This is a genomic window from Noviherbaspirillum sp. FW303-A3 (assembly GCF_058788695.1).
Genome location: NZ_JBYTAZ010000001.1, coordinates 849710 through 905824, shown reverse-complemented (window position 1 = coordinate 905824; position 56115 = coordinate 849710). Strand labels below are relative to the sequence as shown.

55 protein-coding genes (2 of these 55 only partly in view) are annotated in these 56115 nt (G+C 60.3%); 39 read left to right on the top strand and 16 right to left on the bottom strand.

Annotation, left to right across the window (positions count from 1 at the left end):
• Together recJ and AC3WOY_RS04430 are read right to left on the bottom strand one after the other, a co-directional pair.
• Window positions 1-1329 carry the 5' portion of a single-stranded-DNA-specific exonuclease RecJ gene (recJ, locus tag AC3WOY_RS04435; RefSeq protein WP_492429187.1) on the bottom strand. 321 nt of this gene lie to the left of the window's left edge, so only the first 1329 of its 1650 coding nucleotides appear in the window; it begins with the start codon at window positions 1327-1329; its stop codon lies off the left edge, out of view.
• Window positions 1330-1370: 41 nt separating this feature from the next.
• Window positions 1371-2429, bottom strand: a complete 1059-nt coding sequence (locus AC3WOY_RS04430; protein WP_492421166.1) for a hypothetical protein — start codon at window positions 2427-2429, stop codon at window positions 1371-1373.
• 111 nt (window positions 2430-2540) lie between these two features.
• On the opposite strand from AC3WOY_RS04430, the gene AC3WOY_RS04425 reads away from it, so the two are divergent.
• The 12 genes from AC3WOY_RS04425 (at window position 2541) to ftsB (ending at window position 16129) form a co-directional block, all read left to right on the top strand.
• Window positions 2541-3665 carry a tartrate dehydrogenase gene (locus AC3WOY_RS04425; protein ID WP_492421164.1) on the top strand — a complete coding sequence of 375 codons (1125 nt, stop codon included), beginning with the start codon at window positions 2541-2543 and terminating at the stop codon, window positions 3663-3665.
• 18 nt (window positions 3666-3683) lie between these two features.
• On the top strand, window positions 3684-4490 hold the full coding sequence (gene hpaI / locus AC3WOY_RS04420) for a 4-hydroxy-2-oxoheptanedioate aldolase (protein ID WP_492421162.1): 807 nt from the start codon (window positions 3684-3686) through the stop codon (window positions 4488-4490).
• Window positions 4491-4729: 239 nt separating this feature from the next.
• Entirely contained in the window at window positions 4730-5995 is a 1266-nt protein-coding gene (locus AC3WOY_RS04415; protein ID WP_492421160.1) for a lipoprotein-releasing ABC transporter permease subunit, read from the top strand.
• On the top strand, window positions 5988-6701 hold the full coding sequence (lolD, locus tag AC3WOY_RS04410) for a lipoprotein-releasing ABC transporter ATP-binding protein LolD (RefSeq protein ID WP_492421158.1): 714 nt from the start codon (window positions 5988-5990) through the stop codon (window positions 6699-6701). The genes AC3WOY_RS04415 and lolD overlap by 8 nt, the downstream gene beginning before the upstream one ends.
• Window positions 6691-7479 carry a TatD family hydrolase gene (locus AC3WOY_RS04405; protein WP_492421156.1) on the top strand — a complete coding sequence of 263 codons (789 nt, stop codon included), beginning with the start codon at window positions 6691-6693 and terminating at the stop codon, window positions 7477-7479. The genes lolD and AC3WOY_RS04405 overlap by 11 nt, the downstream gene beginning before the upstream one ends.
• Before the next feature lie 4 nt (window positions 7480-7483).
• Window positions 7484-9916 (top strand): DNA internalization-related competence protein ComEC/Rec2, encoded by a 2433-nt coding sequence (locus AC3WOY_RS04400; RefSeq protein WP_492421154.1) that lies wholly within the window; start codon window positions 7484-7486, stop codon window positions 9914-9916.
• 77 nt (window positions 9917-9993) lie between these two features.
• Complete coding sequence (locus tag AC3WOY_RS04395; RefSeq protein ID WP_492421152.1) at window positions 9994-10791, top strand: alpha/beta fold hydrolase; 798 nt, start codon at window positions 9994-9996, stop codon at window positions 10789-10791.
• A gap of 5 nt (window positions 10792-10796) precedes the next feature.
• Entirely contained in the window at window positions 10797-11738 is a 942-nt protein-coding gene (locus AC3WOY_RS04390) for a lipid A deacylase LpxR family protein (protein ID WP_492421150.1), read from the top strand.
• A 103-nt stretch (window positions 11739-11841) separates the two neighbouring features.
• Complete coding sequence (pyrG, locus tag AC3WOY_RS04385) at window positions 11842-13500, top strand: CTP synthase (RefSeq protein ID WP_492421148.1); 1659 nt, start codon at window positions 11842-11844, stop codon at window positions 13498-13500.
• Entirely contained in the window at window positions 13497-14351 is an 855-nt protein-coding gene (gene kdsA / locus AC3WOY_RS04380) for a 3-deoxy-8-phosphooctulonate synthase (RefSeq protein ID WP_492421146.1), read from the top strand. The genes pyrG and kdsA overlap by 4 nt, the downstream gene beginning before the upstream one ends.
• A gap of 107 nt (window positions 14352-14458) precedes the next feature.
• Entirely contained in the window at window positions 14459-15742 is a 1284-nt protein-coding gene (eno, locus tag AC3WOY_RS04375) for a phosphopyruvate hydratase (protein ID WP_492421144.1), read from the top strand.
• Window positions 15743-15805: 63 nt separating this feature from the next.
• Window positions 15806-16129 carry a cell division protein FtsB gene (ftsB, locus tag AC3WOY_RS04370; protein ID WP_492421142.1) on the top strand — a complete coding sequence of 108 codons (324 nt, stop codon included), beginning with the start codon at window positions 15806-15808 and terminating at the stop codon, window positions 16127-16129.
• 38 nt (window positions 16130-16167) lie between these two features.
• On the opposite strand, the gene hslO is transcribed toward ftsB, so the two are convergent.
• Both hslO and AC3WOY_RS04360 read right to left on the bottom strand, forming a co-directional pair.
• The gene (hslO, locus tag AC3WOY_RS04365; RefSeq protein ID WP_492421140.1) at window positions 16168-17094 is read right to left on the bottom strand and encodes an Hsp33 family molecular chaperone HslO; all 927 of its coding nucleotides are present in this window, start codon (window positions 17092-17094) and stop codon (window positions 16168-16170) included.
• A complete protein-coding gene (locus tag AC3WOY_RS04360) occupies window positions 17094-17618 on the bottom strand; it encodes a gamma carbonic anhydrase family protein (protein WP_492421138.1) in 525 nt (174 codons plus the stop codon). The genes hslO and AC3WOY_RS04360 overlap by 1 nt, the downstream gene beginning before the upstream one ends.
• Before the next feature lie 55 nt (window positions 17619-17673).
• Here AC3WOY_RS04360 and AC3WOY_RS04355 point away from each other — a divergent pair, with 55 nt between their 5' ends.
• The 3 genes from AC3WOY_RS04355 to AC3WOY_RS04345 all read left to right on the top strand — a co-directional run bounded on the left by AC3WOY_RS04355 (window position 17674) and on the right by AC3WOY_RS04345 (window position 19997).
• Window positions 17674-18489, top strand: a complete 816-nt coding sequence (locus AC3WOY_RS04355) for a ferritin-like domain-containing protein (RefSeq protein ID WP_492421136.1) — start codon at window positions 17674-17676, stop codon at window positions 18487-18489.
• 99 nt (window positions 18490-18588) lie between these two features.
• A complete protein-coding gene (locus AC3WOY_RS04350; protein WP_492421134.1) occupies window positions 18589-18855 on the top strand; it encodes a hypothetical protein in 267 nt (88 codons plus the stop codon).
• A gap of 116 nt (window positions 18856-18971) precedes the next feature.
• Entirely contained in the window at window positions 18972-19997 is a 1026-nt protein-coding gene (locus AC3WOY_RS04345) for a patatin-like phospholipase family protein (protein WP_492421132.1), read from the top strand.
• Between the two features lie 9 nt (window positions 19998-20006).
• On the opposite strand, the gene AC3WOY_RS04340 is transcribed toward AC3WOY_RS04345, so the two are convergent.
• Entirely contained in the window at window positions 20007-21686 is a 1680-nt protein-coding gene (locus tag AC3WOY_RS04340; protein ID WP_492421130.1) for an acetate--CoA ligase, read from the bottom strand.
• A gap of 112 nt (window positions 21687-21798) precedes the next feature.
• On the opposite strand from AC3WOY_RS04340, the gene AC3WOY_RS04335 reads away from it, so the two are divergent.
• The 10 genes from AC3WOY_RS04335 (at window position 21799) to AC3WOY_RS04290 (ending at window position 30733) form a co-directional block, all read left to right on the top strand.
• Window positions 21799-22686 (top strand): alpha/beta fold hydrolase, encoded by an 888-nt coding sequence (locus AC3WOY_RS04335; protein ID WP_492421128.1) that lies wholly within the window; start codon window positions 21799-21801, stop codon window positions 22684-22686.
• 102 nt (window positions 22687-22788) lie between these two features.
• The gene (locus AC3WOY_RS04330) at window positions 22789-23625 is read left to right on the top strand and encodes a 3',5'-nucleoside bisphosphate phosphatase (protein WP_492421127.1); all 837 of its coding nucleotides are present in this window, start codon (window positions 22789-22791) and stop codon (window positions 23623-23625) included.
• 107 nt (window positions 23626-23732) lie between these two features.
• Window positions 23733-24614, top strand: coding sequence for a protease HtpX (gene htpX, locus AC3WOY_RS04325; protein WP_492421126.1), 882 nt, complete (start codon window positions 23733-23735; stop codon window positions 24612-24614).
• 47 nt (window positions 24615-24661) lie between these two features.
• The gene (locus tag AC3WOY_RS04320) at window positions 24662-25285 is read left to right on the top strand and encodes an L-threonylcarbamoyladenylate synthase (protein WP_492421125.1); all 624 of its coding nucleotides are present in this window, start codon (window positions 24662-24664) and stop codon (window positions 25283-25285) included.
• Window positions 25286-25339: 54 nt separating this feature from the next.
• Entirely contained in the window at window positions 25340-25999 is a 660-nt protein-coding gene (locus AC3WOY_RS04315) for a site-2 protease family protein (RefSeq protein ID WP_492421124.1), read from the top strand.
• A gap of 5 nt (window positions 26000-26004) precedes the next feature.
• Window positions 26005-27207: a tryptophan--tRNA ligase gene (locus tag AC3WOY_RS04310; protein WP_492421123.1), complete on the top strand. Its 1203-nt coding sequence runs from the start codon at window positions 26005-26007 to the stop codon at window positions 27205-27207.
• Window positions 27208-27217: 10 nt separating this feature from the next.
• On the top strand, window positions 27218-27778 hold the full coding sequence (locus AC3WOY_RS04305; protein WP_492421122.1) for a class I SAM-dependent methyltransferase: 561 nt from the start codon (window positions 27218-27220) through the stop codon (window positions 27776-27778).
• A gap of 83 nt (window positions 27779-27861) precedes the next feature.
• Window positions 27862-28740, top strand: a complete 879-nt coding sequence (gene dapA, locus AC3WOY_RS04300) for a 4-hydroxy-tetrahydrodipicolinate synthase (RefSeq protein ID WP_492421121.1) — start codon at window positions 27862-27864, stop codon at window positions 28738-28740.
• 52 nt (window positions 28741-28792) lie between these two features.
• The gene (gene bamC / locus AC3WOY_RS04295; protein ID WP_492421120.1) at window positions 28793-29944 is read left to right on the top strand and encodes an NlpB/DapX family lipoprotein; all 1152 of its coding nucleotides are present in this window, start codon (window positions 28793-28795) and stop codon (window positions 29942-29944) included.
• A gap of 9 nt (window positions 29945-29953) precedes the next feature.
• Window positions 29954-30733: an MBL fold metallo-hydrolase gene (locus AC3WOY_RS04290; protein WP_492421119.1), complete on the top strand. Its 780-nt coding sequence runs from the start codon at window positions 29954-29956 to the stop codon at window positions 30731-30733.
• Window positions 30734-30811: 78 nt separating this feature from the next.
• Here AC3WOY_RS04290 and AC3WOY_RS04285 read toward each other — a convergent pair whose 3' ends face one another.
• On the bottom strand, window positions 30812-31063 hold the full coding sequence (locus AC3WOY_RS04285) for a hypothetical protein (RefSeq protein WP_492421118.1): 252 nt from the start codon (window positions 31061-31063) through the stop codon (window positions 30812-30814).
• 209 nt (window positions 31064-31272) lie between these two features.
• Window positions 31273-32403 (bottom strand): JmjC domain-containing protein, encoded by a 1131-nt coding sequence (locus tag AC3WOY_RS04280; protein ID WP_492421117.1) that lies wholly within the window; start codon window positions 32401-32403, stop codon window positions 31273-31275.
• A gap of 136 nt (window positions 32404-32539) precedes the next feature.
• Here AC3WOY_RS04280 and AC3WOY_RS04275 point away from each other — a divergent pair, with 136 nt between their 5' ends.
• A complete protein-coding gene (locus AC3WOY_RS04275) occupies window positions 32540-33085 on the top strand; it encodes an FKBP-type peptidyl-prolyl cis-trans isomerase (RefSeq protein WP_492421116.1) in 546 nt (181 codons plus the stop codon).
• 67 nt (window positions 33086-33152) lie between these two features.
• Here the strand turns inward: AC3WOY_RS04275 and AC3WOY_RS04270 are convergent, their stop codons facing one another.
• The 4 genes from AC3WOY_RS04270 to AC3WOY_RS04255 all read right to left on the bottom strand — a co-directional run bounded on the left by AC3WOY_RS04270 (window position 33153) and on the right by AC3WOY_RS04255 (window position 39124).
• The gene (locus AC3WOY_RS04270) at window positions 33153-34064 is read right to left on the bottom strand and encodes a hypothetical protein (protein WP_492421115.1); all 912 of its coding nucleotides are present in this window, start codon (window positions 34062-34064) and stop codon (window positions 33153-33155) included.
• An 8-nt stretch (window positions 34065-34072) separates the two neighbouring features.
• Window positions 34073-36682, bottom strand: coding sequence for a DNA mismatch repair protein MutS (mutS, locus tag AC3WOY_RS04265; protein WP_492429185.1), 2610 nt, complete (start codon window positions 36680-36682; stop codon window positions 34073-34075).
• Window positions 36683-36892: 210 nt separating this feature from the next.
• Entirely contained in the window at window positions 36893-38224 is a 1332-nt protein-coding gene (locus AC3WOY_RS04260) for a DEAD/DEAH box helicase (RefSeq protein WP_492421114.1), read from the bottom strand.
• 108 nt (window positions 38225-38332) lie between these two features.
• Window positions 38333-39124 (bottom strand): inositol monophosphatase family protein, encoded by a 792-nt coding sequence (locus AC3WOY_RS04255; protein WP_492421113.1) that lies wholly within the window; start codon window positions 39122-39124, stop codon window positions 38333-38335.
• A gap of 121 nt (window positions 39125-39245) precedes the next feature.
• On the opposite strand from AC3WOY_RS04255, the gene AC3WOY_RS04250 reads away from it, so the two are divergent.
• A complete protein-coding gene (locus AC3WOY_RS04250; protein ID WP_492421112.1) occupies window positions 39246-40007 on the top strand; it encodes an RNA methyltransferase in 762 nt (253 codons plus the stop codon).
• 66 nt (window positions 40008-40073) lie between these two features.
• Here AC3WOY_RS04250 and lexA read toward each other — a convergent pair whose 3' ends face one another.
• Complete coding sequence (gene lexA / locus AC3WOY_RS04245) at window positions 40074-40730, bottom strand: transcriptional repressor LexA (RefSeq protein ID WP_492421111.1); 657 nt, start codon at window positions 40728-40730, stop codon at window positions 40074-40076.
• Window positions 40731-40989: 259 nt separating this feature from the next.
• Here lexA and rpsF point away from each other — a divergent pair, with 259 nt between their 5' ends.
• The 7 genes from rpsF to AC3WOY_RS04210 all read left to right on the top strand — a co-directional run bounded on the left by rpsF (window position 40990) and on the right by AC3WOY_RS04210 (window position 45858).
• Window positions 40990-41358: a 30S ribosomal protein S6 gene (rpsF, locus tag AC3WOY_RS04240; RefSeq protein ID WP_420477084.1), complete on the top strand. Its 369-nt coding sequence runs from the start codon at window positions 40990-40992 to the stop codon at window positions 41356-41358.
• A gap of 18 nt (window positions 41359-41376) precedes the next feature.
• Entirely contained in the window at window positions 41377-41676 is a 300-nt protein-coding gene (gene priB / locus AC3WOY_RS04235) for a primosomal replication protein N (RefSeq protein ID WP_492421110.1), read from the top strand.
• Window positions 41677-41696: 20 nt separating this feature from the next.
• Window positions 41697-41981, top strand: coding sequence for a 30S ribosomal protein S18 (rpsR, locus tag AC3WOY_RS04230; protein ID WP_334188540.1), 285 nt, complete (start codon window positions 41697-41699; stop codon window positions 41979-41981).
• Between the two features lie 27 nt (window positions 41982-42008).
• Window positions 42009-42461 carry a 50S ribosomal protein L9 gene (gene rplI / locus AC3WOY_RS04225; protein ID WP_492421109.1) on the top strand — a complete coding sequence of 151 codons (453 nt, stop codon included), beginning with the start codon at window positions 42009-42011 and terminating at the stop codon, window positions 42459-42461.
• A 156-nt stretch (window positions 42462-42617) separates the two neighbouring features.
• Window positions 42618-44036, top strand: a complete 1419-nt coding sequence (locus AC3WOY_RS04220) for a replicative DNA helicase (RefSeq protein WP_492421108.1) — start codon at window positions 42618-42620, stop codon at window positions 44034-44036.
• Window positions 44037-44137: 101 nt separating this feature from the next.
• On the top strand, window positions 44138-44764 hold the full coding sequence (locus AC3WOY_RS04215; protein WP_492421107.1) for a DUF47 domain-containing protein: 627 nt from the start codon (window positions 44138-44140) through the stop codon (window positions 44762-44764).
• An 86-nt stretch (window positions 44765-44850) separates the two neighbouring features.
• A complete protein-coding gene (locus AC3WOY_RS04210; RefSeq protein ID WP_492421106.1) occupies window positions 44851-45858 on the top strand; it encodes an inorganic phosphate transporter in 1008 nt (335 codons plus the stop codon).
• A 69-nt stretch (window positions 45859-45927) separates the two neighbouring features.
• Here AC3WOY_RS04210 and AC3WOY_RS04205 read toward each other — a convergent pair whose 3' ends face one another.
• The 3 genes from AC3WOY_RS04205 to AC3WOY_RS04195 all read right to left on the bottom strand — a co-directional run bounded on the left by AC3WOY_RS04205 (window position 45928) and on the right by AC3WOY_RS04195 (window position 48784).
• Window positions 45928-47580: a PhoH family protein gene (locus AC3WOY_RS04205; RefSeq protein ID WP_492421105.1), complete on the bottom strand. Its 1653-nt coding sequence runs from the start codon at window positions 47578-47580 to the stop codon at window positions 45928-45930.
• Window positions 47581-47767: 187 nt separating this feature from the next.
• Window positions 47768-48262 (bottom strand): peroxiredoxin, encoded by a 495-nt coding sequence (locus AC3WOY_RS04200; protein WP_492421104.1) that lies wholly within the window; start codon window positions 48260-48262, stop codon window positions 47768-47770.
• Between the two features lie 132 nt (window positions 48263-48394).
• The gene (locus AC3WOY_RS04195) at window positions 48395-48784 is read right to left on the bottom strand and encodes an Mth938-like domain-containing protein (protein ID WP_492421103.1); all 390 of its coding nucleotides are present in this window, start codon (window positions 48782-48784) and stop codon (window positions 48395-48397) included.
• 187 nt (window positions 48785-48971) lie between these two features.
• Between AC3WOY_RS04195 and AC3WOY_RS04190 the strand changes: the two genes are divergently transcribed.
• On the top strand, window positions 48972-50204 hold the full coding sequence (locus AC3WOY_RS04190) for a pyridoxal phosphate-dependent aminotransferase (protein ID WP_492421102.1): 1233 nt from the start codon (window positions 48972-48974) through the stop codon (window positions 50202-50204).
• A 71-nt stretch (window positions 50205-50275) separates the two neighbouring features.
• Window positions 50276-51586: a homoserine dehydrogenase gene (locus tag AC3WOY_RS04185; protein ID WP_492421101.1), complete on the top strand. Its 1311-nt coding sequence runs from the start codon at window positions 50276-50278 to the stop codon at window positions 51584-51586.
• A gap of 81 nt (window positions 51587-51667) precedes the next feature.
• On the opposite strand, the gene AC3WOY_RS04180 is transcribed toward AC3WOY_RS04185, so the two are convergent.
• Window positions 51668-52243 (bottom strand): helix-turn-helix domain-containing protein, encoded by a 576-nt coding sequence (locus AC3WOY_RS04180; protein ID WP_492421100.1) that lies wholly within the window; start codon window positions 52241-52243, stop codon window positions 51668-51670.
• A gap of 159 nt (window positions 52244-52402) precedes the next feature.
• Between AC3WOY_RS04180 and kbl the strand changes: the two genes are divergently transcribed.
• The 3 genes from kbl to thrC form a co-directional block, all read left to right on the top strand.
• Window positions 52403-53611: a glycine C-acetyltransferase gene (kbl, locus tag AC3WOY_RS04175; protein WP_492421099.1), complete on the top strand. Its 1209-nt coding sequence runs from the start codon at window positions 52403-52405 to the stop codon at window positions 53609-53611.
• A gap of 12 nt (window positions 53612-53623) precedes the next feature.
• Window positions 53624-54595: an NAD-dependent epimerase/dehydratase family protein gene (locus AC3WOY_RS04170; RefSeq protein WP_492421098.1), complete on the top strand. Its 972-nt coding sequence runs from the start codon at window positions 53624-53626 to the stop codon at window positions 54593-54595.
• 99 nt (window positions 54596-54694) lie between these two features.
• A protein-coding gene (thrC, locus tag AC3WOY_RS04165) for a threonine synthase (RefSeq protein ID WP_492421097.1) crosses the window boundary here: on the top strand, window positions 54695-56115 show its 5' portion. The gene runs 40 nt beyond the window's last position; only the first 1421 of its 1461 coding nucleotides appear in the window; the start codon lies at window positions 54695-54697; its stop codon lies off the right edge, out of view.

The window sequence follows — 56115 nt, the reverse complement described above, 5'->3', positions numbered from 1 at the left end:
TTCCAGCTGGTTTTGCGTCAGCCATTCCCTGCCGACCGCTTCGAAAGCGTCGGCAAAGGCGTCGAAGGCATCGGCGCGGATCGTGAGGCCGGCGGCCATTGCGTGGCCACCGAATTTCGTGATGACGGAAGGGGCGTGCTTGGACACCAGGTCCAGTGCATCGCGCAGGTGGAAGCCGGCGATGGAGCGGCCCGAGCCCTTGATGAGGCCTTCGCCCCCCGGGGCAAACGTAATCGTCGGGCGGTAGAATTTGTCCTTCAGGCGCGAGGCGACGATGCCGATCACGCCCTGGTGCCAGGAGTCGTCGAAGACGCTGATCGTGGTCCTGTTCCGCGGGTCGTAGCTGTCGAGAAGCAGCATGGCGGTATCCTGCATGTCCGCTTCGATGTCGCGTCGTTCACGGTTGATGGCATCGAGCTGCTGCGCGATGGCCCAGGCGCGTCCCTCGTCCTCGGTCGTCAGGCATTCGATGCCGAGGGACATGTCCGCCAGCCGCCCGGCTGCGTTCAGGCGTGGGCCGAGCGCAAAACCAAGGTCGAAGGGGGTGGCGCGGCGGGCTTCGCGTCCTGCGGCGCGGAACAGTGCGGCAATGCCGGGTTGCATCCGGCCGGCGCGCATCCGCTTGAGACCCTGGGCGACGAGGATGCGGTTGTTCGCATCGAGCTTGACGACGTCGGCGACGGTGCCGAGGGCGACGAGATCGAGCAGGGCGTCCAGCTTGGGCTGGGTCTGCGCATCGAAGGCGCCGCGCTTGCGCAGTTCGGCGCGCAATGCGAGGAGCACGTAGAACATGACGCCGACGCCCGCCAGGTTCTTGCTCGGGAAGCCGCAGGATGGCTGGTTGGGGTTGACGATCACGCGTGCGTCGGGGAGCCGGTCGCCCGGCAAGTGATGGTCGGTGACGACCACGTCGATTCCACGCCGTTTTGCCTCTTCCACTCCGTCGATACTGGCAATGCCGTTGTCGACCGTGACAATGACGTCGGGCGACTTTTCACGCATGGTCAGCTCGACGATTTCCGGCGTCAGCCCGTATCCGTATTCGAAGCGGTTCGGCACGATGTAATCGACACGCGCGCCGAGCAGACGCAATCCACGCAGGGCGACCGCACAGGCCGTTGCGCCGTCGCAATCGTAGTCGGCGACGATGACCAGTTTCTTTTCCGCTGCAATCGCATCGGCGAGATAGGACGCCGCCGCGTCAATATGCAACAGGCCGGAAGGCGTGATGAGCGATGTCAGCTCGCTTGACAGTTCCGCCGTGTCGGCCAGCCCGCGCGCGGCGTAAATCCGTGCGAGCACAGGATGGATGCCTTGCTGGCGGAGCATTTCTGCCGTGCGGAAAGGCACGTTGCGGGTAAGGATGCGGGTCACGGACATAGTGGTGCGAGGGATGGTTTGACCCAGAATTTGCGCAGCGACGACCGGGTGGCGGTGAATCGGGAAATGCGGGAGTCGTGGGTAACGATCAAGGAAACCCGGTCGATCTTGCCGGACTTGAGCGCCTGCAGCAAGGGGGCGAACCAGATTTCCTCGAGATGTTTCATCTTTGTCAGCCAGCCAGCCCAGTCGTTGGCCAGGGCCGGTTCGAGCAGGGTGTCCAGGAGAAGCATGTTGCGTCCGGCTGCCGACGAAAGCAGGGCGCTTGCATCGGCGGCATCGCCATGCGCGGGCAAGAAACTGCGAAAGGCTTGCATGCTTCCGGACAGATTGAACGCCTTTTCGTAGTGCGAACTCTTTTCATTGTGCGGGCCGGATGGTCCGCCCCAGAGCCAGACGGAATTTACCGGCTTCTGCCGGCGTGCTTCCCGGGCTTCGTTGACGGCGTGGTTGAACCAGTGCATCTGCACGTCGTTTTGCACCTTGCGCCAGTCGCGCCCGCGCTCGCCCTTGGGCATCCAGATGTCAATGTTGTGCCCGCTGGCGGCATCAGGACTGGACGTCTCGAGCTCGCGCCAGTCTTCTGCGTCCACGAACCAGGTCGATGCGTCTCCGTACTGCAGGCGCTTCCCGGCCTCGGCAAATAGCGGGGCGGCAATATCGAAGAGTACACGCGACTCTTCCTCGCCCAACCCAAGCTGCCGGGGATCGGTCAGGACAAGATGGTCGCGTGCGATGTGGATGTGAACCGGTTGCAAGACGAACCAGGTGCCGGGCTGCGGCGCGACATGCATCGCTGCCATCAAGGCGGATGCGATCGGCGGGCTGCCATGCTTCTTCAGGCCGTCTTCCAAGCCGAAACGGCGAGCCATCCACAATTCATGCGGAAGGGCGCGCTGGAATTCTTCGATCACTTCATGATGCGCGTCACCGGATTTTGTTCGGGAAGCAAGCACGGCCAGCGAGGGGGATTCCAGCGATTTCAGCAAGTCGCCGGCCAGTTCCGGCGGCGGCAAGCCGAACGGGAGGAGAATATCAAGCTCAGTCATGCCGGGATTGTATGACAGACACAAAAAAACAGGCCGTGCGGCGATCGGCATCCTGCCCGGAATGGCGGAAAAGGGTAGGATGGCCGCACTCACACATCTTGGAACATGCCCATGACCTCACTTCAACAGAAACCATTCAGGATTGCCGTCATCCCGGGTGACGGCATCGGCAACGAAGTCATGCCCGAAGGCATGCGCGTGCTGCAGGCTGTCGCCGAGCGATTTTCGCTCGATCTCGAATTCCGCGACATCGACTGGGCCAGTTGTGCTTACTACGAAAAAACCGGCGGCATGATGCCGCCGGACTGGCGCGAGCAAATCGTGGATTGCGACGCATTGTATTTCGGCGCAGTGGGCTGGCCGGCGAAAGTGCCCGACCACATCTCGCTGTGGGGTTCGCTGCTCAAGTTCCGGCGCGACTTCGACCAGTACATCAACCTGCGGCCGGTGCGGCTGTTCGAGGGCGTGCCTTGCCCATTGGCCAATCGCAAGCCAGGCGATATCGATTTCTTCGTGGTCCGCGAGAATACGGAGGGCGAATACACGGCACTCGGGGGACGGATGTTCGAAGGGACGGAGCGCGAGCTGGTGGTGCAGGAATCCGTCTTTACGCGCACCGGAACCGACCGGGTGCTTCGCTACGCATTCGAACTTGCACAGTCGCGCCCGCGGCGTCATCTCACGGTTGCCACGAAATCGAACGGTATCGCCGTCAGCATGCCGTACTGGGACGAGCGTGCCGATGCCATGGCGCGCCAGTTTCCCGGCGTGTCGGTGGACCGCCAGCACATCGACATCCTGACCGCGCGCTTCGTGCTGCAGCCGAATCGTTTTGACGTCGTGGTGGCATCCAACCTTTTCGGCGACATCCTGTCCGATCTCGGTCCGGCATGCGCGGGCACGATCGGCCTGGCGCCATCGGCGAACCTCAATCCTGACCGCCGTTTCCCGTCGCTGTTCGAGCCTGTCCACGGTTCGGCACCGGATATCTACGGTAAAGGCATTGCCAATCCGGTTGCGATGATCTGGTCCGGAGCGTTGATGCTCGATTTCCTCGGCAAGGCAGCGGGGGCGAGCGGCGATGACCGATACATGAAAGCCCATGACGCCATTCTCAAGGCCATCGAAATCGTCCTGGCCAAGGGGCCGCGCACGCCTGACCTGGGGGGCGAGGCAAGCACGGAACAACTCGGTCGCGCCATTGCGGACCTGGTGCGGACTGTCGATATCGGCTGATGCAACGAAAGGACATGCATGTTTGAGAATACCTTCAAGGCCGCCTTGGCCAGGCGCGAACCGCAGGTCGGCCTGTGGCTGTCGCTTGGCGATCCGTACACGGCGGAACTGTGTGCTACGGCCGGCTTCGACTGGCTGCTGATCGATGGCGAACATTCGCCGAACGACGTGCGCAGCATCCTGGCGCAGCTCCAGGCCGTTGCGCCGTACCGGGGCCATCCCATCGTCCGCGCCGTTGTCGGCGATGTGGCACTGATCAAGCAACTGCTGGATATCGGCGCGCAGACGCTGCTGGTACCGATGGTCGATACCGCTGGACAGGCGAGGCAACTCGTGGCGGCAACACGCTATCCGCCGGAAGGTGTCCGCGGGGATGGCAGCGCCATCGCACGGGTATCGCGCTGGGGGCTGCTGCCCGACTATGTCGAGCGCGCCAACGATGAGGTCTGCCTCCTCGTGCAGGCCGAAACGAAACTGGCGCTGGAAAACCTGGAGGCGATCTGCGCCGTGGAGGGCGTCGACGGCGTGTTCGTCGGTCCGGCCGACCTTGCGGCTTCGCTCGGACACCGCAACAACCCCGGGCACCCCGATGTACAGGCGGCGATTGATGGCGCACTGCGCCGTATTATCGGTAGCGGGAAGGCGGCGGGAATCCTCTCATCGGATCCCGCGCAGGCGAAGCGCTATTTCGACATGGGCTGCACCTTTGTCGCTGCAGGAGTGGACGCGCGCCTGCTTGCAGTGGCGACACGGAACCTCCGCGCACAGTTCCCGGGCGGGGAAGGGCAATTGGCTGCGGACGGAAAGCCCGGCTCTGTCTATTGAGCGCTCGCGATCAACGCCGGCTGCGATTTTGCTTCCGTAAGTCATTGATTTAAAAGGAGGGGAGTGTGCTTTTCTTCTCTTTAAACCTTTGATTTGATTGAGAAAAGTCTTGTCGTCGCGCAGTGCGCTATGGCAAACTCCCGGCAGCAGAAGTTGCCAAGAAGTCTATTTGACAGGCGCGCTGCCGGAAATGCAGGCCGGTCCATCCGCGTGGTCCCGGCCGTCTTCAGGAGTCCCTTTTGAGCATCATCAAGAACATGCCCTTCGAGTGGCTGGTCGGAATGCGCTATACGCGCGCCGGACGCCGCAGCGGGCGCAACAGCTTCATTTCATTCATTTCGCTGATCTCGATGGCCGGCATCGCGCTCGGTGTCGCGGCCCTGATAGTCGTGCTGTCGGTCATGAACGGCTTCCAGAAGGAGGTCCGTGACCGCATGCTGTCAGTGCTGTCGCACATCGAAGTCTTCGACGCCACCGGCAGCATGCCGAACTGGCAGGAAACCGCCCGCGAAGCCTTCCAGGCGAAAGAGGTAAAAGGTGCCGCCCCCTACGTTGCGGCCCAGGCCATGATGACGCGGGACGACTCGGTGCGCGGCGTCGTCATTCGCGGCGTATTGCCCGACCAGGAGCCGAAAGTCTCGGATGTGGCCGACCAGGTGCGCGACGGCAGCTTCAACAGCCTGAAATCGGGCGAATTCAATATCGTGCTTGGCAAGGATCTTGCGCGCGCATTGCGGGTCAACGTCGGCGACAAGGTCACGATGATCGCGCCGCAGGGGCAGGTAACGCCCGCAGGCGTCCTGCCGCGCCTGAAGCAGTACACCGTGGGGGGGATCTTCGAGGCCGGCCACAACGAATATGACTCCAGCCTGGCATTCATCCACATCGACGACGCCATGCGGATGTTCAAGCTGGAAGCGCCGACCGGCTTGCGCCTGCGCATCGCCGACATGCAACGTGCGCCGGAAGTCGCCTTGACGCTGTCGCGCATCCTGAGCGGCAATCTGCTGATTCTCGATTGGTCGAAGCAGAACCGGACATGGTTTGCCGCCGTGCAGACCGAGAAACGCATGATGTTCATCATCCTCACGCTCATCATCGCGGTGGCGGCATTCAATCTCGTCTCCACGCTGGTCATGACCGTGACCGACAAGCAGGCCGATATCGCCATCCTTCGCACGCTCGGCGCATCGCCAGGATCGATCATGAAGATTTTCATCATCCAGGGCGCGCTGGTCGGCTTGCTGGGAACGGCAATCGGTGTTGGCCTTGGCGTGTCGGTTGCGATGAATATCGACGTCATCGTGCCGTTCATCGAACGCTTGCTCGGCGTGCAATTCCTGTCCAAGGACATCTACCTGATCAGCGCGCTGCCGTCGGATCTGCGCTGGCCGGACGTCTGGACGATCGGCAGCGTCGCCGTCGTGCTCGCTTTCCTGGCGACGCTGTATCCGAGCTGGCGTGCCGCCAATGTGCGTCCCGCGGAGGCGCTCCGCTATGAATAAGGATGGCATCGTGAATACGACGGATCAGGTGGTTTTGTCTTGCCGCGGCCTCGCGAAAACCTTCACGCAGGGCAAGTACTCGGTGAATGTATTCGGTGGCATTGATTTCAGCGTCAGCAGGGGCGAGCGTGTGGCAATTGTCGGCGCGTCGGGTTCCGGCAAATCGACCCTGCTGCATCTGCTGGGCGGACTCGATACGCCGAGTGCGGGCAGCGTCACGCTGCAAGGGCGCGATTTCGCCAGCCTCAATGAAAAGACGCGCGGAGACCTGCGCAACAGCGCGCTTGGCTTCGTCTACCAGTTCCATCATCTGCTGCCGGAATTTTCCGCGCTCGACAACGTCGGCATGCCGCTGATGATCCGCCGGAAGCGCCGATCCGAAGCGCACGACGCCGCGCAACAAGTGCTCGCACGCGTAGGCCTGGCGAATCGCGTCACGCACGTCCCCGGCGAACTGTCCGGCGGCGAGCGCCAGCGTGTTGCACTGGCACGTGCGCTGGTCACGCAACCGGCCTGTGTGCTGGCGGACGAACCGACCGGCAATCTTGACCGTGTCACCGCGCACAAGACCTTCGACCTGATGCTCGAGCTGTCGCGTACGCTCGGCACGGCATTCGTCATCGTCACGCATGACATTGAACTCGCGCGGCACTGCGACCGCGTGTTGCGGCTGTCGGAGGATGGACTTCATCCCTATGTGGATTGATACCCATTGCCACCTTGACGCGGCCGAATTCGGCGCGGACCCCGGGGCTGTAGCGCAGGCAGCGGGGCAGGGGGGCGTGTCGCAGATCGTGATTCCCGCGATCGCCAGGGATAACTTCGCGACCGTCAGAGAGCTTGCGGGCCGGCACGCGAACTGCTTCTACGCACTCGGGATTCATCCCATTTTCGTACCGCAGGCCGCCGAAGAGGATCTGGACGCACTGCGCGCGGCGATTGACGCCGCCATGGATGATCCCCGCTTCGTTGCGGTCGGCGAAATCGGCCTCGACTTCTTCGTTCCCGGCCTGGGCGAAGGCGAATTGCGCAGGAAGCAGGAATTTTTCTACAGCGAGCAACTGAAAATCGCGCGTGACGCAGGATTGCCGGTGCTGCTGCATGTGCGACGTTCACAGGACATCATCCTCAAGTACCTGCGGCGCATCGACATGCCCGGCGGTATCGCCCACGCCTTCAACGGCAGTTTCCAGCAAGCGGAAGAATTTATCCGTCTCGGCTTCAAGCTGGGCTTCGGCGGCGCGATGACTTTCCCCAGGGCGCTGCAGATCCGTCGACTTGCTGCGACCGTGGACGAAAGCGCGATTGTCCTGGAAACAGACGCGCCCGACATTTCTCCTGTCTGGTTGCACCCACGGCGCAACAGCCCGGAAGAATTGCCTCGCATAGGCCAGGTGCTTGCCGGCTTGCGAAGCATTCCGGTCGAACGTGTTGCCGACATCACTTCCCGCAATGCACGCAATGTGCTGCCTCGACTGAATTAGGGCGATGCGCAGTCTCGTTGTCGGTCTGGTGGCTGGCGCAGCCATCTTGCAGAACCAGGCTGCGCTGCCTGCGGTCTGGGTACTGGCGCTCTTGCTTGCGGCGGCATTTCTTGCAGGCTGCTGGATGCGCCGTGTACGTCATCCGGTGCTCCGTCCTGCACTCCTGTTCTGCTGCGGCATCGTGCTCGGATTTTCCTGGGCCGGACTGCTGGCCCAGCATACGCTGTCGGAAGAGCTGGCCAAGGAGTGGGAAGGCCGCGATATCACCGTCATCGGCACGATTGACAGCCTGCCTTACTACTTCGAGCAGGGTATGCGCTTCAATCTTGCCGTGGAACGCATCGTCGATGCGACGAATGATGAGGATGAAGAAATGCCGGCAGTGCCCACACGGCTGGCCCTGTCCTGGTATTCCGCCTTCCGTGCCGACGAGATGCAGGCGGTCGGTCGCGTACAGCCGGGCGAACGATGGCAGCTCACGGTGCGCCTGCGCCGGCCGCACGGCAATGCCAATCCCCACGTTTTCGACTATGAAGTCTGGTTGCTTGAACAGGGCTTGCGCGCAACCGGCTATGTCCGTCCCGACCAGCGCGCCGCACTGAAGAATCAGCGGCTGGACGATTTCGTCCCTGGTTTTCGCAATGTCGTCGAACGCAGCAGGGCATGGCTGCGCGACCGGATACACGATGCGCTGCCGGACAAGGAATACGCGGGCGTGATCGTCGCGCTCGTCATCGGCGACCAGCGGGCGGTCAGCCAGTCCGACTGGAAGGTATTCAACCGGACCGGCGTCGGACACCTGATTTCCATCTCCGGTCTGCACATCACGATGGTGTCCGGCATGTTCGCCGCCCTGGTGCTGGCGCTCTGGCGCCGTTCATTCTTCACGCGCGCGAACCTGCCGCTGGTGCTGCCCGCACAGAAAGCCGCGGCGCTGGCCGGTGCCGGCATGGCGCTGGTATACGTCCTGCTCGCCGGATTTGGTGTCCCGGCACAGAGAACGCTCTATATGCTGACCGTCGTTGCATTGGCTGTCTGGTTCGGGCGGATCACCAATGTTTCGCATGTGCTGTGTGCAGCGCTTGCCGTTGTGATCGTGCTCGACCCGTGGGCGGTGCTCTGGCCCGGCTTCTGGCTGTCGTTCGGCGCGGTGGCAATCATCCTGTATGCCTCTGCTGGGAGGGCGCGGATCACGGTAGACGAAGAAACTGTCGTGCATAAATGGACGACCGGATTACGGTCGGCAACGCGAACCCAGTACGTCGTCACCATAGGGCTCATCCCGTTGACGATGCTGCTGTTCGGCCAGTTTTCAGTGATCGGTCCGGTGGCGAACGCGATTGCCATTCCATTGATCAGCTTTCTCGTTACGCCTTTGTCGCTGGCCGGCAGCGTGCTGCCCGAGCCATTGATCGGGTGGGTGCTTGGCAGTGCGCATGCGATGGTGGCATGGCTTGCCTCCATACTCGAAATTTTGAGCGAATCTCCGGCTGCAGTATGGAGCGCACCGATTCCTTCATGGTGGATGTTCCTTGCGGCGCTGACCGGCACGCTGTGGCTGCTCGCGCCGAAAGGCTGGCCCGTGCGATGGCTCGGCCTTGCCGGACTCCTCCCATTGTTCCTGAATACTCCGTTTCATCCAAAGGAAGGGGAGCTCTGGGTTACTGCCTTCGACGTGGGGCAGGGCATGGCGCTACTGATCGAAACAGAACAGCGGCGCCTGTTGTACGACACCGGCCCGGCCTATTCGACGGAATCCGATGGCGGCAACCGCGTCATCCTGCCGTACCTGCGCGCCCGTGGAATCGGGAAGCTCGATGCAGTGGTGGTATCGCACAGCGATAACGATCATTCCGGAGGTGCGCTGTCTATCCTGGACGAGATCGATGTGGCAACTGTCTATTCGTCGCTTCCGGATGGACATGCGATCATCGAAGCGTCACAGGCGCACCAGCGTTGCGTCGACGGACAGGCCTGGGACTGGGACGGCATCCGCTTCGACATGCTGCACCCGAACGTGGAGAGCTATGAGAGCGTGAAATGGAAGCCCAATGCGCGCAGCTGCACCCTCAAGATCACCCTCGGCGAACATTCCATCCTCCTGCCCGGCGATATAGAGGCGGCACAGGAGGCAGCCCTTGTCGATAGCGATCCCGAACGCTTGCGCTCCACCATCCTTCTCGCCCCGCACCATGGCAGCGGCACGTCGTCGACGCAGGCCTTCCTGAACGCGGTGCAACCGGAAATCGCCCTGTTCCAGGTCGGCTACCGCAACCGGTATCGGCATCCCAAGGCCGAGGTGTTCGATCGATACGGCCGGCTTGGCGTCAGGCGCATCCGCTCGGACGAATCGGGTGCGGTGTCGATACGCTTCGGGCGGACGCTTGAAGTGGGCGAATACCGGACGGAGCATGCGCGTTACTGGTACGGCCGTTAGGTAAAGTGTTCCAATCCTGAAGACGCCAATCGAATTACAATCTGCTTCATTCCAGCATCCGGCAATCCAGGAAAAGAATGCACCGTCCCTTCCTTCATTTCGCACACGCCAACAGTTATCCGTCCGGCACGTATCGCGTCTTTTTCGATCACATGCGCAAGCATTACGATGTCCAGGCACTCCCCATGCACGCCCACAATCCCGCTTATCCAGTCAGCAATGGCTGGCCGGCCCTGGTCAGGGAACTGGTGGATGAACTGGAGTCCCGCTACACCGAACCGGTGATTCTTGTCGGCCATTCGATGGGTGGCATGCTCAGCCTGATGGCGGCGAGGGCGCGGCCGGAACTTGCACGTTGCGTCGTGCTGCTGGATTCGCCCGTCGTGGTGGGCTGGCGGGCAGTATTGCTGCGCGCCGCGAAGCGGCTTGGCGTCGACAAACGGTTTTCCCCGGCGCAGTTCTCCGAGAAACGGCGCAATGTGTGGCCAAGTGTCGACGCGGCGTACGAACACTATGCAAGCAAGCCCATGTTCGCCGCATGGCCGCAGGAAGTGTTGCGCGACTATGTCGAGCACGGGCTCATGTCCCATTCGGACGGCGTCACCCTCCGCTTCACGCGCGAGACGGAAACTGCTGTTTACCGAACCTTGCCTCATGATCTGGGAAGATTGATCCGCCGGCCGTTTCCGGTGCCGGTCGGCTTTGTCGGCGGCGCAGATTCCGTCGAATGCCGCCAGGCGGGATTGGCGGCGACGCGCCGTCTCGTCGGCCGCCATTTCGCACAGATTCCCGGCGGACATCTGTTCCCGATGGAGCATCCGGTTGCCGCTGCCAAGGCTGTGCACGGCATGATCCAGACCATTCTTCCAAAGTGAGCGAAATGCGTTACCTGTCCGACAAACCGATCGTCTTTTGCCTGGCGATGCTCGCGGCGGGCTCCGCGGGGGCCACTTCTTTTTCGGATATCGTCACCGAGTACGAGAACGTGCGCACGAAAGGTACGGTTACGCACCTTGTCGATATCGACAACGATACGTTGCTGCTTGACCGCGATGACGGTTTTTACACAAGCGGCATGCGTTACACGGATGTCCGTTCGCTGCGCAGCGGCGACAGGATGACCAGCTTCGGCTGGCGGATTGGGCAGGAGCTGTACACGGCCTCCGATATCAAGCTGCCGCCCGAGTTCGTCGGCCCGCCGAACCATCCCTATGCCGGCTGGCTGTACGGCGGCATCTTCAGGGAAGTGCGGCTTGCGGACGGCACGTATACGAAGATAGGCGTTGATATCGGTTGCCTTGGCCCGTGCGCAGGCGGCGAATGGACCCAGACGCAGTTCCACAAGGTGATCGACCAGCCGCTGCCGCGCGGGTGGGGCAAGCAGGTGAGGAACGAAGCAGGTGTCGTGCTGCACGCTGAAATTGCGCCGGTGCGATGGGCTTTCGGGCCTTCTTTCGACATCACGCCGGCGTTCAGCGCCCGTTTCGGCAATATTTTCACCGACGCCGGCGCAAGTCTGCTGGCGCGCGCCGGCCAGCTCAATATCCTGCCGTCCGCGCCCGCATTCCATGCCTACTTGCGCACGGAGGTTCGCGCGGTGGGTTACAACGCGACCCTTCAGGGCGGATATTTCACAAAAAACAACCCACATACCGTCGACCCCAAACGGTTCACCGGAAGTGCGGAAGCCGGGATCGTGTGGAATCGCGGGGCATACGGCGCGCGGCTGGCGTTTGTCCGGCGTGGCAATGAAATCAGGGACTTATCGAATTCCATCGGTGCGCAAAACTACCTGCATCTGCAGTTTTCCTACACGCCCTGAGAGTATGGTCAGATTGATATGAGAAGCATGAAACAAGGGAAGGCCGGACCGGTTTAGGTTATAATTTGAATTTCCCGCACGTGCCGTCCGGCACATCTCAGCAATGACCAAGTTTGTATTCGTCACTGGCGGCGTTGTCTCATCCCTGGGCAAAGGGATTGCAGCCGCGTCACTCGCTGCGATCCTAGAATCGCGCGGCCTCAAAGTCACTCTCATCAAGCTCGATCCGTACATCAACGTTGATCCCGGTACGATGAGCCCATTCCAGCACGGCGAAGTGTTCGTCACCGACGACGGTGCCGAAACCGACCTCGACCTCGGCCACTATGAGCGCTTCATCACGGCCAAGATGAGGAAGGTGAACAACTTCACCACCGGCCAGATCTATGAATCCGTGATCCGCAAGGAGCGCCGCGGCGAGTATCTGGGCAAGACCGTGCAGGTGATCCCGCACATCACCAACGAAATCCAGGATTTCATCCACCGTGGCGCCGAAGGTTTCGACGTCGCGCTGGTGGAAATCGGCGGAACCGTTGGCGACATCGAATCGCTGCCCTTCCTGGAAGCCGCACGTCAGCTCAGCTTGCGCGCAGGCCGCAACGAGACCGCATTCGTTCACCTGACGCTGGTACCTTACATCGCGTCCGCCGGCGAACTGAAGACCAAGCCGACCCAGCACAGCGTGCAAAAGCTGCGCGAAATCGGTATTTCGCCCGACGCGCTGCTGTGCCGCGCCGACCGCCGCATTCCGGACGACGAGCGCGCAAAGATCTCGCTGTTCTCCAATGTGCGCGAGGAAGCCGTCATCTCCGTGTGGGATGCCGACACGATCTACAAGATCCCCCAGATGCTGCATGACCAGGCCCTGGACAAGATCATCTGCGAAAAGCTCGATATTTCGCCGAAGCCGGCCGACCTGTCCGTCTGGAACAAGCTCGTCTACGCGCTGGAGCATCCGAAAGCGGAAGTCACCATCGGCATGGTCGGCAAGTACGTCGACCTGACCGAATCGTACAAGTCGCTGACCGAAGCGCTGCGTCATGCCGGCATCCACACCGAAAGCCGCGTGAACATCGAATATCTCGACTCCGAAGAGATCGAGGAAAAGGGCGTGGCGAATCTCGCCAAGTACGACGCCATTCTGGTTCCGGGCGGCTTCGGCAAGCGCGGCGTCGAGGGCAAGATTGCTGCCGCACGTTACGCACGCGAAAGCAAGGTGCCGTACCTTGGCATCTGCCTCGGCATGCAAGTGGCCCTGATCGAATATGCCCGCAACAAGGCCGGCCTGACCAAGTCCAATTCCACCGAATTCGATCCCGACACCGAACAGCCGGTCGTCGCGCTGATCACCGAGTGGCAGAACCACGACGGCAAGGTCGAGCGCCGCGATGTGAACTCCGACCTCGGCGGCACCATGCGCCTTGGTGCGCAGACCTGCTCGGTCAAGCCGGGCACCATCGCATCGGAAATTTACGGCGACAAGGTCACCGAACGTCATCGTCACCGCTACGAAGCGAACAACCATTACCTGACTCGCGTCGAAGAAGCGGGCCTGATCGTATCCGCGCGTACGCCGAATGAAGGCCTGTGCGAAATCATGGAATTGCCGCGTACCGGCGAGAGCGGCCATCCGTGGTTCGTCGGCGTGCAATATCACCCCGAATTCAAGTCGACCCCGCGCGACGGCCATCCGCTGTTCATTTCCTTCATCAAGGCAGCGCTGGCACACAAGCAGGCGTCGTCCGAGAGGAAAGCAGCATGAAATTATGCGGTTTTGAAGCAGGGCTCGACCGGCCGTTCTTCCTGATCGCCGGTCCCTGCGTGATCGAGTCGCAGCAAATGGCGCTCGACACCGCGGGCCGCCTGAAGGAAATCACGTCCGAACTCGGCATTCCGTTCATCTACAAGTCCTCTTTCGACAAGGCGAACCGTTCCTCCGGTACATCCTTCCGCGGCCTGGGCATGCAGAAGGGCCTGGAAATCCTGGCCGAAGTGAAGAAGCAGATCGGCGTGCCGGTACTGACCGACATCCATGAGATCGACGAAATCAAACCCGTTGCGGCCGTCGTCGATGTACTGCAGACGCCGGCATTCCTGTGCCGCCAGACCGATTTCATCCGCGCCTGCGCCCAGTCCGGCAAGCCTGTGAATATCAAGAAGGGCCAGTTCCTCGCACCCGGCGACATGAAGAATGTCATCGACAAGGCGCGTGCCGCCGCCAAGGAAGCCGGCCTCGAGCAGGACAATTTCATGGCCTGCGAGCGCGGTGTTTCCTTCGGCTATAACAATCTTGTGTCCGACATGCGCTCCCTGGCAATCATGCGCGAAACGGGTTGTCCGGTCGTCTTCGACGCCACCCATTCGGTGCAGTTGCCGGGCGGGCAGGGCACTTCTTCCGGCGGCCAGCGCGAATTCGTGCCGGTCCTGGCACGCGCTGCAGTCGCGGTCGGTATTTCCGGCCTGTTCATGGAAACCCATCCGAAGCCGGCAGAGGCGATGTCCGACGGTCCCAATGCCGTCCCGCTTGGCCGCATGAAAGACTTGCTGTCCACGCTGGTCGAACTCGACCGTGTCGTGAAGAAGGCAGGTTTTGCGGAAACCGATTTTTCGTAATCGGATTTGCGGTTTTCCGGTGCGGATGCGCGCCGCCTGACAATAATGAAGCAGAATTCGGCGCCCACCGCGCCCAACAGGATTTTCTTTTATCTGGGAGATTTTGAATGAGTGCTATCGTAGACATCATTGGCCGTGAAGTAATCGATTCCCGCGGCAACCCTACCGTCGAATGCGACGTGCTGCTGGAATCCGGCGTCATGGGCCGTGCCGCCGTGCCGTCCGGCGCCTCCACCGGTTCGCGCGAAGCCATCGAATTGCGCGACGGCGACAAGAGCCGCTACATGGGCAAGGGTGTGCTCAAGGCCTGCGAAAACATCAACACCGAAATCTCCGAAGCCATCATGGGCCTGGACGCCAATGAACAGGCTTTCCTCGATCGCACCCTGATTGACCTCGACGGCACCGAGAACAAGTCGCGCCTCGGCGCCAACGCCACCCTGGCCGTGTCCATGGCGGTCGCCAAGGCTGCCGCCGAGGAATCCGGCCTGCCGCTGTACCGCTACTTCGGCGGCTCCGGCGCGATGCAGATGCCGGTGCCGATGATGAACGTCATCAACGGCGGCGCGCACGCCGACAACAACCTCGACCTGCAGGAATTCATGATCATCCCGGTGGGCGCTCCGTCCTTCCGCGAAGCGATCCGCTACGGCGCCGAAGTGTTCCACACCCTCAAGAAGATCCTGCATGACAAGGGTCTGACCACCGCGGTCGGCGACGAAGGCGGCTTCGCTCCGTCCGTGGCCAACCATGAAGAAGCGATCAAGCTGATCCTGCAAGCCATCGAGCAGGCCGGCTACGAGCCGGGCACGCAGATCGCGCTGGGCCTGGACTGCGCCGCTTCCGAGTTCTACAAGGACGGCAAGTACCAGCTGTCGGGCGAAGGCCTGTCGCTGTCGTCGGCCGATTTCACCAACCTGCTGGCGACCTGGTGCGACAAGTACCCGATCATTTCCATCGAGGACGGCATGGCCGAGAACGACTGGGAAGGCTGGGCGACGCTGACCAATGCGCTGGGCAAGAAGGCACAGCTGGTGGGCGACGACCTGTTCGTGACCAACACCAAGATCCTGCGTGAAGGCATCCAGAAGAACATCGCCAACTCCATCCTCATCAAGATCAACCAGATCGGCACGCTGACAGAGACGTTTGCGGCGATCGAGATGGCCAAGCGCGCGGGTTACACCGCCGTGATTTCGCACCGTTCGGGCGAGACCGAGGATTCGACGATTGCCGATATCGCGGTCGGCACCAATGCGCTGCAGATCAAGACCGGTTCCATGTCCCGTTCGGACCGCATGGCGAAGTACAACCAGCTGCTGCGCATCGAGGAAGATCTCGGCGACATCGCCAGCTACCCGGGCCGCAGCGCGTTCTACAACCTGCGTTAACCGGAAGTGACAGTTGGATGAAATTTGGGGGCATCGGCCCCCAAATTTCTTTAGAATGCACGCATGCGTCTCATCACACTCAGCCTTGCGGCCTTGCTCTTGCTGATCCAGTATCCCCTGTGGCTGGGGAAGGGCGGCTGGCTGCGCGTCTGGGATCTTGAAGGCCAGGTCGAAACGGCGCAGAAAAAGAACGCCGAACTCAAGGCGCGCAACGACAAGCTTAATTCTGAAGTGCGGGATTTGCGCGATGGGACGGGAGCGGTGGAAGAGCGTGCCCGTTATGAGCTGGGCATGATCAAGAACGGGGAAATCTTTGTCCAGATCCTTGATCCGGGCAGTTCGATTTCCACTGCGCCCAAGCCGGCGGCAACATCAAAATCCAACTGATTCGCAATGAGCGCCGGGACAACCCGGCGTTTTCATTTTCAGTGCCGGGAACTGCCCGCCTGTTGCAACGCATCGCGGGTATTGTCCGTCGCGAACAGTTGCGCACAATCGACTTTGTCGAATTCGTAGTGCTGGCCGCAGAAATCGCAATTGATCGACAGTTTGCCCAAGTCGTCCAGCGCGGCATCGATTTCCGGTTTGCCCAGCATGATCAGCATGTTGCCGACCTTCTCCCGGCTGCAACTGCAGTGGAAGCTTGGATGAGCCGGTTCGAACACGCGGATCGTCTCTTCCCAGAACAAACGGCGCAGCAAGGTGTTGATGTCGGTCGAGAGCATTTCTTCCTTGCGCAGCGTCGATGCCAGCACAACGGTGTGGTTCCACGCTTCCATGTCATCCGCCACCTGCGTGCCGGAGCCGCCGTCGCGCGGCAGCTTTTGCAGCAACAGGCCGCGCGCCACGTTCTCGTCCGCGGCCAGCCATAGTTTGGTGTCGAGCTGCTCCGAGCGCAGCATGTAATTCTCGATTGCTATCGCGACGGACTCGCCGTCGAGAGGAACAATGCCCTGGTAGGGCTGTTGTCCAGGCAGCTTGTCCGCAGGATCGAGCGTGATCACGAAGCGCCCCTGGCCATGTGCGTTGACGAGTTGATTGAGGCCGGCATCTTCCGGAATGACGGCGTCGGCGGCAAGCTTTGCCGTCGCGCGCAGGCGCAGGTCGGAATCGCATTCGATGACCAGCAGCTTCACCGGGCCATCCCCGTGCATCTGCAGGATCATCATGCCCTTGAACTTCAGGTTCGCCGTCAGCAGGGCGGCGGCGGCAAGCAATTCGCCCAGCAGCGTCCTGACGGGCGCCGGGTAATCCTTGCGCGCCTGGATCTGTTTCCAGGTCTCGGAAATCTCGACCAGTTCGCCGCGTACAGCGGCATTTTCAAAAATAAATCGTTGCAGCGTATCCATCATTACCCAATTCGTTTCAGTTCCTTCTTGAACAGCTGGCCGCGCTTGACGTAATTCGCGGTATTGCCGTGCATGCGGGCGATATCTTCTTCGCTCAGTGTACGGATTGCCTTGGCCGGCGAGCCGATGATCAGCGAGTTGTCGGGGAATTCCTTGCCTTCGGTCACGAGGGCTCCGGCGCCGACCAATGAGTTCCGGCCGATTTTTGCGCCATTCAGAATGACAGCCTGGATGCCGACAAGGGAGCCGTCGCCGATCGTGCAGCCGTGCAACATGGCCTGGTGGCCCACGGTCACGTTCTTGCCGATCGTGAGCGGAAAGCCGGGATCGGTGTGGAGTACACAGCATTCCTGGACATTGCTGTTTTCGCCCACGGTAATCAGTTCATTGTCGCCACGTATCGTGACCTCGAACCAGACGCTCGCGTTTGCTTCGATGCGTGCCTTGCCGATAACGTTCGCTGAATCGGCGACATAGGCGGAAGGATCGATCTGTGGGGCGTTGTCGCCCAATTGGTAGATGGCCATGGATTTCCGTAAAATCGGGAATTTGGTGTGAATCCGACATTTTACCGCCCATCGCATGAACACATCGAATGACCGCCCCCGGGAGCTACGCGCGCTTTCCCTGGATTTGCTGTGCGAAACAGACCCTGTCGCCAAGGCGGAGGGCGTCAAGTCGCTCCAGGCTGGCTGGGCGGCGGGCAAGCTTGCCCTCGATACGGCAGTGCGACTGCACCCGCAGGTGGCGATACCTGGCCGGCCTGCACGTCCCGAACTGGTGTCACCGCTTTCGGTCAAGCACCGTTCCATGTGCACACCGGAAGGCCGTGCCGCGATGATTCACGCGCTGGCCCATATCGAATTCAATGCAATCAACCTGGCACTGGATGCCATCTGGCGCTTCCCCGGCATGCCGTCCGATTTCTATGGAGACTGGCTGCATGTCGCCGCCGAGGAGGCATTGCATTTCTCCTTGCTGGACGCGCATCTGCGGACACTGGGGTTCGCCTATGGCGATTTTCCTGCGCATAACAGCCTGTGGGACATGGCAGAAAAGACGAGCGGCGATGTCCTGGCGCGCATTGCGCTCGTGCCTCGTACAATGGAGGCGCGCGGGCTGGATGCGTCTCCACCAGTGCGGGCGAAACTCGCACAGGCTGGTGACCAGGCGGCAGCGGAAATCCTGGACATCATCCTGCGCGACGAAATCGGCCATGTCGCCACCGGCAACCGCTGGTTCGGCTGGCTATGCAAGGAACGCGGCCTCGATCCCGTCGCAATTTACGCCGATCTGGCACAGGAATACAAGGCGCCGCAAATGCGCGGCCCGTTCAACCTGGAAGCACGCCGTGCTGCCGGCTTTAGCGAGGCCGAGCTGGCTGAACTACTTGCCTGATCCCTTCGCTTTCCTGTTGGTAATTTGAAGGAACCTTGCCCCGCCGAACGGGGTCTTTGTTGACATGGGATTAATTCCGCATACACGAGGGAGCGCATCATGTCGATTTCAGGAACTGTCTTTCCGCGGCTGCTCATGGTAGCCATTTTCATTGCCGGGCTTGCCGCCTGCGAGAAAACCGATACCGCCGCCGGCGAGAAGGGACCCGCCGAAAAAGCAGGCCAGCAGCTGGACCAGGCGGCATCGCGCGCCGGCGAAGAACTGAACAAGGCCGCCGAGGTGGCCGGCAAAGGACTCCAGCAGCTTGGCCAGAAGATCCAGAACGAGGCCGAGCAGGCGCAACAGGCGCAGCAGAAGAAAGAATAATTGCGGTTCTCATTTCGCGATGCACGCGTGCCGGCCACGACCGGTGTGCGGGCATATCATTGATATGAAAAATACGCAGCCGCCGATACGGGCGGCGCAAGAAATGACCGGAAGCCATGGAGAAAAAAACAATCACACTCGCGCTGCAGGGCGGCGGATCGCACGGCGCCTTCACCTGGGGCGTGCTCGACCGTCTGCTGGAGGATGAACGCATCGAGATCGAAGGAATTAGCGGCGCGAGCGCCGGGGCGATGAATGCCGTGGTGCTTGCACACGGGATGACGATCGGCGGACGCGACGGAGCGCGGCAGGCCCTGCGGGATTTCTGGGAGGCGGTTGCCAATAGCGCGCCCTTCAGCAGCGTCCCCGACAATCTCGTACCGCCGGCCAATCTTGCAGCGCAGTCCGATCTTCCGCCGGCGTTCAAACCCTTGCTCTCGCTGCTCCGTTTCTTTTCGCCTTACCAGCTCAATCCGTTTGACATCAATCCCTTGCGCGACATCCTCGCAAAGCAGGTGGACTTTGAACGGCTGCGTGCGGAGTGCGGGATACGCCTGTTCATCGCGACGACGCAGGTCAGCACCGGAACGCTCCGGCTGTTTCGTACCCGGCAGCTGTCAATGGATGTCTTGCTTGCTTCGGCCTGCCTTCCCTTGCTGCATCGCGCCGTGGAGATCGATGGCGAAGCGTACTGGGATGGCGGGCTGACAGCGAATCCGCCGCTTTTTCCGCTGGTTCACAAATGCGTGGCGCGCGACATCGTGGTTGTGCTGCTGCATCCGCAGCCGCACGACCACGTGCCGCGCAGCGCGGACGGCATCTGGCACAGGCTGACCGAAATGGGGTTCAGCTCCACCTTCTTCACCGAGCTCCAGGGATTGATGCTGGCGCAGCGGGAGGCCAAGCGCGGATGGTTCTCGTTCGGACGGCTTGAGCGGCGCCTGCGACATCTCAACATGCATGTCGTCGAATCGCAGGAGCTGATGAGCCAGCTCGGCAGGCACAGCAAACTCAATGCGCATCCCGCTTTTATCCACGGTTTGCATGAAGAAGGGCGGCAGCGCGCCGAGGCCTGGCTGGAGCGTAATTTCAGGCAGCTCGGCGTGCGGTCGTCCTTCCAGCTTGCGCGGCTGTTCGGCTAGGTAACCGGACTACCGCTGCGCCGCGCGCTCCTGCTCCATGAGGCGCAATACCCGACGCTGCACCTTGCCGGTCGTGGTCATCGGCAGTTCGTTGATGAACTCGATTTCCTTCGGATACTCGTATGGCGCGAGCTTGCCGCGCACATGCGTTTGCAGTTCCGCGATGAGTTTTTCGTCGGCATCCCTGTTGCGCGGCGTGCCGGCCGTCAGGACGATGAACGCCTTGACGACATTGCCGCGTTCCGCGTCCGGCTTGGGCACGACGGCGACATTTGCCACTGCCGGATGCTTGACCAGGCAGTTTTCGATCTCCGAAGGGCCGATGCGGTAGCCGGCCGCCTTGAACATGTCGTCCGCGCGGCCCTGGTACCACAGGTAACCATCCTCATCGGCAAGGGCAAGGTCGCCGGTACGGCACCAGTCGCCGGTGTATTTGTTGCGCGTGGCGTCCGGGTTCTTCCAGTATTCGATGAAGAAGATCGGGTCCGGATGGCCGTGGATGTCCGTACGGTGCAGCGCCACTTCGCCGATTTCGCCGGGCTTGACCGGATTGCCGTCGTCGTCGATAACGGCAACGCGATGGCCCGGGTAGGCGCGTCCCATGCTGCCGGGTTTCGCCGGCCACTGAAGCACGCTGTTGCCGACGATGTAGTTCATTTCCGTCTGGCCGAACATTTCGTTCGGCGTGACACCGAGCGCGGACTGGCACCAGTTGAACACGGTATCGCCGACCGCTTCGCCGGCGCTCATGATCGCACGCAGTTTCAGCTTGAACATGTCCTTGGGCGTCGGATAGGCCTTCATCATCATCTTCAGCGCCGTCGGGAAGAGGAAGGTGTTGGTGATGCCGTATTTCTCGAGGAGATAGAAGGCCGTGTCAGGCGAGAAGCGGCCGCGGAAGCCGACGATCGGCATGCCGAAATACAGCGACGGCAGCAGCGCATCCATCAATCCGCCGGTCCATGCCCAGTCGGCGGGAGACCAGAACACATCGCCCTCCTGCGGAAACCAGTTCTGGGACGCAACGAATCCGGTCAGGTTGCCGATGATTGCGGAGTGGGGAATCAGCGCACCCTTCGGCGCGCCCGTGGTGCCGCTGGTGTAGATGAGCACGGCAGGATCCTTCGCCAGGGTCGGCACTGGATCGAAATTCGTGCGCGCCTTCGACAGCTCGGTATTCATGTCCAGCGCATCGGTAGCATCGCAATCGACGGCGATGACATGTTTCAGCGCAGGGCAGTTCGGGCGAGCCTGGCGGAGGTTGTCCAGGCCGGCCTGGTCGACGATGGCGACTTCCGCTTCGCTGTTCTGCAACCGGTATTCCAGCGCATCCGGTCCGAACAGGATGGACAGCGGCATGGCGACGGCGCCCAACTGGTAACACGCCATGTGTGCCACGGCGGTCTCGATGCGCTGCGGAAGGATGATCGCCACGCGATCGCCTTTTTTCACGCCGAGGCGGGCGAGCACATTGGACAGCCGGTTGCTCTGTTCATGCAGTGCCGCATAGGTGAGGGTGGCGCTATTGCCCTGATCGTCTTCGTAGTAAATCGCAATCCGCGATTTCTCGCCGGCCCAGCGGGTGCAGCAGACCTGCGCGATGTTCAACGCTTCGGGAACATGCCAGTGGAAATGGTTGTACAGCTCATCGTAGCGGTCGGTCCGGGGGGCGCTTGCAGCAGAAGTCATGTCCTCTCCATTATAATTATCGAACGGGCGTTCTATTAATTTGCCTTTCCGGCAATCTGGCTATTATGCCGATTTCCGGGAATTTCATTCTTGACCTGGGTAACGTAAAAACATGAAGCCATCCCGCTCCGAATTCATCCCTGTACGGGGCCTTCAATACCACGTACGGCACTGGGGCACGGAGGGCGCGCCGAAGCTGTTCATGGTGCATGGATGGATGGACGTCGCCGCTTCGTTCCAGTTCATGGTCGATTGCCTGCAGGGCGACTGGCATGTGATCGCGCCCGACTGGCGTGGTTTCGGCCTGACGAAAAATCCCGGCGTCGATTGTTACTGGTTCCCCGACTATATGGGCGATCTCGACGCGATCCTCCAGCATTATTCCCCCGACCAGCCCGTGAATTTGCTTGGACACAGCATGGGAGGAAATGTCGTGTGCCTGTACGCGGGCGCGCGGCCGGAACGGGTCCGCAGTCTGATCAATCTTGAAGGTTTCGGACTGGCAGCGACGCGTCCGGAGCAGGCACCGAAGCGCTATGCGAAATGGCTCGAAGAACTGCGCGATCCGCCGGGCATGCGTCCGTACGCATCGCGTGAAGACGTGATACGGCGCTTGCAGAAAAACAATCGCCGTCTGACGGACGAGCGTGCGGATTTCCTGTCGCGGCACTGGTCCGCCGAAAACGAGCGCGGCGAGTGGGATATTCTCGGCGATCCCGCGCACAAGCTGGTCAGCCCCGTTCTCTACCGCGTAGAAGAAGTGCTTGCCTGCTGGCAGGCAATTGCCGCGCCGGTTCTGTGGGTGGAGGCGGACGATACCGAAGCATGGCGCTGGATGGGGCCAAAGGAAACGGCGCGCATCGAAATCGACCGCCGAATCAGCTTCCTTCGGAATGTCACGACAGCATCAATCGCGGACGCAGGCCACATGCTGCACCATGACCAGCCCGAGGCGCTTGCCCGCGTGATCGAACAGTTCCTTGCCGCTCACCCCGGATAGTCCCGTCTCGCGCGCTGTCGAACAGGAATTGCAGGCATTTGCCAGCAGAGTGGCGCACACTCGGCGTACAATAGTTCAATCCTGCCTATCAATTCCGAATGCATGCTTAACGTCGATCTTCATTGCCATTCCACCGTATCCGACGGTTCGCTCTCGCCGGCGGCCGTTGCCGCGCGCGCGAAGGCGGGGGGCGTGGATGTGTGGGCGCTGACGGATCACGACGAAATCGGCGGCATCCCGCAAGCACGCGAGGCCGCTCATGCGCTGGGATTGCGCTATGTGACCGGTGTCGAGATTTCGGTCACCTGGGCGCGTCACACCATCCACATCGTCGGCCTGAATTTCGACGAGAAGAACGAAGACCTCATCAAGGGTCTCTACAGCACGCGTTCCGGACGCGAGCGCCGCGCCCACGAAATGGCGGAGCAACTCGCTGCCTCGGGTATCCCCGATGCATTCGAGGGGGCATTGAAGTATGTCGGCAACCCGGACCTGATTTCACGCACCCACTTCGCACGGCACATCGTCGAAACCGGTATTTGCAGGGACGTTCACGAGGTTTTCTCCAAATACCTGACCGAAGGCAAGCCGGGTTATGTGCCGCATCGCTGGGCGACGCTGCAAGACGCCGTCAAGTGGATTCGCGGCGCAGGCGGGATTGCCGTGGTCGCCCATCCCGGGCGCTACGATTTCACCGACACGGAGCAGGATGTTTTCCTGGCCGAATTCAAGCGTGCCGGCGGAACAGGCGTTGAAGTCGTGACTGGAAGCCACACCGTCGAGGAATTCGGCATCTACGCGCGTGTCGCTCGCGCCCACGGCCTGCTTGCTTCGCGCGGATCGGATTTCCATGCCCCCGGCGAATCGCAGACCGAACTGGGCTCGCTTCCCCCGTTACCTCCCAGCCTGACGCCCGTCTGGCACGACTGGCGCATGTAATTGCGCTCCCCCGCAAGGGTGGTGCCTTGCTTTTGTGGCATGATGCGCCACTTGAATTTCCGGGAAATAACCCTATCTAGATGTCGCTTTCAAACGGAGGCTAATCCATGAAACGAATCGTCCTTTTCCTGGCGACCAACCTGGCTGTCGTTTTGGTGATGTCGGTGGTGCTGTCCTTGCTCGGCGTCAACCGCTATCTCACCGCGAACGGTCTCAACCTCGGCATGCTGATGGTGTATTCCCTCGTGGTCGGCTTTACCGGCGCCATTATTTCGCTGCTCATGAGCAAGCAGATGGCGAAATGGTCGACCGGCGCGCACGTCATCGATGCCCCCTCGACATCGACGGAGCTGTGGCTCGTCGACACCGTGAAAAAGCTCGCTGACCGCGCTGGTATCGGCATGCCCGAAGTCGCGATCTACGACGGCGAAGCGAATGCATTTGCCACCGGCGCATTCAAGGATTCCGCACTGGTAGCTGTCTCGACCGGACTGCTGGAAAACATGACGAGGGAAGAGGTCGAGGCCGTGCTCGGACACGAGATCGCCCACGTTGCCAATGGCGACATGGTGACGCTCACGCTGATCCAGGGCGTGGTGAACACCTTTGTCGTGTTCCTTGCCCGTGTGGTCGGATATCTGATCGACAAGACAGTGCTTCGCAACAACGACGACCGCGGGCCGGGTATCGGCTACATGGTCACTGTGTTTGTCTGCGAAATCGTGTTCGGCATCCTTGCTTCGATTATCGTTGCCTGGTTCTCGCGCTACCGCGAGTTCCGTGCCGATGCCGGGTCAGCCAAGCTCCTTGGCAATCCCCAGCCGATGGTCAAGGCGCTGGCGCGGCTTGGCGGACTGGAGCCGCCGGAGAGCATGCCGCAGAACTTCAAGTCCTTCGGCATCAATGGCGGCCGCTCGGGTTTTGCCGCGCTGTTTTCGAGCCATCCTCCGATTGAAGAACGTATTGCAGCGCTGTGCAGTGCATACTGATAACAAGAAACCTGTAACGGCGGTCGTTCAAGGCCGCCGTTCTTTTTATGAGCCAATTTTTTCAAATCCATCCAGATAATCCCCAACTGCGCCTCATCAAGCAGGCGGCGCAAATCATCCACGGCGGCGGCATTGTCGCGCTGCCGACCGACTCATGCTATGCGCTGGTCAGCCATCTCGACGACAAGGCAGCGGTCGAGCGCCTGCGCCGCATCCGCGGCGTGGATGACAAGCATCACTTGACCTTGCTGTGCCGCGACCTGAGTGAAATCGCGCAATATGCGCGTGTCGACAATCGGCAGTACCGGATGTTGAAGGCGGCAACTCCGGGACCATTCACCTTTATCCTGGAGGCGACGAAGGAAGTCCCGCGCCGCCTCAGCCATCCTTCGCGCAAGACCATCGGCCTGCGTGTGCCGGAAAACACGATTGCCCAGGCGCTGCTCGAAGAGCTGGGGCAGCCGCTGATCGGTACCACCCTGATCCTTCCCGAAGAGGATGATCCGCTGACCGACCCGGAAGAAATCCGCGACCAGCTGGAACGCCAGATCGAGCTGGTGATCGACGGCGGCGCCTGCCATCTGGAGCCGACCACGGTCGTCGACCTCACGGACGACGAGCCGGCGCTCGTGCGGCAGGGACGCGGCGACGCATCGATGTTCGGGCTCTGAACCCTCGCCCGCCGTTCACGGCGGGCATCTTTCCCCCTCTGATAAAATCCCCCAATGGATGAGATTATTCAAACGATTGCAGTGTATGCACTGCCGGTAATCTTCGCGATTACCCTGCATGAGGCGGCACACGCCTACGCTGCGCGTTACTTTGGCGATTCGACGGCTTATTTGCAGGGCCGGATGAGCCTCAACCCCATCAAGCATATCGATCCGTTCGGAACCCTGATCATTCCGGCAATCCTTTATGTCGCCACCTCCGGCGCGTTTCTCTTCGGTTATGCCAAGCCTGTGCCGATCGACTTCGGCAACTTGCGCAAGCCCAAGCGCGACATGGCTTGGGTGGCGCTTGCCGGGCCGGGGGCGAATTTCGTCATGGCCTTGCTCTGGATGATTTTTGCGATCATCCTTGGCGTGGGTGATGTTCAGGAGCCGTTCTTCCTGCGGATGGCGCAGGCAGGCGTACTGAGCAACCTTGTGATGTTCGCGTTCAACCTGTTTCCGATTCCGCCGCTGGATGGCGGGCGCGTCCTGACAAGTGCATTGCCCAACCGGCTCGCCTACAAATTTGCGCAAATCGAACCCTATGGTTTCTTCATCGTCATGGGCCTTGTGCTCCTGAAAGTCCTGTACTTCTGGATGGCGCCGGTGATGCTGCTGGCACATGAAGCCCTGAAACTGATCCTTTTCCCCCTGACTCTTTTTCTGAACTGAACACTATGTATCCCGACCGCGTAGTTTCCGGCATGCGTCCGACTGGTGCGATGCACCTTGGCCACTTTCACGGCGCACTGAAGAACTGGATCAAGATGCAATCCGAATTGCCTTGCCTGTTCTTCGTCGCCGACTGGCATGCGCTGACCACCCATTACGATGACCCGAGCATCATTGAAACGAGTACTTGGGACATGGTGATCGACTGGCTGGCAGCCGGCATCGATCCGTCGCAGGCGACGCTGTTCATCCAGTCGAAGGTGCCGGAACATGCAGAGCTGCACCTGCTGCTGTCGATGGCAACACCGCTCGGCTGGCTGGAGCGTGTGCCGACCTACAAAGACCAGCAGGAAAAGCTCGCCGACCGCGACCTCGCCACTTACGGCTTCCTTGGCTACCCGCTGCTGCAGGCGGCCGACGTGCTGATCTATCGCGCCAGCCAGGTGCCGGTGGGCGAAGACCAGATTCCGCACATTGAAATGATGCGCGAGATCGCTCGCCGCTTTAACCACCTCTATGGCAAGGAAAAGGGCTTCGAGGAAAAGGCGCAGGAAGCCACCAAGAAGCTTGGCAGCAAGCGCGCACGCATGTACACCGAACTGCGTACGGCCTATCAGGAGCAGGGTAACGCGGACGCGCTGGAGCAGGCGAAGGCCATGCTCGACGAAACGCAGAACCTGTCGATGATCGACCGCGAGCGCCTGTTCGGCTACCTCGAAGGCAGCCGCAAGATCATCCTGGTCGAACCCCAGGCGAAACTGACGGAATCTTCGCGCCTGCCAGGCCTGGATGGACAGAAGATGTCCAAGAGCTACGGCAACACGATTACGCTGCGCGAAGACAAGGAGTCGGTGACCAAGAAGGTCCGTACGATGCCGACCGACCCGGCACGCGTGCGACGCACCGACCCGGGCGATCCGGAAAAATGCCCGGTATGGCAGCTGCATCAGGTGTATTCGGATCAGGAAACCAAGGACTGGGTCGTGAAGGGCTGCAAGTCGGCGGGCATCGGTTGCCTCGAATGCAAGCAGCCGATCGTCGATTCCATCCTCAAGGAACAGGAGCCGATGCGCGAGCGCGCGCAGAAGTACCTCGACGATCCTTCGCTGGTGCGCGCGATTGTTGCCGACGGCTGCGACAAGGCCCGCAAGCTGGCGCAGGAAACGATGCGGGATGTGCGCGACGCGATGGGACTGGGCTACAACTGAGTCCGGCACCTTGGCTTCCCACGTCTCTCCTGACACGCCTTCGGCTTGGGTCGTGCGATTTGCACCGCTCATTCCCGCAGGCCAGGTACTCGACCTTGCCTGCGGAGGAGGGCGCCACGCGCGCCTTCTTGCAGGACTTGGGTACCGTGTTGTCGGAGTCGACCGCGATGCCTCGGCACTGGAATCGACGGCCGGTCCGGGTATCGACACCCGCCAGATAGATCTCGAAGCCGATGACACGGAGTGGCCGTTTGAAGACGGCAAATTCGCGGGCATCGTCGTCGCGAACTACCTGCATCGTCCGCTTTTTCCGCACATCCTTCGCAGCCTTGCTCCCGGAGGCGTCCTTGTCTACGAAACCTTCGCTGCCGGGAATGAGCAATTTGGCAAGCCTTCCAATCCGGACTTCCTGCTGCGTTCCGGCGAACTCCTCGAGTGGGCCGCAAAGAACGGCATACGTGTCATCGCATTCGAGGATGGATACGTTGAAACGCCTAAGCCGGCGATGGTCCAGCGCATCTGTGCCGTGAAGTCGGCGGTAGCCGAGCCCCGCCGGTATCGCCTTGCCTGAGTCCGTTTTCACCCCGTATTGCCCCACGGGAGCAGGCTATCCGCTACAATCAACCTTTTATTTCTTTACCCGATAACACCATCATGATCCAGGGCAGCATTGTCGCCATTGTCACCCCCATGCACGCAGACGGCAGTCTCGACCTGCCGGGGCTGCGCAAACTGATCGACTGGCATATCGCCGAAGGCACCGACGGCATCGTCATCGTCGGCACTACCGGCGAATCGCCGACGGTATCGGTCGAAGAGCACTGCGAGCTGATCAAGATCGCCGTCGAACATACTGCCAAGCGGATCCCCATCATTGCGGGCACAGGCGGCAACTCGACCACCGAAGCGATCGAGCTGACGCAATACGCGAAGAACGTCGGCGCCGATGCCTCCCTGCTCGTGGTTCCGTACTACAACCGTCCGACCCAGGAAGGCATGTACCAGCACTTCAAGAAGATCGCCGAGGCCGTCGACCTGCCCGCGATCCTCTACAACGTGCCCGGCCGTACCGTCGCCGACATGGCCAATGAAACGATCCTGCGCCTCGCGCAAGTGCCGGGTATCATCGGCGTCAAGGACGCTACCGGCAACATCGCGCGCGGCAGCGACCTCATCCGCCTCGCGCCGAAGTCCTTCGCCGTGTATTCCGGCGATGACCCGACTGCAATGGCGCTCATGTTCTGCGGCGCCAAGGGCAATATCTCGGTCACGGCGAACATTGCGCCGCGCGGCATGCACGACCTGTGCGCCGCAGCGATGGCCGGCAAGGTTGCCGAGGCGGTTGCGATCAACAACAAGCTGCTCCCGCTGCACAACAAGCTCTTCGTCGAACCGAACCCGGTTCCGGTGAAGTGGGCGATGGCACAAATGGAGCTGATCCCGTCCGGCATCAGGCTGCCCCTGGTGCCGCTGGGTGAGGGCTACCACGACACCGTGCGCGCGGCCCTGCGCGAATCCGGTGTATTACAATAAGCGCCGCATTTCGTCCGGCAGTCACGCAGACTTCACCTCAATCAGCATCGACATGACAATTCGAAAGAACACTCGTATCGCTCAACGTGGAATCATTTTCGGGCTGGCGATCGCCGGCCTCGCTGGCTGCAGCACCATCGGATCGGTGCTGGAACCGGATCGCGTCGAGTACAAGAGCGCCGGCAAGGCGCCGTCGCTGGAGGTGCCTCCTGACCTGACGCAATTGCAGCGCGAGAATCGCTACGCCATACCGGAAGCCAACCGAGGTACGGCAACGGCATCGTCCTACAGCCAGCAACAGGCTGCGCGCCCCTCGTCGCCTACTGCCGCGGTTGCCGTCAAAGTGGCCAGTGACATGCGCATCGACCGCGCCGGCAACCAGCGCTGGCTGGTGGTCAACCAGGCGCCTGAGGCACTGTGGCCCCTAGTGAAAGATTTTTGGCAGGAGTCCGGATTCCTGATCAGTTACGAAGTCCCCCAGGCCGGTGTGATGGAGACCGACTGGGCCGAAAACCGCGCGAAGATTCCGCAGGATTTCATCCGCAATACCCTGGGCAAGGCGCTGGATTCGCTGTACTCCACTGGCGAGCGCGACAAGTTCCGTACTCGTCTCGAACGCACGGCGGACGGCGTAACCGAAATCTACATCAGCCATCGCGGCATGCAGGAAGTGCTTGTCGGCCAGCAGAAGGACAGCACGATGTGGACGCCGCGTCAGTCCGATCCGGAGCTTGAGGCCGAATTCCTGACCCGCCTGATGACTCGTCTCGGCGCGGAAGCCACCCAAGCCAGGACGACGGTGGCAAATGTCGGCCTGCAACCGTCACGCGCCAAGCTGGTCAAAGGCACGAGCGGCGGTTATGTAGAGGTCGATGAAGGATTCGACCGCGCCTGGCGCCGTGTCGGCTTGGCACTGGACCGCGTTGGCTTCACGGTGGAAGACCGTGACCGTGCGCAAGGCATCTACTTCGTACGCTACGTCGATCCGGATGCCGACCAGAAGAAGGCATCGGAGAAGGGCTTCCTGTCGCGGCTGTTCACGTTTGGTTCCGACGACAGCGCAAAATCGGCGCAGCGTTACCGTGTTGCGGTGAAGGCGGCCGGTGGTTCCAGCCAGGTGTCCGTACTGAACGCCGAAGGACGTCCGGATTCGTCGCAGACTGCGGATCGCATCCTTTCGCTCCTGAATGAGCAACTCAAGTAAGTTCACGTATTGAAATTTGCAAGTCTTGGAAGCGGCAGTGAAGGAAACGCGCTTCTGATCTCTACCGCATCCGGCACGACATGCACGACTGTCATGCTGGATTGCGGATTCCCCATTCGTGAAACCGAGCGACGCCTGCAATGCAAGGGGCTGGCACCCGCCGACCTGGCAGGCATCGTCGTCACCCACGAGCACAAGGACCATGTCGGTGGCGTGTTCAAGTTTGCGCGCCGACACCGTATTCCCGTCTGGTTGAGCTTCGGTACCTTTCAAGCTGTGGAGAGGGACTGCGACGGCGTCACGGTGCACATTTGCCGCGATGGCGACAGGCTTTCGATCCAGGACCTCGAGCTCGCGCCTTATACGGTGCCCCACGATGCACGCGAACCGGTTCAGTATGTGGCGAATGATGGGCAGTTTCGTCTCGGAGTGCTGACGGATGCCGGGCAATCCACGCCGCATCTTATTCATGCACTTGGCGGATGCGATGCGCTTGTCTTGGAGTGCAACCATGACCGGCGCATGCTCGCCAACTCATCGTATCCCTATTCCTTGAAACAGCGCATTGGCGGTGCTTTCGGTCACCTGTCAAACGAAACGACCGCGGAGATTCTGTCTGCCCTGGACAAGTCGCGGCTCAGGACCGTCGTCGGTGCACATTTAAGCCAGCAGAACAATACGCCCGAACTTGCTCGTGAAGCGCTTCACGGTGTTACGGAGGGCACGGGAATCGACGTGATGATCGCCTGCCAGGAAGAGGGATTCGACTGGATTCGCCTGAAGGGGTAGGGCGAACGAATTGCCAGTTTGAAAGAAGAAATAAAAAAGCCGACCGGATGGTCGGCTTTTTCATGCAGTAATCGCAGATTACTTGGATGCAGCCGGAGCAGCAGCAGCCGGGGCAGCAGCATCAGCCGGTGCGGAAGCAGCCGGAGCAGCCGGTGCGGCAGCAGCGTCAGCCGGTGCGGCAGCAGCCGGAGCAGCCGGTGCAGCAGCAGCGTCAGCCGGTGCGGAAGCAGCCGGAGCAGCAGCCGGTGCCGGAGCAGCAGCTTCTTCCTTCTTGCCGCAAGCAGCCAGAGCAACAGCCAGCAGAGATGCGATCAGCAGAGACTTTTTCATGGATTTCCCTTTACAAAATTTATTATAAAAAAATTATGCGATGAATAATTACCGGTAATTATCGCTCTATAGGCGTCTTCTCACCCGCATGGTGTTGCATTGCGGCATTCGAAAACATCCTAATCAACAATTATAGCGGGTTTTTTTGCAACAAGTGATCCGCGCTTTTCTTTTCGGTAAGGAATTTGTAAGCAATCGCAACACGCTTTTCATGTGTTCTTGCGGAGCGAAATCCAACCGTCTTCGTGCCATGCATGGAGCGTCTCCCGGACGTCCTCGGACGCGCCCGCCACGTCTTCCGGATCGAGCTGCCTGCGGTCGGCGAGCTTCACCAGCGGACGTCGTTCGGCGCTTCCCGCAACAAAGGATTCTCCATTGATGAATACATGGCGTCCGCGGTAGAGCATCCTGGTCTTGCGTGAAAGCTCCACACCGCGTTTCTCTGCCTGCTGCAGAAACCGCGACAGCGACGTCGCGCGCGCCGGCGGGGTGAAGAAGACCGTTGGCTTGAGCTCCGAAAGGTACTCGCCAAGGAAGATGGCGACATCGTCATCGCTGAATTTGATTTGCCGAAGCGTATCGGCGATGCGGGCAAGCATCGCGTTGCCGATTTCAGCGGGTTTGGATGTCACGGCCAGGTCTGGATCGGCGTATCGACCCGGGAGCTCAACCGAGTCGGCCATGAACTGCAGGAAGGCTTCGCCAAGCTCCTGGAAGGACGGCGTGCGAAACCCGATCGAGTAGGTCATGCATTCGCCGACAGCAATGCCGTCGTGCGCGTAATGGGGCGGCAGGTACAGCATGTCGCCGGGTTCCAGGATGAGCTCCTGTTCCGGCTTGAAATTTTTCAGGATTTTCACCGGCAGGCCTTCCACCAGCGTCATGTCCTTCTGCGGACCGATGCGCCATCGGCGCTTGCCGTGCGCCTGGAGCAAGAAGACATCGTACGAGTCGAAGTGCGGCCCGACGCCGCCAGTGTCGGTGGCATAGCTGATCATGAGGTCGTCCAGCCGCGCATCCGGCACGAAGCGGAACTGCTGCATCAGTGCATCCGCGCCGTCATGGTGGAGGTTCACACCCTGGATCAGCGTCGTCCACGCTTTCTTGCCGAAAGGCGGCAGCTGTTCGAACGGCCCCTTCCGGAGCTGCCAGCGCGAGCCGAAGTGTGTGACGAGACGGGACTCGACGTCGTCCCGCGCCGCCATGGCAACGAGTTCTTCCCGGGTGAGGAGGGGCTTGAAACCTGGAATGGCCTGCCGGATCAGAAGTGGTTTCTTGTGCCAGTATTCCTGGAAAAATTGCTGTGGCGTGAGTCCGCCGAGGAGAGGCAGTTTTTTCATTGTTGTCGTTAAATGGGCATGGTGATTGCTGAGAAGTCGGGCCGCCGGCCGGACTCGATTCGAGAATCTGTCGCGGCGCAAGGTCTTGCGGCACGGGCGAGTATAATCCTGAAATGTTGACACGAAAGGACGGCTCATGAAGATCGCCAAGAATACGGTAGTGACGGTCCACTACAAGCTCTCAGATGCACAAGGCAATCTGATAGAAGAAAGCCGCGAACCGATGGTGTATCTGCACGGCGGATACGAGAATACGCTGCCCAAGATCGAAGAAGCGCTCGAGGGCAAGGACATCGGCTATGAAACGACCATCCAGGTGGAGCCTGAGGATGCCTTCGGCGAATACGACCCCAACCTGATCAAGATCGAGCCGCGCAATCGCCTGCCCGACCCCGTCGAGGTCGGCATGCAGTTCGAGGGGACGCCCGACGATGCCGCAGGCGGGGAGGAGTCGCTCATCTTTACCGTGACCGATATCGCCGACGACCAGGTAGTGCTGGACGGCAATCATCCACTTGCCGGAATGGCGCTTCGCTTTACCTTGAACGTTGCCGGCGTGCGGGACGCGACGGAAGAAGAGGTGGCGCACCAGCACGTCCACGGCGAGCATGGCCATCATCACCGCCATGGTGATGCCGAAGGCGAAGGCGACGACCAGTTCCGCAGCTATCCGCTGCATTGATTCCGCGGCAGGTATTACAAACGCCGGTCATTACTACATGGGCAAAGGAAAGGCGTGTCGCGAGGAATCAGCGATGGCCTTCCGCCGAGTGAACAGCGCGCGGTTCGATTGAAAAGACCTTTGCCTGCCGTGTCTCGACGTTGACCTTGGTCCACCCCGCAGGTGTCCCGTATTCCCCGACATTGCCATTCCAGACAATGGCTCCTGTGTGCGATGCCTGATTGTGCACCACAAGAATCTTTCCAGGGAATTTCACCGCAAGGTTTGACAGCAGCTTTCTCGTCTCCGCGAATCCATCCCGTTGATTGGCAGACAGGCGGGCAGGGGCGAACGGATTGCTGTCGCTGAACAGCACAATACCCGTTACCTTTTCCCGATGTGCAAAAGTGAAGACACGGTTCAGCCAGTCGCGATTGGCAATGAGTCTGTCCTCGAATTCGCTGTTCCTTCCCGCATCGACGATATAGTTGTTGTTATTGGAAGGCAGGTTGACGGTGGCGAACATGACGTCCCCGATCTGCCAGCGGGCGTTTTCAGGATAGCTGCGGAACTTCGCAATCGTAGATTGCCGGATCACCGGAATACGGCTCGCCCCCAGGGAAAAGTCGTCGAAAAAGAACAGGTCCCGCAAGCGTCCAATCCGCCCGACTGCCGATGACTTTCCGGATTCCGGCGGGCATCTTGCCCAGTCGCCTGCCGCGAGCGAAACGATCACGCCGTTTCGTGCGCCATCCAGCACGGACTTCTGGCGGAGATAGACCTTGTCCGTGCACGCGGCATTGGCTGGCTTGATCCCCTGCATCACCACGAAAGCGAGATTGTCCGAATCGGTCTCTTCTATGGAGCTCAGCAGACCGCTATTGTCTTCAGGGTTCGACGCGCGGGCATGCGCAACGACGCCGAAGCTGAATTCGGTGGGCTCCGCCATGGCAGGAGCTGCCTGCCACACGGCGAGGCATAGCGCGAGCGTCTGGAGCACGGTCCGATTCATTGTTTTTCGGCCAGCGCCTTCAGGCGATAGAGCGCGTCCAATGCCTCGCGCGGAGACATGGCATCCGGATCGATGTCGGCAAGTTCTTCCGCCAGCGCGTTCGCCGCCGGTTCGGCCGGTGCAAGCTCGACGGGTTCTTCAACGATCGCTGCCGAGGCCGCGAAGAGGTCGAATTGCGGCGTCGCCTGCACGGACTGCGCCTCAAGCGCGGCCAGATGCTTGCGAGCAGCCTTGATGACCGGCTGGGGAACACCCGCCAGCTGGGCGACCTGCAAGCCGTAACTCTGCGAGGCCGGACCGGACTGGACCGCGTGCAGGAAAACGATGCTGTCCTTGTGCTCCACCGCAGATAGGTGGACATTGGCGGCGGTCGGGTGGGTCTCAGGCAGCTGGGTCAGTTCGAAATAGTGCGTTGCGAACAGGGTAAAACTACGTGTGGCATCGATCAGGTGTCGTGCGATCGCCCAGGCGAGCGCAAGGCCGTCGAACGTCGATGTGCCTCGGCCTACTTCATCCATCAGTACGAGGGAATGCTCGGTGGCACCGTTGAGGATCGCGGCTGATTCCGTCATTTCCACCATGAAGGTCGAACGTCCGCCGGCAAGGTCGTCTGCCGCTCCGATACGCGTGAAGATCCGGTCGATCGGTCCGATCACGGCGCGCGACGCCGGAACGAAACTGCCGACGTAGGCAAGAAGGGTGATCAGGGCGACCTGGCGCATGTAGGTCGACTTGCCGCCCATGTTGGGGCCGGTGATCAGCAGCAGCTTGCGTTCGCTGTTGAGCTCGCAATCGTTGGCGATGAAGCGTTCGATCTGGTTTTCGACGACGGGGTGCCGGCCCTGTTCGATCACGATGGTCGGCTCGGGGGCGAGATGCGGCGCGCACCAGTTATTGCGCAGCGCATGGTCCGCCAACGCAACGAGCACGTCGAGCTGTGCCAGTGCATGCGCGATCGACTGCAGGAGCCCGATCTGCGGCGCAAGGTCGTTCAGCAGTTTTTCGTAGAGGTATTTTTCGCGAGCGAGTGCGCGCTCCTGGGCGGACAGCGCCTTGTCCTCGAAGGCCTTGAGCTCCGGCGTGATGTACCGCTCGGCATTCTTCAGGGTCTGGCGCCGGCGATAATCGTCGGGCACCTTGTCGGTCTGTCCATGCGTGACTTCGATGTAGAAACCGTGCACCTTGTTGTACTCGACCCGCAGATTGGCAATGCCGGTGCGCGCCCGTTCGCGCGTCTCGAGGTCGACAAGGAACTGGCCGGCGTTCTCGGACAGCGCGCGCAACTCGTCGAGTTCGGCATCGAAGCCGCGCGCAATCACTCCGCCGTCGCGCACCATGGCGGCCGGTTCAAGTGCAATGGCGCGCTCCAGCAATTCAAGGCATTCGCCCGGCGTGGCCAGCGCGTCCTGGATGGCACGCAGCAGCGGTGCGTCGGCATCCTTGTTGCACATGGCCACATACGCGCGCAATGAGGGCAACTGCTGCAACCCGCCACGCAGCCCTGCAAGATCGCGCGGCCTGGCGGAAAGGAGGGCGATGCGCGTCGTGATGCGCTCGATATCCGGAACGGCGGCGAGCGTCGCGGAAAGACCCGAGGAAGCATCCGCGCGCATGAGTGCATTGAGCGCCGCATGGCGTGCGCGTGCGACTTCCTGGTCGCGCCGCGCATGATGCAGCCAGTGGCGCAGCAGGCGCGAGCCCATCGCCGTCCGGCAATGGTCGAGTTGCGAGAACAGCGTGGGAGCGTTCGTACTTCCTTCCTGCCCGCGTAGTGTTTCGGTCAGTTCCAGGTTGCGTCGCGTCGCGGCATCCAGGCCGATGAACTCATTTTCCGACTCGACGGAAAGCGTGCGTACATGCTGCAGTCCTTTGCCTTGTGTCGATTGTGCGTAGCGCAGCAGGGCGCCGGCCGCGCCAATCGCCGCGCTCAACCCATCGGCGCCGAACCCGCTCAGCGTTGCAACGGACAATTGTTCAAGCAGCGCCTTCTGTCCCGCATTGATGTCGAAGTGCCAGTCTGGCACCGTCGTGAATTTGCCGGTCGATGACTGGGAAAACAGGTCCGCATTGTCGATGGCCAGGATCTCGGCGGGAGAAATACGCTCAAGCTCCTGCTTCAGGCGTGCATCGAACGTTTTGGCGTCGCCGGAAAATTCCATGACACGCAATGCGCCGCTCGCCATCGACAGCCATGCGAGACCCGCCACGACGGATTTCCGTTGTGTGACGACGTGCAGCGCAAGCAGCGGGCGTTCGGATTTTTCGGGGAGCAGGTCCGCGTCAGTCAGCGTGCCGGGCGTGATCACGCGCACGACCTTGCGCTCGACCGGGCCCTTGCTGGTCGCCGGATCACCGATCTGTTCGCAGATCGCCACCGACTCGCCCAGCTTGACCAGCTTGCCCAGATACTGTTCGACCGAATGGAAGGGCACGCCGGCCATCTTGATCGGGTTGCCATTCGAGGCGCCGCGCTGCGTCAGGGTAATGCCGAGCAGGCGGGCCGACTTTTCGGCGTCGTCAAAGAACAGTTCGTAGAAATCCCCCATGCGGTAGAACACCAGCATGTCCGGATAATTGGCCTTGATGCGAAGGTATTGCTGCATCATGGGAGTGTGTTTTTCCAGCGCGGCGTCGAGGCCGGGCTTCGATGTTTCGGGAGCCGGTTTCAGCGCAGGTTTCAATGCCATTCCAGTCTTTGTCGTGTTGCGTAATGCGGATGTCGCGTGTAATCCGCCATTTTAATGGGGATTGGTGCTGAAAGGAGGGGGGGCGACGCAGCGTCTGCATGCTGCGTCGCCTTGCGGCAATGGCTCGGTTTACTGGCTGCCGCGATTGCGGTTTGCGGGCTTTTTGTCGCCGCTGAGGAGTTTTCCTGCCGGACGCTTGGGCGGTGTCGGCTTTCCTGCAGGAGCGGGGGCAGGGCGGGAGGTCTTGGCGGCCGGCTTCGGCTGCGCCGGGCGATTCCTGCCGCCGCCGTTACCGCTGCGCAGCTGGATGGGCTGCGGACGGGCATTCGGGTCAGGCTCGAAACCGGGAATGACTTCCCTCGGAAGAGAGCGTTTGATCAGTTTTTCGATGCCCTTGAGCATATCGTGCTCGTCCACGCAGACGAGGGAAACGGCTTCGCCGCTGGCGCCGGCACGTCCGGTGCGGCCGATGCGGTGGACATAGTCTTCCGGTACGTTCGGTAGGTCATAGTTCACGACGTGCGGCAACTGGTCGATGTCGATGCCGCGCGCGGCAATGTCGGTCGCGACCAGCACCTGGAGCGAGCCGTCCTTGAACTCCGACAGCGCACGGGTACGCGCCGACTGGCTCTTGTTGCCGTGGATCGCAAGTGCGCTGATTTCTTCCTTGCCGAGCTGCTCGACCAGCTTGTTCGCGCCATGCTTGGTGCGCGTGAATACCAGCACCTGCGACCAGTTGTTTGTCTTGACCAGATGGGCCAGCAACTGGTGCTTGCGATTGCGGTCGACCGGATGAATCTTCTGCGCGATCATTTCGGCCGTCGAGTTGCGGCGCGCCACTTCGATCATCGCCGGTGCGTTCAACAGGCTGTCGGCGAGGTCCTTGATCTCATCGGAGAACGTCGCAGAGAACAGGAGGTTCTGGCGCTGTTTCGGCAGCAATGCGAGGACACGCCGGATGTCACGGATGAAGCCCATGTCCAGCATGCGGTCTGCTTCGTCCAGGACCAGGATTTCAATGTTGGCCAGGCTGACAGTGCCCTGCTGGACATGGTCCAGCAGGCGTCCCGGCGTAGCGACCAGGATATCGACGCCCTTGCTCAACAACTGAATCTGGGGATTGATGCCGACGCCGCCGAAAATCACGGCCGAGCGGAGTTTCAGGTACTTGCCGTAGATGCGCACGCTTTCTTCTACCTGCGCGGCGAGTTCGCGCGTCGGCGTGAGGACCAGCGCACGGACCGTGCCGCGGGCCGCAGGCTTGCCGCCTTTCAGCCGCTGCAGGATGGGAAGTGTAAAGCCCGCGGTCTTTCCTGTGCCGGTTTGTGCGCCGGCAAGCAGGTCGCCACCAAGCAGAACGGCGGGAATGGCCTGGGTCTGGATGGGAGTGGGTGTGCTGTAACCCTGTTCGGTAACGGCACGGACGATTTCATCGGATAGACCGAGTTCGGTAAAGGACATGTGTTCTCTAAAATGATTCTGCCACTCGGCAGTCATGCCGGATGGGCAAAAGGAGGAAGCAGGGTGGCTTCGCGCACGCCCTGGCTTCAGGAGTTGACTCTGGGGTGATCAGGCAAACGGCGACAGCAGGTTCACCATCTGCCCAAAGACTTTGGGCGTGCCGGCGATGACGTTACCCTTATAGAGGTAATCCGATTCACCCTTGAAATCGGACACGATGCCGCCCGCTTCGGAGACAAGCAGGGCACCGGCTGCGGCGTCCCATGGCTGCAGGCCTTTCTCGAAGAATCCATCAAGGCGGCCGGCTGCCACATAAGCCAGGTCGAGTGCGGCGGCGCCGGGGCGGCGCAGGCCCGCGCATTTCTCGGTCATGATCTTGAACATCTTCATGTACTCGTCGAGTCCCTCGGTGCCCCGGAAGGGGAAACCGGTGCCGATGAGCGCATCCGCCATCTTGTCGCGGCGGCTCACGCGGATGCGCTTCTCGTTCAGGTACGCGCCGGCGCCCTTGGTCGCGGTGAACAGGTCATTGCGGGTCGGGTCGTACACTACAGCCTGCGTGATCTGGCCTTTCTGCTGCAATGCGATCGACACGCAGTACTGCGGAAAACCGTGGATGAAATTGGTCGTGCCGTCCAGGGGATCAATGATCCAGACGTTGTCGTTTTCGTCGTGCAGGTTGGAAGAGGCGCCGGATTCTTCGGCAAGGATCGCGTGGTCGGGGTACGCGGTTTTCAGAACTTCGATGATCGCCTGCTCGGCGGCCTGATCGACTTCGGTGACGAAATCGTTATGATTCTTCGTAGTGACCTTGACGCGGTCGATGTCAAACGAAGCGCGGTTGATGATCGACGCAGCGCGGCGCGCGGCCTTCACCGCCGTATTCAGCATGGGATGCATAGGGGTTCCGTTAAAATTGCGGTACCGTCGCATACCGCGCGGAACCACATGAAATAAGATTAATGAGCGATGCGGCAACAATCGGCGATACGCCGGTTCCCGCGCAATGCCGCTATTTTAAATGAACCAGCCCCAAACCAGTAATTCTCTTTTCAGCCGATTGCGCTTTGTCCTGGTCGGCACCAGCCATCCCGGTAACATTGGCGCCGCCGCGCGGGCAATGAAAACGATGGGATTTTCGCAACTTGTGCTGGTTAACCCCCGGTTTCCGGAAGCGACAGCACATGAGGAGGCAATCGCATTCGCCAGTGGTGCGCTGGATGTCCTGCAATCCGCGCGAGTCGTCGCGACGATCGAAGAGGCGCTGGACGGCTGCAACTTTGCTGCGGCGCTCAGTGCCAGGTTGAGGGAGTTTTCTCCGCCGATCACGACGCCGCGATCACTGGCAGGGCAATTGAGGGGGGACGACAGCCTGAATGCCGCGCTGGTATTCGGGAGCGAGCGCTATGGTTTGCCGAACGAGATCATTGAAAAGTGCAACGTGCTGATCAATATCCCGGCGAACCCCGAATACTCGTCGTTGAATCTGGCCCAGGCGGTACAGCTTCTCGCTTACGAGGCACGGATGGCTGCAGCTGGTGAGGCGGTACCTGCTTCCCCGGTCGGTTTCCAGGGCGTGGCCGCGAGCCTGGACCAGATTGAGGGCATGTATGCGCACCTCGAACAGGCACTCGTTGCGGTCGAATTTCTTGATCCGGCAAACCCGAAAAAATTGATGCCTCGCCTGAAGCGTCTTTTTTCCCGGACCCAGCTGGAAACCGAGGAAGTGAACATCCTGCGGGGCATTGCTCGGCAAATCATGAAAAAACTCGGACGGACGTGAAGCCTCGTCCGCGTCGGAATCCCTTTTTCAGGACTGTGCCGCGGACGTTTGCGCTACTCCGCTATTTCAGCCCCATGCGCGCAAGAGGCCTACCGCGAGCCCCTCAAGAGCGAAATTGTCTTCCCGTCCATCCACGACAATCGGTTCGAAATCCGGGTTTTCGGGGAGGAGTTCGATGACGCTGCCAGTCTTGCGGTAGCGCTTGACCGTCACGTCATCGCCAAGGCGGGCAACAACGATCTGCCCGTTCTTGGCTGAGTCGGTTTTCTTCACGGCCAGCAGGTCGCCGTCGAGAATGCCGACATCCCGCATCGACAGCCCCCGTACTTTCAACAAGTAGTCCGGCTTTGCGGAAAACAGCGAAGGGTCGACGCTGTACGTCGTTTCAATATGTTCCTGCGCGAGGATCGGCGAGCCCGCGGCCACTCGTCCAACGAGGGGCAGACTCAGTTGCATCAGGCTGGGGTGCGGCAAGGCCATTTGGCGGGCCACGCCAGTGCTGTCGTTACCCATGTCGCGAAGACGGATGCCGCGTGAGGTGCCGGGAGAAATTTCAATCGCGCCCTTTCGGGCGAGTGCCTGCAAATGTTCTTCTGCAGCGTTCGCTGAACGGAATCCAAGCTCGGCAGCAATTTCAGCCCGGGTGGGAGGAAATCCGGTGTTCTCAATGGCTTCCCTGATCAGGTTCAGGATCTGTTCCTGGCGGGCGGTCAGCTTGATCATGGCGATTCACTGGGGTTATCCAGTGCTGTGTGTATAAACAGACTGTATTTTTATACAGGATTTGTGTGAATGCAAGCGCATTTGTGCTTTATTTGGCCGCTTTTGCGCCGAAATTGTCCGATTCCCGGTCTGCGCGCCTTAAGGGCTTGAAAGCATTGAGTTTTCTTGCTGAACAGGTTATTATTGCGGGCTTTCCTCTTCCCACACCCGTCTTGACGCCGGGGTGGGCGATTTTTCAATCCGTCCAAAAGGAGAATTCATGCGTCATTACGAAATCGTATTTATCGTCCATCCGGATCAGAGCGAGCAAGTGCCCGCGATGATCGAACGCTACAAGGGCATCGTTACCGCCCGCAACGGCAAGGTCCACCGTGTCGAAGACTGGGGCCGCCGCCAACTGGCATACATGATCCAGAAGCTGGCCAAGGCACACTATGTTTGCATGAACATCGAGTGCGACAACGAAACCCTGGCTGAACTCGAAACCGGCTTCAAGTTCAACGACGCCGTCCTGCGCCACCTCACCGTCAAGATGAAGAAGGCCGAAACCGCCCCGTCGCCGATGATGAAGGCTGTTCAGAAGGAAGACGCTGCCAAGTCCCAACGTGCAGAGGCGTCCGCTGCGTAATTGCGGCAGCCGAGGAGTGTGAACCAGCTTCGCCTGATTGCTGCCATTGCCGAGCGTGACGTGTTGCGCTACACCCCGGCAGGCATCCCGATCGTGTCAGCAAAACTGCAGCACAGTTCGGAACAGGTTGAGGCAAGCATCCCGCGCCAGGTTGATATGGAGATTGCCGCGGTCGCCGCAGGCGAGATTTCCGGAAGATTCAACCAGGCAGCACTAGGGGAAATGTTTCAGTTCACAGGATTCCTGGCGCGCAAGAACCGCAACAGCAAAAGCCTCGTGTTCCACGTTACGGATTTCGAGTCAATTACAGATCACTAGATACAGTACAGGAGCCAAACATGGCATTCGGTAAAAAATTCGACAAGAGCAAACTCAAGCAAAAGCGCCAGCAGCAGAACCCGCTGTTCAAGCGCAAGAAATTCTGCCGCTTCACTGCCGCGCACGTTGAGCAGGTTGATTACAAGGACGTCGACACCCTGAAGGACTTCGTCCAGGAAAACGGCAAGATCATGCCGGCACGCCTGACCGGCACCAAGGCACACTACCAGCGTCAGGTCGACACCGCGATCAAGCGCGCACGCTACCTCGCGTTGCTGCCGTACACCGATCTGCACAACGCCTAATTGACGACTGAAGAATAGGAGAAAAACATGCAAGTCATTCTGTTGGAAAAAGTCGTCAATCTCGGCAACCTCGGCGAAGTGGTCAAGGTCAAGGACGGTTACGCACGTAACTTCCTGATCCCCCAGCGCAAGGCACGTCGTGCAACCCAGGCCGCAGTCGCCGAGTTCGAGGCAAAGCGCGCTGAACTCGAAAAGGCAGCGGCAGAGAAGCTGGCAGCTGCCCAGGCTCAAGGCGAAAAGCTGAACGGCATGACCGTCCAGATCGCCCAGAAGGCTGGCGTTGATGGCCGCCTGTTCGGTTCCGTTACCAATGCCGACATCGCTGAAGCAGTGACCAAGCAAGGTTTCGCAGTCGAGAAGGCTCAGATCCGCATGCCGCAAGGCCCGCTGAAGACTGTTGGCGATCACACCATTGCCGTGGCGCTGCACACGGACGTCGTGGTGGACGTCACTGTTTCCGTGCTGGGCGAACAAGCCTAATCGCGCGAATGCAGTCAACAAAAAGGCCGGGTCTCCCGGCCTTTTTTGTTGCTCTTTCAAGAGTGCCAAAACTGCATGTTGCTTGAGGAAAAATAAAGCGGATCAGACGAGGATACGCTCGGAAATGCGGTAGCTTAAACGGGTATAATGCGCGCCATGAATCACCGTGACAACCGCGATAATCGAGATAACCGCGCTTCCGATCCGCAAGTGGATGCACTTCGCATTCCGCCGCATTCCATTGAAGCGGAGCAATCCGTTTTGGGCGGTTTGCTGTTGGATAATGCCGCGTGGGATCGTATTGCCGATTTCATTACCGAAGACGATTTCTACCGGTACGACCATCGCATCATCTTTCAGCACATCGTCAAGCTGATCAATGGCTCCAAGCCGGCCGACGTCATCACCGTCTATGAAGCCATGTGCACCAGTGGCAAGGCGGAGGAGGCCGGCGGCCTGACCTACCTGAACGCACTCGCACAAAACACGCCTTCGGCGGCAAACATTCGCCGCTACGGCGAAATCGTCCGCGAACGCGGCGTCCTGCGCAAACTCATCACGGTGTCCGATGAAATCTCGGGCCAGGCATTCAATCCGCAGGGCAAAGAAGTCAAGCAGCTTCTAGACGAGGCTGAGTCGAAAATTTTCGCCATTGCGGAAGATGGCTCCCGGGGCGCTGCAGGCTGGGTGGCGATCCAGCCACTGCTGACACAGGTAGTGGAGCGCATCGACGAACTCTACAACCGCGACAACCAGAACGACATTACCGGCGTCCCGACCGGGTTCATCGACCTCGACCGCATGACCTCCGGCCTGCAGCCGGGCGACATGATTGTTGTCGCCGGACGTCCATCGATGGGCAAGACTGCGTTTTCGCTCAATATCGGCGAGAACGTTGCTATCGACAGCGGCCTTCCGGTAGCCGTGTTTTCCATGGAAATGGGTGGCGCTCAGCTGGCGATGCGTATGCTGGGTTCCGTCGGACGCCTCGACCAGAGCCGCCTGCGTGTGGGCAAACTCAACGACGAAGACTGGCCGCGCCTGACGCATGCTATCCAGAAGATGAACGAGGCGCAGCTGTATATCGACGAAACGCCTGCGCTGAGCCCGATCGAGTTGCGCGCGCGCGCACGACGCCTGGCGCGTCAGTGCGGACGCCTCGGCCTGATCATCGTCGACTACCTGCAGCTCATGTCCGGCAACGGCGGCGGCGGCGAGAACCGCGCGACCGAAATTTCCGAAATCTCGCGAAGCCTGAAAGGGATCGCCAAGGAACTCCATTGCCCGGTCATTGCACTGTCGCAGCTGAACCGTTCGCTGGAACAGCGTCCCAACAAGCGACCCGTGATGTCCGACTTGCGCGAATCCGGCGCTATCGAGCAGGACGCCGACGTGATCCTGTTCATTTACCGCGACCAGGTGTACAACCCGGATTCACCGGACAAGGGCACCGCCGAAATCATCATCGGTAAACAGCGTAACGGTCCGATCGGCACTGTGCGCCTGACCTTCCTTGGCGAATACACGAAGTTCGACAATTACACCGGCGGTAACGCGATCTTCGACAACGAATAAAGACAAGTACGGAATTTGGTATTCGTTCTCACAAAGGACGATGTGTGGTTGACGTGAACACCGACAACGAATTAACGATTCAACATTAAGAGAGCAAAAATATGTTTGGACGATTGATGCCCAACGAGGGCAAGTTCTTTGACCTTTTCGTGCAGCACGGGGAGCTGTGCGTCAAGGGAGCGAAGGAAATGGTCGCGCTGATGACCAATTTCGACGACCTGGAAAACCGTGTGCATGCGATCGAGAGCATCGAGAAGCAGGCCGACAAGGTGACCTACGAAACCCTCGATATGCTGCACAAGACGTTCATTACGCCGCTAGACCGTGATGACATCCACAAGTTGATTACCAAGATGGACGACATCCTGGACTTGCTGGAAGATGCAGGGCAGACGATCTCCCTGTATGACATCAAGGCAGTCACGCCCGAAGCCAAGCGCCTTGCTGAACTCTGCCTGTCGTGCACCGAGAAGGTCAAGACTGCGGTCGGCCTGCTGCACAGCATGGATAATTCCGGCCAGATCCTTTCCGTGTGCGAAGAAATCGATCGTCTCGAGTCGGATGCCGACCATGTGATGCGCGCCGCGATGTCGAAGCTGTTCCGCGACGAGCCGGATGTCCGTAACCTCATCAAGCTCAAGGCCATCTATGAAATTCTGGAAACGGTGACCGACCGTTGCGAGGATGTGGCCAACATCATCGAGGGCATCATTGTTGAGAATGCCTGAGCAGGACGCTGCGCAGGCCCGGTGGCTATTGCCTTGCTCAAGCAGGGCAGTGCGCCGGTCGCTCAAACAAACGAGAACAAAAACTCATGCAAACCCTTGAAATAAGTATTTACACGCTCGGTTTCCTGATCCTGCTGGCGCTGGCGTTCGACTTCATGAACGGCTTCCACGATGCAGCGAACGCGATCGCAACCGTTGTCTCCACAGGCGTCCTGAAGCCGCAGCACGCCGTGGCAATGGCGGCGCTGTTCAACGTGATCGCGATCTTCTTCTTCCAGCTGAAGGTCGCAAGCACAGTGGGTAAAGGCACCATCGAACCGGTCGTGGTGGATCATTACGTTGTCTTCGGCGCTCTTGTCGGAGCGATATTCTGGAACGTGCTGACCTGGTACTACGGCATTCCGTCGTCGTCGTCGCATGCGCTCATCGGCGGCCTGGTCGGTGCCGCGGTCGCCAAGGCGGGCACGGGTGCGCTGATCTCCAGCGGCCTGATCAAGACCATTTCGTTCATCCTGCTGTCGCCGCTGCTCGGTTTCGTGTTCGGCTCGATCCTGATGGTCATCGTCTCCTGGCTGTTCGTCAAATCGACCCCGCGCCGCGTCGATAAGTGGTTCCGCCGCATGCAGCTCGTGTCGGCGTCGCTGTACAGCCTTGGCCACGGCGGCAACGACGCGCAGAAGACCATGGGCATCATCTGGATGCTGCTGATCGCTGCCGGCTATTCGACGGCCAAGGATCCGCTGCCTTCGTGGGTCATCATCAGCTGCTACGCGGCGATCGGCCTCGGCACGCTGTTCGGCGGCTGGCGTATCGTCAAGACCATGGGGCAAAAGATCACCAAGCTGAAACCTGTCGGCGGTTTCTGTGCGGAGACCGGCGGTGCAATCACCTTGTTCCTCGCTACCGGCCTTGGTATCCCCGTGTCGACCACCCATACGATTACCGGCGCCATCGTCGGTGTCGGTTCGGCGAGAAAGATGTCCGCCGTGCGCTGGGGGGTTGCGGGCAATATTGTCTGGGCCTGGGTCTTCACGATCCCGGCGTCCGCTTTCGTTGCGGCTATCGCATGGTGGATAGGGACCAAGATCCTGTAATCCGCCGCAATTCCAGCAGAAACGAAAAAGCCGCGCAATGCGCGGCTTTTTCTTTGGGCGGGGGATTGGTCAGAGTACGTCGCTGGCGTGATCGGCGAGGCGAGAGCGTTCGCCACGGGCCAGCGTGACGTGGCCACTGTGGTTCCAGCCCTTGAAGCGGTCTACCACGTAAGTCAGGCCGCTCGAACCTTCCGTCAGGTACGGTGTATCGATCTGCGCGATATTGCCCAGGCAGATGATCTTCGTGCCGGGGCCTGCACGCGTGACCAGGGTTTTCATCTGCTTCGGCGTCAGGTTCTGCGCCTCGTCGATGATGAGGAACTTGTTCACGAAGGTGCGGCCGCGCATGAAGTTGAGCGACTTGATCTTGATGCGTGAGCGGATCAGGTCCTGCGTGGCGGCACGGCCCCATTCGCCGGCATCGCTGTCGGACTTGTTCAGCACTTCGAGGTTGTCGTCGAAGGCGCCCATCCACGGTGACATCTTCTCCTCTTCGGTGCCGGGCAGGAAACCGATATCTTCACCGACGGGAACGGTCACCCGGGTGACGATGATCTCGTTGTAAAGCTTCGTCTCCAGGACTTGCGCCAGACCGGCTGCCAGCGCAAGCAGCGTCTTGCCGGTGCCCGCCTGGCCGAGCAGGGTGACGAAATCGCACTCCGGATTCATCAGCAGGTTGAGTGCGAAGTTCTGCTCGCGGTTGCGCGCGGTGATGCCCCAGACGCCGTTCTTTCCGTGCGTGTAGTCGCGCAGGGTCTGGATAACAGCGGTCTTGCCGTTGATTTCCTTGACCTGGCCGTAGAACGGCGCCTCACCGGTGCTCGGCTCCATGAAGACGAACTGGTTGACGAGGAAGCCGGGAACCATCGGGCCGGTCAGACGGTAGAAGGTGTAGCCGGTGCCATGCTTGTTTTCCTGCCACGACTCCATGCCTTTCGCATGCTTGTTCCAGAAGTCGTCCTGCAACTGGAGGATGCCGGAATAGAGCAGGTCGGTGTCTTCCAGCACGTGGTCGTTGAAGTATTCTTCCGCCGGCAGGCCCAAGGCGCGGGCCTTGATGCGCATGTTGATGTCCTTGGACACCAGCACGATCGGACGGCCCGGATACTGCGCTTCGAGTGCTCGGACAACGCCGAGGATCTGGTTGTCGGCCTTGCCGATCGGGAGTCCCTCCGGCAGCTCGCTGATCTGAAGCCGGGTCTGGAAAAACAGCCGGCCTTTTGCATCCTTGTTGCCGAGCTTCGACAGGGAAATACCTTCCTCGATCGCGTGTTCTTCGACCCCGGCTACAAGCGCATCAAGGGAGCGCGATACCTGACGGGCATTGCGTGCCACTTCGGACATGCCCTTCTTGTGGTTGTCCAGTTCCTCCAGCGTCATCATCGGCAGGTAGACATCGTGTTCGTCGAAGCGGAACAGCGAGGTCGGGTCGTGCATCAGCACGTTCGTGTCGAGGACGAACATCTTGGTCACGCCCATCTTGTCGCCGATGCGGCTGGCGCTGGACTTGATCAGGGTGTCGACTTCCTTGGCCTTGCTGGTGCGTTTGGCCGGAGTGGCTTTCTCGGTTTTTGCGCGCGCCTGTGGGGCCGAATCGGCAGCCGGGGCAGCAGATTCAACGAGCGTCATCACAGGTTTTGCCGGTTTTCCTTTCTCTACCTTCGGATAGTCTTGGGTTGAGAGCATTGTTGCTGGCTTGGTCGGCAATTTGGGCAGTGGCATCAGTACCTCAATCTAGAAATGTGTTGAATTGACTACGCGCGGGGTACAAACGGAGGTTGGAAGGTTGGACAACGGGGAGGGAAAGGGAATTGCAAAAGCAAAAAAGCCGTTTGAGGGGGAGGCTCGATGCCTCTTCCACAAACGGCCTTCGGTAAGGAAATTCTTTTAAATTCAATGTGTTCTGTTGTTACGCAAGAGCCTTCACAAACTCGAGCACTTCATCTACGTGCCCAGGCACCTTTACTCCACGCCATTCTTTCACCAATTTCCCGTTGCCGTCAACGACAAATGTGCTGCGCTCCACGCCGCGCACCTGCTTGCCATACATGTTTTTCATCTTCATGACATTGAACATGATGCACAACGTTTCGTCCGGATCGGAGATCAGTTCGAACGGCATGCCCAGCTTGGACTTGAAGCCTTCGTGGGAACGGATGCTGTCGCGGCTGATGCCGAAGATCTCGGTATTCGCTGCCTGGAACTGGGGATGCAGGTCGCGGAACTGCATGCTCTCGGTGGTGCAGCCCGGCGTATTGTCTTTCGGGTAGAAGTAAAGGACGATGTTCTTTCCCTTGTAGTCCGACAAGCGGAATGTCTGGTCGCCGGTCATTGCTGCGGTAAATTCGGGAACGATCAAGTTCAATGCAGATGGGCTTTCAGCCACGCTCTTCTCCTGGTCCATGTGTGTTGTCGCTTGTGGCGAAGTTGTTGTTGTCTCGTCCCCGGAGTGCGGGGCGCATTCGCGATGTTAGCGAATGTTCATCCTGTTGGGAACCTCGCTCGCTGGACAAAGACGGGATTCGTTTTCGTTCCTTCAAGCGTTCCGTTCCCCGCCCTCGAAGATGAGCGCGAGGACGACCTTGCGGCCTTCTCCCATCAGGATGTTGTAGGTGCGGCAGGCAGCCTGGCTGTCCATGCATTCGACGCCGATACGGCGAGTGGTCAGCGCGCCGATCAGCTTCGGATGGACAAAGCGCTGCCTGGTCCCCGTGCCGAGGATCACGACATCCGGCGAGGTATCGGCGATCTGCGCGAAATGTTCCGCCGTCAGCTCGTCGAAGGTACGCGGCGGCCAGGCGGCCGGCGCAATTTCAGGCAGGACGATCAGGCTGTGCGAAAAGCGTACCGCATTGATTTCGACGCCGGTTTCGTCGTAAGCGGTAACAGTCTGGTAATGCTGGGTGGCGGTGGTGTGGAGCTTCATGACACTGTAGACACGCGAATAGGCGTGAATTTCCGACAATTAGAGGAAAAAGATGGGGCATTGTAGCGTTTTCCGCGCTAAAACATCCCGACGTACATTGATAAAACTACTTGCTTTCGGCAAAATGAGTCTTTTGGCGGTGCACCATTGCATCCCAACTTTTGCGTAACTTCAAGGGATTGCTTCAGTGCGACCGATTCAGAAATCCAAGAAACTGGCAGACGTTTGCTACGACATCCGCGGGCCCGTACTCGAAAAGGCCAAGCAGATGGAGGAAGAGGGTCACAAGATCATCAAGCTGAACATCGGCAACCTCGCCGTGTTCGGTTTCGATGCGCCCGACGAGATCGTGCAGGACATGATCCGCAACATGCCGAACGCGGCCGGCTACACGGATTCCAAGGGTATGTTCGCGCCCCGCAAGTCCATCATGCATTACACGCAGGAAAAGAAGATTACCGGCGTGACGATCGAGGATGTCTATATCGGCAACGGTGCATCCGAGTTGATCGTGATGGGCATGAACGCACTGCTCAATACCGGCGACGAAGTGCTGGTGCCGGCGCCCGACTATCCCCTTTGGACTGCGGCTGTCAGCCTGTCCGGCGGCAAGCCGGTCCACTATGTCTGCGACGAAGAGTCCGGATGGCTGCCGGATATTGATGACATAAAGAAAAAGATCACGCCGAATACCAAGGCCATTGTGGTCATCAATCCGAATAACCCGACCGGTGCTTTGTATCCGGTTGAAGTGTTGCAACAAATCGTCGAAGTTGCCCGCCAGCATCAGTTGATCGTCTTTGCAGACGAGATCTACGACAAGACGCTGTACGACGGCGAAACGCACACTTCCATTGCATCGCTTGCTGACGACGTCTTGTTCATCACGCTTAATGGCCTGTCGAAGAACTATCGTTCCTGCGGCTATCGTTCCGGCTGGATGGTGGTGTCCGGCGACAAGAAGGCCGCGCGCGATTATATTGAAGGCTTGAACATGCTGGCGTCGATGCGCCTGTGCGCCAATGCGCCGGGTCAGTATGCGATCCAGACCGCATTGGGCGGGTACCAGAGCATTAACGACCTGGTCGGCCCCGGCGGCCGCCTGCTCAAGCAGCGCGATCTTGCGCACAAGCTTTTGTCCGATATTCCCGGTGTCAGCTGCGTGAAGCCGAAATCCGCGCTCTACATGTTCCCGCGGCTTGACCCGAAGATTTATCCGATCAAGAACGACCAGCAGTTCGCCTATGAATTGCTGGCCGAAGAGAAGGTCCTGATCGTGCAGGGCACCGGTTTCAACTGGATCGCGCCGGACCATTTCCGCGTCGTGTTCCTGCCGAATTCGGACGACCTGACCGAGGCGATCGGCCGCATTGCGCGTTTCCTCGAGAGTTATCGCAAGCGCCACGCGATCGCCGCGTAACGTTTCATCATTGCAGTACCTCCGTGTTCCGGCGTGTGCCGGACTCCAGCAGCGTTTTATTTTTGAAGATTATGAAACCCATCAAAGTAGGCTTGTTAGGCATCGGTACCGTCGGTTCCGGCACATTCAACGTTCTGAAGCGTAACCAGGAAGAGATTACGCGCCGCGCCGGCCGTCGTATCGAGATTGCGATGGTGGCGGACCTGAACGTCGAGCGTGCCAGGGAACTCACCAACGGCGAATGCGAAGTCGTCAATGACGCCAATCTGGTGGTGAACAACCCCGAAATCGATATCGTCATCGAGCTGATCGGCGGCTATGGTATCGCCAAGGACCTGGTGATGAAGGCGATTGCGAACGGCAAGCATGTCGTCACTGCCAACAAGGCACTGCTCGCGACGCACGGCAACGAAATCTTCAAGGCGGCGCAGGACAAGGGCGTGATGGTTGCGTTTGAAGCGGCTGTCGCCGGCGGCATCCCGATCATCAAGGCCCTGCGCGAAGGCCTGACCGCGAACCGCATCCAGTGGATCGCCGGCATCATCAACGGCACCACCAATTTCATCCTGTCCGAGATGCGCGACAAGGGGCTCGACTTCGACGTCGTGCTGAAGGAAGCGCAACGCCTTGGCTACGCGGAAGCCGATCCGACCTTCGACATCGAAGGCGTGGACGCGGCTCACAAGGCGACCATCATGTCGGCGATTGCATTCGGCATTCCGGTGCAGTTCGACAAGGCTCACGTGGAAGGCATCACCAAGCTGCAGGCAACCGACATCCGTTATGCCGAGCAGCTCGGCTACCGCATCAAGCTGCTGGGCATCGCGCGCCGCACGCCGAACGGCATCGAACTGCGCGTGCACCCGACCCTGATCCCGGCCAAGCGCCTGATCGCGAATGTCGAAGGCGCGATGAATGCCGTTCTGGTGCAGGGCGACGCCGTTGGCGCAACGCTGTACTACGGCAAGGGCGCCGGCTCCGAGCCGACCGCTTCCGCCGTCATCGCCGACCTCGTTGATATCACCCGCCTGGCGACTGCCGATCCGGAGCATCGCGTGCCGCACCTCGCATTCCAGCCGGATGCGATGGTCGATACGCCGATCCTGCCGATGAGCGAAGTGACGACCAGCTATTACCTGCGCATGCGCGTATCCGACCAGCCCGGCGTGCTGGCCGATGTGACGCGCATCCTCGCTGACTCGTCGATCTCCATCGATGCGATGCTGCAGAAGGAGCCGGATGAAGGCGAGACCCGCACCGACATCATCATGCTGACGCACCAGACCCAGGAGAAGAATATCGTTGCTGCGATTGCGAAGATCGAAGCACTGTCCACCGTGGTCGGCGAAGTGACGAAGATCCGCCTCGAGCAACTGAGCTGATGCCATCGCCTGCGGTCGGCGCAGGCGTCCAAAAGAAAACGGCCCGAAGATGCCATGTCTTCGGGCCGTTTTCTTTTTCTCTTAGCGGTGCGTGACGACCAGCAGGGCTTTTGCTTCCGTCTTGCCGACATTGCGGATTGCGTGGCTGCGGTCTGCCTGGTAACGGGCCGTTCCCCCGGCCTTCAGCTTTTTCGTCACCCCATCCACTTCCACTTCTGCCGTCCCGTGCAGGAGCGTCAGGTATTCCGTCGTACCCGGGTCATGCGGGTTCGATACCAGCGCACCTTCCGGTGCCAGTGTCAGTTCGTACCACTCGTATTTTCCTGCCAGTTCCATCGGGCCGAGTATCCGGAGCACGTAGCCTGCGTGCGCGCCGGGGAGGGTGGGGGTTTCGTGCGGCTCCAGCACGTGGATCGCCTCCTGCTCCGGCCTTTCGCTGGACAACAATTCTTCAATGCCGATGCCCAACGCGTTCGCCAGCCGCCATGCGACTGCGATGGTGGGGTTTGCCTTTTCCCGTTCGATCTGGGAAAGCATGGACTTGGATACGCCTGCCGCGCGTGACAGGTCGTCCAGCGTCAATCCGCGCTTGAGCCGCAGTTTCTGAAGGGTTGCGCCTACTTCCGGAGGGGAACTCGGCGGACTGATCTTTTTCATAAGGGGATACTTGCAAAGTTCAATGGTTGTATTTAATATTCAATATATTGAACTTGAGTTCTAAATAATGAATTCAGTGAATTATATTGAAATTGCATCGTAGCAGATGCGGCCGGGGATGAATACCCGCCGTTTGACGAAGAAATAGGGAGGCAGGCAATGGGCGACAAGAGTGCGAAGGAAAGTTTTTACGCTGGGCTGGAAAGCAATCTTGCCAGCTTGCGCGAGCAGGGGCTGTTCAAGCCGGAGCGGGTGATTGCGTCGCGCCAAGGCGCGGAAGTGACTTGCGACGATGGCCGCACGCTGATCAACCTGTGCGCCAACAACTACCTGGGTCTTTCCGGGGACGAGGAAACGGTGCGCGCCGCAATCGATGCGACCGAAAAGTATGGCTACGGGCTGTCGTCCGTCCGTTTCATCTGCGGCACCCAGACCGTGCACAAGCAGCTTGAACGCGCACTGTCCGAGTTCCTCGGCATGGAGGACACGATCCTGTATGCGGCAGCTTTCGATGCCAACGGCGGCGTGTTCGAACCCTTGTTCGACGAGAACGACGCCATTATTTCCGACGCCCTGAACCATGCCTCCATCATCGATGGCATCCGTCTCTGCAAGGCGGCGCGCTATCGCTACCAGCACAACGACATGGTCGACCTGGAAGCGCAATTGCAGGCGGCGGAAGGCAAGCGGCACAAGCTGATCGTGACCGACGGCGTGTTCTCGATGGACGGCACGATCGCGCAACTCGACAGGATCTGCGACCTGGCGGACAAATACGGCGCCCTGGTCATGATCGATGAATGCCACGCGAGCGGCTTCATGGGCAAGACCGGCCGCGGAACGCACGAGCACCACAACGTGATGGGGCGTGTCGACATCATTACCGGCACGCTCGGCAAGGCGCTCGGCGGCGCGATGGGCGGATTTACTTCCGCGCGCAAGGAGGTCATCCAGACGCTGCGCCAGAAATCGCGCCCCTATCTGTTCTCGAATTCGCTGGCGCCTTCGATTGCGGGAGCATCCCTGTCCGTGCTGCAACACCTGTCATCCTCTACCGAACTGCGCGATCGCTTGCACGCCAACACGGCGTACTTCCGCAAGGCGATCAGCGAGCTGGGATTCACGATCAAACCCGGCACGCATCCGGTGGTGCCTGTGATGCTGTTCGACGCACCGCTGGCACAGAAATTCGCGCAACGCCTGTACGAACTGGGTGTGCTGGTGACCGGTTTCTTCTACCCGGTCGTTCCAATGGGGCAGGCTCGGGTGCGCGTGCAGCTTTCGGCGGCGCACACAACGGGGCAACTCGACCGTGCCCTGGCCGCATTCCGGCAGGCGGGACAGGAACTTGAACTCTTGAAGAATTGAAGGAGCAGTACGATGGAACGCATTCTGGTTATCGGCGCCAACGGCCAGATCGGCAGCGAGCTGGTCGATGCGCTGATCGCGCGATTCGGGAAGGAAAACGTCATCGCCTCGGATATCGGGCCGGGCAGCCTCTTCGGCGCCGAGAACTACGAGCCCCTGGATGTCCTCGATGCCAGCCGTGTGGCGCAAGTCGTCGACCGGTACGGGATCACGCAGGTGTACCAGCTCGCGGCGCTCCTGTCCGTCACCGGCGAGCAGGCGCCGCTGAAGGCATGGACGCTCAACATGAACGGACTGCTCAACATTCTCGAGATCGCGCGCGAACGCGGACAGGCGGGCAAGCCGCTGAAGGTGTTCTGGCCGTCCTCGATTGCCGCCTTCGGGCCGCACACCCCGGCAGTGGACACGCCCCAGTTGGCGGTGATGGACCCGACTACGATTTACGGCATCAGCAAGCAGGCCGGCGAGCGCCTGTGCGAATACTATTTCAGCAAGTTCGGCGTGGACGTGCGCAGCATCCGCTATCCGGGCATCATCAGCCACAAATCGCCTCCCGGCGGCGGCACGACCGATTACGCCATTGCGATCTTCCACGCGGCGGCGCACGGGGAATGCTACGAGTGCTTCCTCGGACCGGAGTCGACGCTGCCGATGATTTACATGCCCGATGCCATTCGCGCAACGATCGAGCTGATGGATGCCCCTCCCGATCAGGTGCGGATCCGTTCCGCCTATAACGTGGCCGGGCTGAGCTTCAATCCGCGCGAACTGGCAAACGCAATCCGGCAGCGCCGCCCGGCTTTCGAGATCCGCTATCGCCCCGACCATCGTCAGGCCATCGCCGACACTTGGCCGCACAGTCTGGATGACACCCATGCCCGCGCCGACTGGGGCTGGAAGGCGAAGATAGGGCTCGACGAACTGGTCGATGACATGCTCGCCAATATTCGCCGCGAACCGCACAAACTCCACCACGCCGCGTAAGGAAAATGCCGCTCCGCCATGGGGCGGCAGTTATAATGCAAGATTCGGCCTGGAAGCTGTTGGCCTTCCGCCATCTCATTATTAAATTTTCAAGAATTTATGCAATACGTTTCCACTCGCGGTCAATCGCCGGCGCAATCGTTTTCCCAAATCCTGCTAGGCGGCCTCGCGCCGGACGGCGGCCTGTACCTGCCGGTCGAATATCCGAAGGTCAGCGGCGCCGAACTGGATGCCTGGCGCAAGCTGTCCTATGCCGATCTCGCAGTGGAAGTATTGAAGAAGTTTGCGACCGATATCCCGGAAGCTGACCTGAAGGCGTTGGCGCACAAGACCTATACCGCCGACGTGTACCGTAATGCACGCGCCGGTGAAGACGCGTCGCAGATCACGCCGCTGCGCGTGCTGGAAGAAGCGAACGGCACCAGGCTGGTCCTGCAGGCCCTGTCCAACGGCCCGACGCTGGCGTTCAAGGACATGGCGATGCAACTGCTCGGCAACCTGTTCGAGTATGCGCTGGCCAAACAGCATGCCGAACTGAACATTTTCGGCGCTACCTCGGGCGACACCGGCAGTGCTGCCGAGTATGCCATGCGCGGCAAGAAGGGCATCCGCGTCTTCATGCTGTCGCCGCACAAGAAGATGAGTGCGTTCCAGACCGCGCAGATGTTCAGCCTGCAGGATCCCAACATTTTCAACATTGCCGTCGAAGGCGTGTTCGATGACTGCCAGGACATGGTCAAGGCGGTGTCGAACGACCTCGATTTCAAGACCCGCCAGAAGATCGGCACGGTCAATTCCATCAACTGGGCGCGTGTCGTCGCGCAGGTGGTGTACTACTTCCGCGGCTATCTCAGCGCGACCACGAGCAACGACCAGAAGGTGTCGTTCACCGTCCCGTCCGGCAACTTCGGCAATATCTGCGCCGGCCATATCGCGCGCATGATGGGCCTGCCGATCGACAAGCTCGTCGCGGCGACCAACGAAAACGATGTGCTGGACGAGTTCTTCCGCACCGGCGTCTACCGTGTCCGCAAGTCGTCCGAGACCTACCATACGACCAGCCCGAGCATGGACATCAGCAAGGCGTCCAACTTCGAGCGTTTCGTCTATGACCTGCTTGGCCGCGATGCCGAACGCGTGCGCGCGCTGTTCAGGAAGGTAGACACGCATGGCGGTTTCGACCTGTCCGGCAAGCCGGGCAGCGATGGCGACGAGTTCGCCAAGGTTGCCCAGTATGGATTCCTGTCCGGCAAGTCGGTGCATGCCGACCGCGTGGCGACCATCCGCGACGTGCATGCAAAGTACGGCGTGACGATCGACACCCATACCGCGGACGGCGTGAAGGTCGCGCGCGAGCATCTGACGCCGGGTGTGCCGATGATCGTGCTCGAAACCGCATTGCCGGCGAAATTCAATGAAACAATCCGTGAATCGCTTGGCCGCGATGCCGAGCGTCCGGCCGGTTTCGAGAACATCGAAGCCCTGCCGCAGCGTTTCGAAGTAATGCCTGCGGATGTCGA

What these genes read in the sequence shown, in the direction of transcription:
- htpX (WP_492421126.1), top strand. Translation starts at nt 23,733, where the DNA reads ATGAAACGAATCGTCCTTTTCCTGGCGACCAACCTGGCTGTCGTTTTG.
- AC3WOY_RS04200 (WP_492421104.1), bottom strand. Translation starts at nt 48,262, where the DNA reads ATGGACCAGGAGAAGAGCGTGGCTGAAAGCCCATCTGCATTGAACTTG.
- rplI (WP_492421109.1), top strand. Translation starts at nt 42,009, where the DNA reads ATGCAAGTCATTCTGTTGGAAAAAGTCGTCAATCTCGGCAACCTCGGC.
- AC3WOY_RS04185 (WP_492421101.1), top strand. Translation starts at nt 50,276, where the DNA reads ATGAAACCCATCAAAGTAGGCTTGTTAGGCATCGGTACCGTCGGTTCC.
- AC3WOY_RS04345 (WP_492421132.1), top strand. Translation starts at nt 18,972, where the DNA reads ATGGAGAAAAAAACAATCACACTCGCGCTGCAGGGCGGCGGATCGCAC.
- bamC (WP_492421120.1), top strand. Translation starts at nt 28,793, where the DNA reads ATGACAATTCGAAAGAACACTCGTATCGCTCAACGTGGAATCATTTTC.
- lolD (WP_492421158.1), top strand. Translation starts at nt 5,988, where the DNA reads ATGAATAAGGATGGCATCGTGAATACGACGGATCAGGTGGTTTTGTCT.
- eno (WP_492421144.1), top strand. Translation starts at nt 14,459, where the DNA reads ATGAGTGCTATCGTAGACATCATTGGCCGTGAAGTAATCGATTCCCGC.
- kbl (WP_492421099.1), top strand. Translation starts at nt 52,403, where the DNA reads ATGGGCGACAAGAGTGCGAAGGAAAGTTTTTACGCTGGGCTGGAAAGC.
- kdsA (WP_492421146.1), top strand. Translation starts at nt 13,497, where the DNA reads ATGAAATTATGCGGTTTTGAAGCAGGGCTCGACCGGCCGTTCTTCCTG.
- AC3WOY_RS04320 (WP_492421125.1), top strand. Translation starts at nt 24,662, where the DNA reads ATGAGCCAATTTTTTCAAATCCATCCAGATAATCCCCAACTGCGCCTC.
- AC3WOY_RS04400 (WP_492421154.1), top strand. Translation starts at nt 7,484, where the DNA reads ATGCGCAGTCTCGTTGTCGGTCTGGTGGCTGGCGCAGCCATCTTGCAG.
- AC3WOY_RS04340 (WP_492421130.1), bottom strand. Translation starts at nt 21,686, where the DNA reads ATGACTTCTGCTGCAAGCGCCCCCCGGACCGACCGCTACGATGAGCTG.
- AC3WOY_RS04195 (WP_492421103.1), bottom strand. Translation starts at nt 48,784, where the DNA reads ATGAAGCTCCACACCACCGCCACCCAGCATTACCAGACTGTTACCGCT.
- AC3WOY_RS04330 (WP_492421127.1), top strand. Translation starts at nt 22,789, where the DNA reads ATGCTTAACGTCGATCTTCATTGCCATTCCACCGTATCCGACGGTTCG.
- hpaI (WP_492421162.1), top strand. Translation starts at nt 3,684, where the DNA reads ATGTTTGAGAATACCTTCAAGGCCGCCTTGGCCAGGCGCGAACCGCAG.
- AC3WOY_RS04395 (WP_492421152.1), top strand. Translation starts at nt 9,994, where the DNA reads ATGCACCGTCCCTTCCTTCATTTCGCACACGCCAACAGTTATCCGTCC.
- ftsB (WP_492421142.1), top strand. Translation starts at nt 15,806, where the DNA reads ATGCGTCTCATCACACTCAGCCTTGCGGCCTTGCTCTTGCTGATCCAG.
- AC3WOY_RS04280 (WP_492421117.1), bottom strand. Translation starts at nt 32,403, where the DNA reads ATGAAAAAACTGCCTCTCCTCGGCGGACTCACGCCACAGCAATTTTTC.
- AC3WOY_RS04425 (WP_492421164.1), top strand. Translation starts at nt 2,541, where the DNA reads ATGACCTCACTTCAACAGAAACCATTCAGGATTGCCGTCATCCCGGGT.
- AC3WOY_RS04355 (WP_492421136.1), top strand. Translation starts at nt 17,674, where the DNA reads ATGAACACATCGAATGACCGCCCCCGGGAGCTACGCGCGCTTTCCCTG.
- AC3WOY_RS04360 (WP_492421138.1), bottom strand. Translation starts at nt 17,618, where the DNA reads ATGGCCATCTACCAATTGGGCGACAACGCCCCACAGATCGATCCTTCC.
- pyrG (WP_492421148.1), top strand. Translation starts at nt 11,842, where the DNA reads ATGACCAAGTTTGTATTCGTCACTGGCGGCGTTGTCTCATCCCTGGGC.
- AC3WOY_RS04255 (WP_492421113.1), bottom strand. Translation starts at nt 39,124, where the DNA reads ATGCATCCCATGCTGAATACGGCGGTGAAGGCCGCGCGCCGCGCTGCG.
- AC3WOY_RS04170 (WP_492421098.1), top strand. Translation starts at nt 53,624, where the DNA reads ATGGAACGCATTCTGGTTATCGGCGCCAACGGCCAGATCGGCAGCGAG.
- AC3WOY_RS04310 (WP_492421123.1), top strand. Translation starts at nt 26,005, where the DNA reads ATGTATCCCGACCGCGTAGTTTCCGGCATGCGTCCGACTGGTGCGATG.
- AC3WOY_RS04390 (WP_492421150.1), top strand. Translation starts at nt 10,797, where the DNA reads ATGCGTTACCTGTCCGACAAACCGATCGTCTTTTGCCTGGCGATGCTC.
- mutS (WP_492429185.1), bottom strand. Translation starts at nt 36,682, where the DNA reads ATGATGCAGCAATACCTTCGCATCAAGGCCAATTATCCGGACATGCTG.
- rpsF (WP_420477084.1), top strand. Translation starts at nt 40,990, where the DNA reads ATGCGTCATTACGAAATCGTATTTATCGTCCATCCGGATCAGAGCGAG.
- AC3WOY_RS04215 (WP_492421107.1), top strand. Translation starts at nt 44,138, where the DNA reads ATGTTTGGACGATTGATGCCCAACGAGGGCAAGTTCTTTGACCTTTTC.
- dapA (WP_492421121.1), top strand. Translation starts at nt 27,862, where the DNA reads ATGATCCAGGGCAGCATTGTCGCCATTGTCACCCCCATGCACGCAGAC.
- AC3WOY_RS04285 (WP_492421118.1), bottom strand. Translation starts at nt 31,063, where the DNA reads ATGAAAAAGTCTCTGCTGATCGCATCTCTGCTGGCTGTTGCTCTGGCT.
- AC3WOY_RS04210 (WP_492421106.1), top strand. Translation starts at nt 44,851, where the DNA reads ATGCAAACCCTTGAAATAAGTATTTACACGCTCGGTTTCCTGATCCTG.
- AC3WOY_RS04260 (WP_492421114.1), bottom strand. Translation starts at nt 38,224, where the DNA reads ATGTCCTTTACCGAACTCGGTCTATCCGATGAAATCGTCCGTGCCGTT.
- AC3WOY_RS04335 (WP_492421128.1), top strand. Translation starts at nt 21,799, where the DNA reads ATGAAGCCATCCCGCTCCGAATTCATCCCTGTACGGGGCCTTCAATAC.
- AC3WOY_RS04350 (WP_492421134.1), top strand. Translation starts at nt 18,589, where the DNA reads ATGTCGATTTCAGGAACTGTCTTTCCGCGGCTGCTCATGGTAGCCATT.
- AC3WOY_RS04220 (WP_492421108.1), top strand. Translation starts at nt 42,618, where the DNA reads ATGAATCACCGTGACAACCGCGATAATCGAGATAACCGCGCTTCCGAT.
- lexA (WP_492421111.1), bottom strand. Translation starts at nt 40,730, where the DNA reads ATGATCAAGCTGACCGCCCGCCAGGAACAGATCCTGAACCTGATCAGG.
- AC3WOY_RS04315 (WP_492421124.1), top strand. Translation starts at nt 25,340, where the DNA reads ATGGATGAGATTATTCAAACGATTGCAGTGTATGCACTGCCGGTAATC.
- AC3WOY_RS04275 (WP_492421116.1), top strand. Translation starts at nt 32,540, where the DNA reads ATGAAGATCGCCAAGAATACGGTAGTGACGGTCCACTACAAGCTCTCA.
- hslO (WP_492421140.1), bottom strand. Translation starts at nt 17,094, where the DNA reads ATGATGGATACGCTGCAACGATTTATTTTTGAAAATGCCGCTGTACGC.
- AC3WOY_RS04405 (WP_492421156.1), top strand. Translation starts at nt 6,691, where the DNA reads ATGTGGATTGATACCCATTGCCACCTTGACGCGGCCGAATTCGGCGCG.
- AC3WOY_RS04250 (WP_492421112.1), top strand. Translation starts at nt 39,246, where the DNA reads ATGAACCAGCCCCAAACCAGTAATTCTCTTTTCAGCCGATTGCGCTTT.
- rpsR (WP_334188540.1), top strand. Translation starts at nt 41,697, where the DNA reads ATGGCATTCGGTAAAAAATTCGACAAGAGCAAACTCAAGCAAAAGCGC.
- AC3WOY_RS04180 (WP_492421100.1), bottom strand. Translation starts at nt 52,243, where the DNA reads ATGAAAAAGATCAGTCCGCCGAGTTCCCCTCCGGAAGTAGGCGCAACC.
- AC3WOY_RS04205 (WP_492421105.1), bottom strand. Translation starts at nt 47,580, where the DNA reads ATGCCACTGCCCAAATTGCCGACCAAGCCAGCAACAATGCTCTCAACC.
- AC3WOY_RS04430 (WP_492421166.1), bottom strand. Translation starts at nt 2,429, where the DNA reads ATGACTGAGCTTGATATTCTCCTCCCGTTCGGCTTGCCGCCGCCGGAA.